This is a genomic window from Solibacillus sp. FSL K6-1126 (assembly GCF_038003445.1).
In the GTDB taxonomy this organism is placed as follows: Bacteria; Bacillota; Bacilli; order Bacillales_A; family Planococcaceae; genus Solibacillus; species Solibacillus silvestris.
The window spans coordinates 3,650,001-3,707,671 of record NZ_JBBOPD010000001.1 but is presented as its reverse complement, the minus strand read 5'-3'; the positions used below and the strand labels follow the sequence as shown (position 1 = coordinate 3,707,671).

Genomic DNA, 57,671 nt, shown 5'->3' with positions numbered 1-57,671 from the left:
TAACAGGTTCAACAAGATTAAAAGCGGCTACATCACATAAAATGATTTTAAATATGATCAGTACGGCTTCGATGGTGCAGCTAGGCAAAGTGTATGAAAACTTAATGGTCGATGTACATGCCAGCAATAAAAAATTAATAGAGCGGGCTAAAAGAATTGTCATCGCTGCGACGGATTGTGAATATGTGGAAGCAGAACAAATGCTTGAAAAAACAAAATTTGCTGTTAAGCCTGCAATTGTCATGCTAAAAACAAATCAAAATTATGATCGGGTAATCCATGCGTTAGAACAAGTAGATGGTCATACGAGAAAAGCTATTTTACTGTTAAACAATAGTTAATAACGAGAGTTGTCATGAATATTTCTGGCAACTCTTTTTTTGTTTTTTTACTTGAATTTCTGTATAGTGCAATAATATTTCTTATAAAACCATTGTTTCCATTTTTTGTGCCTGTTAATATTGAAGTGTACTAATATTCAGAAAAAAAGGGGGCGGAGAAATGGGCATTTATACAGAAGAGCATGAGATGTTTAGAAAAGCTTTACGAAAAATGCTGGATAAAGAGGCGTATCCTTATTTCGAGCAATGGGAAAAAGAACGCGATATTCCACGGGATTTTTGGCTGAAGCTCGGGGAGAATGGCTTTTTATGTCCAATGGTCAGTGAAGAATATGGGGGGCTTGCGCTCGATTTTGGCTATTCTGCTATATTAACGGAGGAACTAGAGCGTGTTGGTGCAGGGTTAGCAAGTGGGATATCGCTTCATTCCGATATTGTGACACCTTATGTTGAAGCATATGGGACTGCTGCACAAAAGGAAAAATGGCTTCCTAAAAGCGTTACAGGCGAATATATTTCGGCTATTGCTATGACGGAACCCGGTGCAGGATCTGACCTCGCAGGCATTCAAACGATAGCGAAAAAAGATGGGGATTTTTATATTTTAAACGGAGAAAAAACCTTTATTACGAATGGCATTCATGCAGATTATGTAGTTGTCGTTTGTAAAACAGATCCGCAGGCAATTCCGGCATATAAAGGAGTTAGTCTGTTAATTGTGGAAAGCGGTACACCTGGTTTTAAGCGCGGAAAAAAACTAGATAAGATTGGCATGCATAGCGCAGATACCGGGGAGCTGATTTTTGAGGATGTTCGTGTACCAGCTGAAAACCTTTTAGGGGAAGAAAACCGTGGCTTCTATTATTTAATGGAAAAACTGCAGCAGGAACGACTGATTGTCGCACTGGAAACACAAATCGAGGCAGAATGCTGTTTAAAACTGACGGTTGACTATGTAAAAGAACGTAAAGCATTCGGCAGCCGCATTGCCGATTTCCAAAATACTCAATTCAAGTTAGCTGAAATGGCAACTGAAATTGACCTTGGCCGTACATATGTCGATAGTTTGATTGCCAAACATATTACAGGACAGGATATCGTAAAGGAAGTGTCGATGGCCAAATGGTGGATTAGTGAAATGGCAAAGCGTGTCGTAGCAGATTGTCTACAGCTGCATGGTGGCTACGGTTATATGGAGGAATACGAAATCGCAAGACGATATCGTGATATTCCGGTAGCTGCGATTTATGCGGGTACTACCGAAATCATGAAGGGGATTATCGCAAAGCAAATTATTAAATAGTACTGACAAAGGGGATAGAATAATGAAAAACGTATATATCGTAGACGGGGCACGTACAGCATTTACAGCTTTTGGAGGTTCTTTAGCAACAACAGATGCAGTACAGCTTGGCACAAAAACAGCAGTGGAAGCGTTAAAGCGTGCAAACGTACAGCCTGAGCAAGTCGACCATGTCATTTACGGGGGTGTAATTACAACTGGTGCAAACTCAGCATATTTAGCCCGTCATATCGGACTTTATGCTGGCGTGCCAAAGGAAGTGCCGGCATTAACATTAAATCGTCTATGCGGATCCGGTATGCAATCGGTCGTATCGGCGGCACAGATGATTCAGCTAGGTGAAGGGGAAGTCGTACTAGCTGGGGGAGCAGAAAATATGTCACAGTCGCCATACTCAAATTTCGAACAACGCTTCAGCGGTTCCAAACTTGGCAACCTGCAGTTTACAGATATGCTTCAAGCGACATTAACTGACCAGTATACTGGCTCAGGAATGGGCTTGACGGCAGAGAAACTTGCTGAACAATATACGATTTCCCGCGAGGAGCAAGATGCATTTGCACTTCTATCAAACGAACGTGCGGCAAAAGCACGCGAGAACGGTACGTTTGCAAAAGAGATCGTGCCTGTTGCAGTAGCTACAAGAAAAGGCGAGATTTTAATAGATCAGGATGAACATATTAAAGAAGGTGGCACAATGGAAAGCTTGGCAAAATTACGCCCGGCATTTAAAAAGGACGGATCCGTTACTGCTGCGAATGCTTCTGGAATCAACGACGGGGCAGCTTCTGTCGTTGTTGCAAGTGAAAATTTTGTAAATGAACAAGGGTTAAAGCCGTTAGCCCGCATTGTATCATGGGGAATAGCAGGCGTTGATCCGACGATTATGGGAATCGGCCCGGCTCCGGCAATTCGTCAAGCATTGGAGCGTGCAAATTTAACAATTGAAGATATGGATTTAGTTGAAATAAATGAAGCTTTTGCAGCTCAATATATTGCAGTGGAAAAGGAACTTGGTCTGGACCGTGAGAAAACGAATGTAAACGGTGGTGCAATCGCACTTGGTCATCCGGTTGGTGCAAGTGGAACAAGAATCATCTTATCCGCTGCATACGAACTGCAACGACGCAGCGGAAAGTATGCGGTTGCAAGTCTATGTATCGGTGGCGGCCAAGGAATTGCTTTAATTATTGAGAGAGTGTAGATGCTAGAAGCTAGGCGTGCTGGAAGGTAGTTTCCGGCATGCTTTTTTTGTTGTAGGCGTTTTTATTAGAACAATGGAGAGAGTTATTAGAAGAAATGTAGATGTTATTAGAAGAAATGGTGAGGTTATTAGAACTTCGGTTGATGCCTGAAGTTCGTGGACGATTTTTTAGTCTAGATCATGTGGAAAAGCACTCGGTTTAAATTTTATTAGAACAATGATACGGGATATTAGAAAATGTACGAGCTTTATTAGAAAAAGGCAAGATGATATTAGAACAAAGCGAACCGATATTAGCACAACGGAAGGATATATTAGAAGATCGCCATTTTATTAGAACAAATTTAAATATATTAGATGATTTCCGAATTTATTAGAAAATCCCCCAGCTTCCACGCGCCATTTTTCAATTGACACATAACCTCCCTTTTTCTCTGAAAACAGTAACTGACAACCCGCCAAATTTCCGCATTAATAACGGAATATGGTACACTAAAGCCAACGAATAAAAGGTGGTAAAACAATATGTCAGCAATTAGCTTATTAAACGAAACACTTCAAAATAAATGGTCGTTTGAAACAACAATGAAAATACAAGAGGAAATGATTCCTGCGATGGTTGAAGGAAAAGATATCGTAGCGGAATCACCGACAGGTTCAGGGAAAACACTAGCCTACACATTACCGATTTTAAATAAAGTAGACGGTAACAAGAAACAAACTCAGGCATTAATCGTTGCACCTTCACAAGAGCTTGCGATGCAGATTGTTGAAGTAATCCGTGACTGGACAGCAGGGACAGACATCACTGTTCAGCAACTAATTGGCGGAGCGAATTCGGCACGCCAAATCGAAAAATTAAAGAAAAAGCCAACGATTGTAGTCGGGACACCAGGACGTCTAAATGAATTGGCACGCCAAGGTAAATTAAAACTTAAAGAAATCGAGACGATTGTTTTGGATGAATGCGATCAGCTGCTTAGCCGCGAGTACCGTGTTGTCGTAAAATCATTTATCGAAAATGCTGCATTCGGCCGTCAAGTCGTTGTTGTATCGGCTACGATTACAGAAGAGATCAAGCTTGTAGCGGAACGATTAATGTTTGAACCGATCAGCATCGAGATCAAACCGGAAGATATGGTGAAGTTCGGTAAAGTTGTGCACTCTTTTGTAAAAGTAGAAGAGCGGGACAAAACAGATATGCTTCGTCGTTTAGCTAATATTGAAGGATTGCGCGGATTGGCATTTGTTAATAACATCGACCAAGTACTAATGAAACAGAACAAGCTGGAATACCGTGATGCACCGATTGTAGCACTTCACTCGGACATGAAAAAAGATGAGCGTAAAAAAGCGTTGGACGCGTTCCGAAAAGGGGAAGCGCGCATTTTAATTGCGACAGATATTGCAGCACGAGGTTTAGATATTTCAGGTTTAACACATGTTATTCATGTTGATGTACCACGTACAATCGAGCAGTATACACACCGTTCAGGACGTACTGGACGTGCCGGTGCAGACGGAGAAGTATTGACATTACTATCTTACAAGGACGAAAAGACATTCAAAAAATGGTTGCGTGATCTTTCCTTAAAAGGTGTTCAAAAAGTTTGGACACAAGGACAACTTGTCGAGGGAAATGCTAAGACAGTAACTTCAAAAGCGGCACCCGCAACAAACAAAACATCAGAGAAAAAGCCGTATCAACCAAAGTCCAATAAAAAAGGCATGACTTTCAGTAAGAAAAAGGAGAAATAATTCATGACATTCCAAGAGAAGTTAGAGCAATTTGCAGATTTAGCCGTTCGAATCGGAGTAAATATTCAAAAAGGACAATATTTATTAATTAACACATCTACGGATACGCTGGACTTTACACGTATTGTCGTTAAAAAAGCATATGAAGCAGGCGCAAGCCGTGTTCATGTTAACTTAACTGATGCCAGCTTTGAACGTGCTTATTTTGAAAATGTTACGGTGGAAGAAACAGCTAATTTCCCGAAATGGGTTGTCGCACAACGTGAAGAATTAATTGAACGTAAAGGTGCACTTCTTTGGATCGATGCGGAAAATCCTGATTTACTGGCAGGTATTGATTCTGAAAAGATCGGAGCACAGCAAAAAGCAGCAGGTACGGCATTAGTTAATTACCGTAAAGCTGTTATGAATGATGATATCGCTTGGTCAATTATTGCTGTTCCTTCGCCGAAATGGGCGGCAAAAGTATTCCCTGATTTACCGGAAAAGGAGCAGGTTCCTGCACTATGGGATGCTATTTTCAAAACAGTACGTATTGGTGAAGGGGATGCAGTAGGAAACTGGCAAACTCATATTGAAAACTTACATGCACGTGCAGATCAGCTGAACAAGAAAAAGTATGCGAAGCTTCACTACACGGCTCCTGGTACAGACTTGACGATTGAACTACCGGAAAAACATTTGTGGAAAAGCGGAAGCAGCGAAGCACCTGATGGCACGACATTCATCGCGAATATGCCGACAGAAGAAGTCTTTACGCTGCCTGCAAAATATGGTGTAAACGGCTATGTATCCAATACGAAACCGCTCGTTTATAAAGGGAATATTATTGATGATTTTAAGCTGACATTTGAAAAGGGTAAAATCGTTAATGTTGAGGCAAAAGTAGGTCAGGACTTATTAAAGCAGCTAGTTGCTTCCGATGAAGGTTCTTCATATTTGGGAGAAGTTGCATTAGTACCGCATGAGTCACCTATTTCTTCATCTAATATTTTATATTACAACACATTATTCGATGAAAATGCCTCTAACCATTTAGCAATCGGAGAAGCATATCCGACGTGCTATGAAGGTGGCAAGGAACTTGAAAAGGGCCAACTGGAAGCACTGGGCATTAATACGTCGATTACACATGAGGATTTCATGATCGGCAGTGCGGAAATGGATATTGACGGGATTCTGGCAGATGGCACAACAGAACCGATTTTCAGAAAAGGTAATTGGGCATTCTAACAAAAGAAGTGGGGTGAATAAATGCGAAAAATAATAGGGATTCTTATTTTTTGTATTGTCCTGTTTCCAACGGGAGCATTAGCCAATGAACGAGAAGTTTATATTGCACTTGGCGACTCTTTGGCAGCAGGGCAAACACCTTACAGTCAAATTGATGCAGGATATACGGATTACATTGCTTTGCAGCTAGAGCGACATGGTAAGCTCGCACATTTTTCAAAAGAGCTTACTTTCCCCGGATACCGTGTTGGAAATGTAATGGAAACAGTTCAGTCCGAAAAGGCAGCACCATTACTAAGTGAAGCAACATTGATCACACTGTCAGCCGGAGCGAATAATTTACTGCCGCTCATTACACATAACCCTCAACAGGGAACACTCGCTTTTAGTCAGCTTAACGCCAATTTCGCTTTAAATGAAGTAAGGAATCAGATGAGAGAGCTGCTTTCAATAATTAACGAAAAGGCCCCGAAAGCGACAGTATATGTACTTGGCTATTATTTCCCTTATGTAAGTGTTCATAAAGAACAGGTAGACGGAGCAGTAGAAGCGGTGCAGCTTTTAAATGCGATATTAAAGCAGGAAACAGAAGCGGCAGGCCATATATTTGTAGATGTTTATGAAACATTTGACCAGCAGCGTTCAACATATTTGCCGAACGTGGCGGATGTGCATCCAAACCAGCTTGGGTACCGTATTATGGCTAATGAAATGCTGAAAAGCTATAGTGGTAATGAGGCACTTATATTGCCAATCGATGCAATGCCAGCACCAAATCCGAAAACATTTGAAGAAATGCTGAGGATCCAACAAAATAAGTTAGCAGTAGAAGACGTACCATTTATAGCAATGCATAATCTTGATCGACCAATCCCGATCTTAGTATAAAAAGCATTCCGACAATATTTATTGGAGGAGACCACATCGTACGAACGAATATTCGTACGATGTGGTTTTTTTATTTTTCCTCATGTACACTTATAGTTAGAAGATAGGAGGCGGTATTCATGAAAATTTTTCATACAGCAGATTGGCATTTAGGAAAAATAGTACAAGGTGTATCGATGACAAGAGACCAGCAATTTGTGCTTGAACAGTTTATCGAAGAAATCAGAAGAGAAAAGCCGGATGTCATCATTATTGCCGGGGATTTGTACGATCGATCTGTCCCACCGACAGATGCAATCCAACTATTAAATAAAACGTTGAAAGAAATATTAGTCGATGAGAAAACACCGATTTTAGCAATTGCTGGAAATCATGATAGCGCTACACGTTTAAATTTTGGCAGTGAATTTATGAAGGCGAGCGGGTTACATATCGTTGGTCATTTAGAACAGAATATCGATCCGGTCATAATGCACGATGAATACGGAGAAGTTCATTTTTATTTAGTTCCATTTGCAGAGCCTTCAATTGTACGGGCAGTATTTGACGATCAATCCGTTACAACTCATGAAGCGGCGATGGCGAAAATCATTGAACAGATTAAACAGACGATGGACTGTACGAAACGTAATATCATTATCGGCCACGCTTTTATTACAAAAGACGGGATGGCGGAACCGAATACGAGTGACTCTGAACGCAAGTTGACGATTGGCGGGACGGAGTGTATCAGTTCAGCGTTGTTTGAACCATTCTGTTATACAGCGTTAGGCCATTTACACCAGGCCCACTTTGTCGCAAACGAGAAAATCCAATATGCAGGATCACCACTTAAGTATTCAGAATCTGAAGTGACACATAAAAAGGGATTTTTGATTGTTGATTTAAATGAAGATGGGTCAGTGACGATTGAAAAAAGAATGCTTACCCCAGTACGGGATATGCGTATCGTGACGGGAATGCTTGAGGATATATTGCAGCATAAAGTAAACGACGATTATGTATTTGTAAAATTACAGGATGAACATTATGTAAAAGGTGCTGCCGAACTTGTCCGCACTGTTTATCCAAATGCTTTGCATATTGAAAGAACGGTTGTGTATGAACAGCTTGAACAGCATGCGACAACAATGAACCGTGTTCAGATGAATGATTCGGAACTGTTTGAGCTATTTTATACGGAAATGACAGGCAAGCCTTTAAGTGATGAAATAAAAGAGATTTATACAGATGTTTTAGAGCAGCTAATCGAAAATGAACGTGAAAAACAGGAGGTGCTGTAACGATGAAGCCAATAAAATTATCGATGACAGCATTTGGACCATATCATCAAAAAGAAGTCATTGATTTTACAAAACTCCATGAACATGGAATTTTTGTCGTTTCCGGGGCAACGGGCGCGGGAAAAACGACTATTTTTGATGCGATTACGTTTGCGCTTTATGATTCTGGAAGTGGTGAGGATCGGGAAAAGTCGCTGTTTTTGCGCAGTGATTTTGCGGATGAAACAGTTGATACGGAAGTCGAACTGGAATTTGAAGTACGCGGTCGCCTTTACCGTATTTGGCGGAAATTTGGTCATGACGGGGCAAGTGCAAAGCGCGAGTTTTTTGAAATTACGGATGGGGTCATTGTGCCCGCTGTAGAGAAGTTTCAAGTGAAGCTCATTCAGTCGAAAATTGAAGAACTGATCGGCTTAACACAGTCCCAGTTCAATCAAATCGTCATGCTGCCACAAGGAGAATTTCAAAAGCTCCTCACTTCGGAATCAAAGCATAAAGAAGAGATTTTCCGAAAAATTTTTAAAACGGAACGCTTTACGAAAATGGTGGAACTGCTGAAAGAGAAAAAGAATATTGCTGAAAAGCATTATGAACAAGCAAGGATGCAGCAGGATAATACGATTCATGATATTCGGTCCCGCCTCCCGCACAGAGAATCGGAACTGTTTACAGCTCTGAACAATGATGTCATTAATCTGTATCAAGTAAAAACGGCATTGGAAACAGAACAGCAATTTTATGAAGAGCAATGTGCTGCATTAAAAGGACAATATGCAGCCTCAAAAACGCATTTACAAACGTTAGTTAAATCATTAAATGAGCAAAGGCTGTTAAATGAGCGAATTGAAAAGTTTTTAATCAGGAAAGCCCGGCTCGATGAATTGCTGCAGCAAAAGGATAAAATACAAGCAGAACAACAGAAACTTGTACTTGCAAAAAAGGCTAATCAAATAGAACCTTTAGAACGTGAATATGAGAAGGTAAAACGGCAGCTTGAACAAGCGGAAGTTTCCTTACAGAAAGCAAAGGCTGACTATGAACGTGCACAGGTACAACTTCTGCAGGCGACAAATCACTATCAGGAGCAAAAGCAGCATGAGCCACTGTTGGATGAATTTACGAAATCAATTTCACAGCTTGAACAGCTTGTCCCGATTTATCAATCGATTAATACGCAGCGGGAAAAGGTGGCAAAGCTTTCAGAAAACCAGAAAAACGCAAAGCAATTATTTGATAAGCTCCAAAAGGAAGCAGCTTCTTTAAAAGAAAAACACCAACAGCAGCAGGCTATTATAAATGAGCTGGAAGATGCGACAGTGACGTACCATGAAACGTATGAAGCACAGGCTGTATTAACACGAAAAATTGAAATGGCAAAAGAAGTGGCTGCAATACAAATGAATATAGAAACTTTAGTGAAACAGCTTGCTGATAAGAAACAAATTGCCGATGGAGCGCAACAGAAGCTGCAAAATATGGAGCAGCAAATACGCAGCAATCAGGCAGCGTTTCTAGCGGCTTCATTACATCATGGGGAAGCATGTCCTGTATGTGGGAGCACGGAGCATCCAGCCATTCATAATAGCGAAGCGTTTACCATTGATGAAAATGCACTGGAACATCTTCGTCAAGAAGGCGACCGTGCTATGCAAAGCTTTTACCAGGTCAACTCGAAATTGGATGTAGAAAAGGCAGCATTGGAACAGAAAAGAAGTGCTCTAGAGTTACTGAACGTTGAGCTTTCACAACTACATTATTATGAACAGCAATTGGCCGAACTGACTGAGCAATTGACAAAGCAAAAGCAGCAGCAGGCACAGCTCATCACTGAAAAGAAAACGATGGCACAGCTTATTGAAAGTAAAGAAGTGCTGCAAGGCCGTATTGAAAAAGGGCAGCAATATGTAGTCGATATCGATAAACAATATGCACAAGAAAAAGGGAAGCTTGAGCAAAGTGAGCAGTCATTATTGCCTCAGTTTTCTACATTGGATGAAGTAACACAAGAATTGGCCAGCCAGCAGCAAAAACACCGCCATTTAAAAAGTGCAATTCAAAGTGCACTGGAGGCAATGCAAAAAATCCAATTAGATGAAAAATCTTGTGAAGTGAACCATCTACATGCACAAAACCTTGTAACAGAAAAACAGCAGGAGACTCTTTCAGCGCAAAAAGCGTTTGATACAGCATTGCAGCAAGAAAGTTTTGACTTGGAAACATATAAGAATGCGTTACTGCCATTAAATGTTCAGCAGCAAATTCAGGATGAAGTTGAAGCTTACAAGCAAAATGTTCATACATTATCTGTTCAAATTGCCGAGGAAGAACCTTTGCTCGAAGGAAAAGAACGGGCTGATTTAACGGCAAGTGAGCAACAGATTCATGAGCTGAATGAGCAAATCGAGGCACAGTATTCTAAAATTACATTAACCCAGTCCTATGTGGAGCAATGTGAGGAAACCCTCGAAAAACTTGACCAATCTGCACAGCAGATCGAAAGCTATAAAGCGAAACTGATGCAGGTGGAGCATGTTTATAATTTAATCCGCGGACAAAACGATTCGAAAATTTCATTTGAGCGGTTTGTGCAAATTGGTTATTTGGAAAAAGTAACCCATGCGGCAAATGAACGTTTACGTGTCCTATCAAATGGTCAATACTTCCTAAAATCGACAGGTCGTAAAGAAGGAAATGCACAGAGCGGGCTCAGTATCGATGTATATGACAGCCATACAGGACAAACGCGGGATGTAAAAACATTGTCCGGCGGTGAAAAATTCAATGCCTCACTTTCATTAGCATTAGGAATGGCCGATGTTATTCAAAGTGTTCAAGGAAGTGTGCATATCGATACGATGTTTATCGATGAAGGCTTCGGTACATTGGATGAGGAGGCGTTAAGACGGGCAATCGATATTTTGATCGATCTTCAGCAAACAGGCCGCTTAATCGGCGTCATCTCCCATGTGGCCGAATTAAAAGCAGCAATGCCTGCCATTTTACAAGTCCAAAAGCTTAAAGAAGGCTACAGTAAAACCGAAATTATTATTAAATAAAAGACAACAAAAAACACATTTCACACGAGTTTTAGTGCGAAATGTGTTTTTCTGCGTTAACGTTTTGGCGTTCGTCGTGTAGTTGCTGGTTGGGGTGCAGATTTTTTATCCATCATTTTTTTAATGATCGGGTACACGATCGGTCCATATTTAATTGCGGTTTTAATGAGTTTATTTAATTTCATGATATACACTCCTTAACGAATACATTTCGTATAAAAAATATACCCAAAGAAGGAGCTATCATAAACATTAACGTAAAACTTTAATCGCTTGGACTAGATTCCAAATCGCCAGAATAAACGTAATAAGGACTAAAAGAATAAATCCGATAAAATGTGAACTAATAAAGAAATCCTGCACGCTCACTGTCAAAGTGTTATTCCAGGAAAGAACGGAAGTGAAAAAGTAAATCATGTACAAAATCCCTAACAGTATTGGAATAAGTTGAGAAATAAAAGCTTTTTTAGAATGGCCTTTAACGGCTTCATCTTTCGTAACGATAAATATAATTACCGGTAAAATAAACGGTGCAAAATAAAAGCTCAAATAGCTTAGTGCACTTAAACCTTTCGATTGATCCATCATTTATCACTCCTTCGTATCTATTATATGTAATTCTAGTACGTTTCAAAATAATAGCTGTTGAAAGTTGTAGAAATATTCGTTACAATGAGCATGTTCAAACAATAAAAATTTAGATGTACCACAAGGGGTGCCGAGAAAGTCGGCTGAGATTGTGCACGGGATTGCACTGACTCTTTGAACCTGTAAGTTAGCACTTGCGTAGGGATGTGGATAGAATCCGACTGTTCAAACGATAGTCAGGCTTTTGTCCTGATTATCGTTTTTTGCTTTTTCTAAATATCTAGAAGAAGTAAAAGTTCCATTCTATCCCTCTTCACTTTTGTTACATCGGAGAAAAGAAAGGGGAATTGTTATGGACAGAAAAAAATTATTGATGATGGTGGAGATAGCGATATTTGCTGCCATCGGACTTGTATTGGACCAAGTATCTTTTAAAATGTGGGCACAGGGCGGGTCAATCAGCTTTGTTATGGTACCGATTATGTTAATGGCCATTCGTTGGGGACTAACAGCAGGACTTGCAACTGGCTTGCTGATCGGCGTTATGCAAATGATGTTCGGCGCTTACATAGTACACTGGCTTCAGGCGATTTTAGATTACGGTCTTGCATTTACAGTAGTAGGGTTAGCGGCAATTGTAAGAAAGCCATTATTACAGGCAACACAATCACTCAATAAACTAAAAATGGCAATTTATATCGTAATAGGAGCTCTAATAGGCGGAGCTTTAAGATTTGTTTCGCACTTGCTCGCAGGTGTCGTGTTCTTTAAAGAGTACGCAGGCGATGATAATGTGTGGATCTACTCAATAATTTATAACAGTACTTATATGGTACCTGCAACAATAATTACAGCGGTTATTGCAGTTATATTATTCACATCTGCACCCCGTTTACTCCAAAAAGCACAAACACCATAATGAATTGAAAACTCAAAGCTTGCAGTAAGGGATTATTTTCCCGTTGCAAGCTTTTTCTAATTTCTATTGTACAATGTCGTATTAATTTGATCATAAATCCAAATAATTTTAAAATCCTTGAACAATTACAACCGATATTAAGTATGCTATAGTTAAGGGTAGACATTGTTTAAGAGGAAGGAAGTTACACATGATTGTTACTACACAAGAAGAAATAGAAGCGTTTAAAAAAATTGGACGCATTTGTGCTGAAATTCGCGAGGCAATGAAAGCTGCGACAGTACCTGGCGTGACAACGAAAGAATTAGATGAAATTGCAGGCCGTATGTTTGCGGAAGCAGGCGCGGTTTCTGGTCCTAAAGGCGAATACGATTTTCCGGGATATACATGCATTTCAGTAAATCACGAAGTTGCACATGGCATTCCAGGGAACAAGGTTATTCAGGACGGCGATATCGTAAACATTGATGTTTCGGGCTCTTTAAACGGATACTTTGCAGATACAGGTATTTCTTTTGTTGTTGGTGAAGGTTATGAAGATAAAGAAAAACTTTGCTCTGTAGCAAAATCAGCATTTGACCGTGCGATGACAAAGGTTAAAGCAGGTTCGAAATTAAATCAGATCGGTAAAGCAGTAGAGCGTGAAGCACGTGATCACGGGTTGACGGTAATTATGAACTTAACAGGACACGGCTTAGGTAAATCATTACACGAAGAACCAAACCATGTATTGAACTATTACGATGCTTGGGATACGACAATCATGAAAGAAGGCATGGTGTTGGCGGTAGAGCCGTTCATTTCGGCGAAGGCTGAGCATATCGTAGAATCAGGTGACGGCTGGACATTTATTACACCGGATAAATCATTAGTTGCCCAGATCGAACACTCGATTATTGTAACAAAAGATAAACCAATTATTTTAACAACATTGGAAGACTAAATTATAACCGTGGGTGCATATATAAGTGCGCCCGCGTTTTTTTGTTCTATTAAAACAGGATGCCAACATAAAATAATCAAATGATTCAAATAAATAACCGCAACAATTACCAATTCCATACACTTTCGAGTAAAATATACATAATAAATGGAATAGGGGAGGCAGCACTATTTGAAAAAGCTACAAGATGTGGATTTATCGCAAAAACTGGAGAAGGAAATCTATAAGAAGCAATTGAAAGCTTTGCAATATGAAATGCTAAATGCCCAGCAATTTTTATTTAATAATAAAATTGGCCTTATTATTGCATTTGAAGGAATGGATGCAGCAGGAAAAGGGGGAGCGATTAAGCGTTTAACAGAGCGTATCGATCCGCGTGGGTTAATGGTATGGCCAATTTCTGCCCCACAGCCCCATGAGATGCGCTATCATTATATGCAACGCTTTTGGAGAAAGTTGCCGCAGCATGGCCAGATTGCGATTTTTGATCGCTCTTGGTATGGTCGGGTGCTGGTGGAGCGTATAGAGGGTTTTGCTGAAGAAGCAGAATGGAAGCGTGCTTATGAAGAAATAAATAGTTTTGAGAAGCAATTGACAGATGAAGATTATATAATGATAAAGTTTTGGATTCATATCGATTCGGATGAACAGCTTAAACGTTTTAATGAAAGAGCAGCTGATCCATATAAATCATGGAAATTGACGGCTGAAGATTGGCGGAACCGTGATAAATTTAATTTATATTGTGAGGCAGCCGATGAAATGTTTGAAAAAACTGATTCGGAAAACGCTCCTTGGCACTTAATTCCGGGGAACGACAAAAACTATGCACGTGTTCAAGTACTTAAAGAAGTAGTTACCCATATAGAAAAAGAAGTTACAAAGCGCGGATTAAAGCTCACGAACATTTTCGAAAGCGGTAATAAAACAACTGCACATAAAGAAAAATCGGAATTTATAGATATAATACCAAAGCCTGTAAAATCAAAAAAGAAAAAGTTGAAAAAACGGTAGCAAGCTTTGAAATGAAATGTAGGTGGTTCAATGAAAAGCTTATTCAAGCTATTTCACAAGAAGGAGGGTCCAATGGTTCAACTTATTGGGCAACAATGTTCGCTTCGTACGTTTACCCCGTCGGATGCGAAAGGATTGGCAAAATTATTAAATGACAATAAAATGTATTGGTCCGAATTTGAGCCATTACATCACGATGAATTTTATACAGAACAAGTACAGTACAATAAAATTTTAGAAAGCATACATTTGCTGCAGTCGAACAGGGAGTTTTCATTCGGCATTTTTTATAATGCAACAGGTCAGTTAATCGGGCATATTTCTCTCTATTCAATTAAACGTTTACCTTATTCAAGCGGTTTTATCGGCTATTCGATGGATGAGAAGTTTACAGGTAGAGGAATTGTCACTGAAGCAGTACGTCTAATAATGGAATTCGCTTTTATTACTTTAAATATTCACCGGATTGAGGCATATGTCGCCCCGCAAAATTCTGCTTCTATTCGTGTATTGGAAAAGTCGGGCTTTACAAGAGAAGGATTATTACGAGAGCTATTGTATATAAACGGAAAATGGGTGGATCATTATATGTACGCCATTTTACAGCGGGAATATAAAGGGGCCACATTATAAAAAATAGCGGCAGTGCTCATTATATTGAGTGCTGTCGCTAATTACTTATTATCTATTTTTGTTCAACTGTGCCGTCTGTTACTAAATCAAGTTTTCCTGTTGCAGGATCGATGATAAGACCATGTACTGGAACGCCTTTTGGCATTAATGGATGTGTTCTGACTAAGTCCACACTTTTTAATACACTTGTTTTAACATCCCCAAAACCGCGTAACCATTCTTTTAAATCAAAACGGGCATAATTGATGACATCAATCGTTTCCTGTTTAACCCCGCGTTCAAGCATATGGCCGATCATTACGTTCGGATCAACTGCACTCATTCCACAGTCATAGTGGCCGATAATATATACTTCATCTGCCTGTAATTCATAAACGGCTACAAGTAAACTGCGCATAATCCCGCCGAATGGGTGATTTACGATTGCCCCTGCACTTTTTACAACTTTGACATCCCCATTGCGCAAGTTCATAGCTTTAGGTAGTAATTCTACTAAACGTGTATCCATACAAGATAAAACTACAATTTTCTTATCTGGAAACTTCGTTGTGGCATATTGTTCATATTGTTTTTCTTCTACGAATTTTTCATTAAATTCTAAAATCGTTTGCAATGCAGACATTGTTCTTCAAACCCCTTTCGATTCTTGTTTTATTTTAAAATATTTTTTAGATAATTCAAACAAATGCGCACTAATAAAGTTAAAAATAAAATAAATAAAGAAGAAGTGATGTATTAATATCAAAAAAACAACCACTCAATAGAGTGGTTGTAAAAAAATTTAATGATGATGGTGACCATCCAATGATTTTTCGTTTGGCGCAAATGTGTTTGCCTTTGAATCTACTATAACAGAGTCGTGTGATTGTAAACCAATACGTAAGTACATAATAAACATAAATAAGAATACAAGAAGTATAACCGTAAACCCTAACACTAACGTATAGTAGTCAGATAAGAACGGATAATGGTGATCAAACATTATAAAAACTCCTCTCTATTTAGTAATAACAATCATTAACCAATTATACCCTATTAAATTGGAACATTGTAGGGTAATTTAGTTAGTTAATGTAGAAAAAACTGTAAATATGGCGACATCTTGAAATTTTATTTATCGGTAAAGCCGGAAGTGAAACAGCGGTTAAAATGCCCAGTTCCCATTACGGAAAACTGGCTCGCTTTGCCCATCAGCTGTAACACCATCAATATTCATCTGTTCAGAGCCAATCATGAAGTCGACATGTGTAATGCTCTCATTTAAACCGTGAGCTTTTAATTCATCAGACGACATTGACTTGCCGCCTTCGATACAAAATGCGTAGGCGCTGCCAATTGCCAAGTGATTTGATGCATTTTCATCGAATAGTGTATTGTAAAACAAAATATTCGACTGTGAAATTGGAGAATGGAATGGAACAAGCGCCACTTCTCCTAAATAATGTGATCCCTCGTCTGTAGCAACAAGATTTTTTAATACTTCTTCACCTTGTGCTGCCTCTACTTGAACGATACGACCGTTTTCAAATGTAAGTTTAAAGTTATCGATAATATTACCACCATAGCTTAATGGCTTTGTACTAGATACATACCCGTTTACACCATCTTTATGTGGTACTGTGAAAACTTCTTCTGTCGGCATATTTGCCATGAACTCTTCGCCTTTTTCGTTAATACTGCCTGCCCCGCACCATAAATGTCCTTTAGGAAGCTCGATCGTCAAGTCCGTCCCTGGAGCTGTATAGTGTAATTTTGCATAGTTTTTATTGTTTAAGTAATCAACTTTTTCATGCAAGTTGTCATTATGCTGTGCCCATGCTTCTACCGGGTTATCCAGATCCGCACGTGTTGCTTTAAAGATGGCATCCCATAATGCCTCTACTTGCTTTTCTTCCGGCAATTCAGGAAATACTTTACGAGCCCATTGTTTAGATGGAGCTGCAATGACCGTCCAGCTAATTTTATCTGACTGAACATATTGACGATATTTGTTCAATGCAGTGCCTGAAGCCTTTTGGAATGATGCAATACGTTTTGAATCAATGCCTGACAGTAAATCGGGGCTTTGGGATACGATGCTCATAAATGCCGCACCTTCTTCAGCAAGCCATTCACGTTCCTGTACTTTCCAAGGCGGGAAGAAATCGAAAGAATCCGCCGGTGCCAACTCATATCGAGTACGTGTAATTTGATCATCTGTATAATCTACAAATACTTGTTTGGCTCCAATTTCATAAGCGATTTTTGTCACTACTTGTACAAATGGTGCCGATTCGATAGAGGCTGCAATATACAAATATTGATTTGGCTGAATATTGACACCGATTTTTACTGCTAGTTCTGCGTATTTCGTTAGCTTTGCTTCGAACGTTGAATTCATTGATTCATTCCTCCAATAATTATCTTAAAAATTAGTTAATTCTTAACCTATTATTACTCATATTCCAGCTCAGAAAAGAATAATAATGTGTCAAAAATAAAAAAATCTTCTTATAACTAGTGTAAAGGAAGTTAATAAAAATTTAAATATACCGAAATAAGAAAAGACATCGTAATTTGGAGGTACTACATATGGATATTTCATCAGTTGTTGGGGTTATCATCGCCTTTATCGCCCTGTTATTCGGGATGTTTTTAAAGGGCGTTACACCGGAAGTGTTAATAAACCCTGCTGCTATTTTAATTATTATTTTTGGTACGATTGCTGCAGTTACAATCGCTTTCCCAATGAAGGAATTAAAAAGAATTCCAAAGCTTTTTAAAATTTTATTTTCAGAAACAAAACTCGCGAGTGATATCGACTTGATCAAAATGTTTTCACAATGGGCAGATTTAGCTCGTCGTGAAGGGCTATTGGCATTAGAAAGCAAAGCAGCTGAAATTGAAGATCCATTTTTAAAAAATGGACTGACATTAGCGATTGATGGACAAAACGCAGACTATATTCGCGATGTTTTAACAGAGGAAGTTGAAGCGCTGGAAGACCGCCATGCAAGTGGAGCAGGCATTTTTTCACAAGCAGGTACTTATGCACCGACACTTGGGGTATTAGGTGCTGTAGTAGGCCTTATTGCTGCATTAAAAGATATGTCTGATATTGATAAATTAGGACACGCCATTTCAGCGGCCTTTGTTGCGACATTATTAGGTATCTTTACTGGGTACGTATTATGGCATCCTTTTGCAAACAAGTTAAAACGTAAATCCGCTGTAGAAGTTAAGCAAAAGCTAATGATGATTGAAGGGATTTTATCCGTACTTGAAGGTGAAGCACCTCGTGTAATCGAGCAAAAGCTGGCTTCATATTTAACAATGGAAGAACGTAAGCAAATTACCGAAAGCGGGGCGGGTGGCCTTGGCAAAGAAGCGTAAAAGACATAAAAAGCATGAGGAACATATTGACGAGTCCTGGTTAGTACCTTATGCAGATATATTAACGTTATTACTAGCATTATTTATTGTACTTTTTGCATCAAGCTCAGTGGATGAGAAAAAATTGGAGCAAATGTCTGCAGTATTTAATAATATTTTTACCGGTGGCACAGGTGTAATGGACAACTCATCTATCATACAAACACCGGATAACTCTACACCAACAGGTATCTCTAAATATATGGAAGATCAGCAACGCCTACATGAAACGCAAAACCGTGTGGACGAGTTTATTGCGATTAATGAGCTGGAAGACCAGTTTGAAACGAAAATGACAGAAGAGGGATTATTAATTACCATCCGGGACAGTATTTTATTCGATATGGGACGAGCAGATGTGAAAGCGGAATATGCAACAATTGCTGACGAGCTTGCTCAATTATTAATGTTTGATCCACCGCGTAATATTGTAATTACTGGTCATACAGATAATGTACCGATTAAGACACCGGAATTTGATTCCAACTGGGATCTGTCTGTAATGCGTGCAGTAAACTTCATGAAAGAAATCGTTTCGGGAAATGAACAACTTGATTCCAAATACTTCAGTGTAAAAGGTTTCGGAGAATTCCAGCCGATAGCTACGAATGATACTAAAGAAGGCAGAGCCAAAAACCGCCGTGTTGAGGTGCTCGTACAGCCACGTATAGCAGAAAATGGCGATGTAATAGTAGAATAGCAAGAAAGCTGTTTGGAAGGGAAACTTTCCAAACAGCTTTTTTATTATGTCACAGCTCATAAAAGAAGAAAGTACTTCCATACTACGCAAGACGAAAAATTTAATATTAATTTGACATTACGTAAACAAAAGTTTATAATTATAAACAAATGTTTGATTAGAGGTGATAAAGTTGAATGAAAAGGAAAAATTGATTTTCCAATTAATAAAGAAGAATCCCTACTTATCACAACAGGAAATGGCAGAACAACTGGGAATGTCCAGGCCAGCGCTTGCTAATATAATCTCATCGCTTATAAAACGAGGGGAAATTTTAGGACGTGCCTATGTTTTGCCAGAGAAAAATCAAATCATTGCAATTGGTGGTGCCAATATCGATCGTAAATTCACTATTGAGCAAAATGTCCAATTAGGGACTTCCAATCCTGCTTCTGTTACAGAATCGGTAGGCGGTGTTGCCCGCAATATAGCTGAAAACTTAGGGCGGTTAGGTAACCGTGTTTCCTTAATTACTGTAATGGGTGAAGATCATGATAGTGCATTTATTGAACAAAATTGTAAGAGTATGATGAATGTGGATTTAGTAGAGAAATTAAACGATTATAATACAGGTTCTTATACAGCAGTACTTGATAATATGGGTGAACTGGTAATATCGATGGCAAATATGGCGATTTATGATCAGTTGTTGCCGAGTATTTTAAAAAAGCACGAAGCGATACTACAAAATGCCAGCTGTATTGTCATTGACTTAAACAGCCCGTTAGAAACAGTAGAATATATTAGGAATTTCGCAATAGAGCGTAATATCGCATTGGCGGTTATCCCTGTTTCTTCACCTAAGATGAAAAATATGTCGCAGGATCTGCACGGTATCCGTTACTTTATTTGCAATCGAGATGAAGCGGAAAGCTATTTAAATGTGAAGCTGGAAACATATAGCCAATATGAAAAGGCTGTTAACATGTTGTTGCAAAAAGGAGCGGAGCATGTTGTGCTCACTCTTGGCGAACATGGAGTAATGGTGGGGAACGAAGGTAATATAGTACACTACAAAGCCATTGCAACTAGAAATATAGTAGATGTTACAGGTGCCGGAGATGCTTTTGTTAGTGCATTTTTACATGGTGTATTAAACGATGAAGAGCTTGAAGAAGCAATCCAGCTCGGGTTGGTAAATGCATCGAAAACATTGCAATCGGATAAAACAGTACGTGAAGATTTAACAAAAGATAATTTAATTGAATGGAGGAATTTATAATGAAACAATATTTATCATATTCACAAGAGGTATTAGAAGCTAAAGAGAAAGGCTTACCAATCGTAGCGTTGGAATCAACGATTATTTCACACGGTATGCCATATCCTCAAAATGTACAAACAGCTCGTGAAGTAGAACAAATTATTCGTGATGGCGGTGCAGTACCGGCAACAATCGCATTAATCGATGGGAAAATTAAAATCGGCCTATCTGATGAAGAATTAGAAATGTTCGGTAATGCTCAAGGTGTAGCAAAAACAAGCCGTCGTGATATTGGCTATTTACTTGCAACAAAGAAAATCGGTGCAACTACTGTAGCGGCAACAATGATCTGTGCTGAGCTAGCTGGTATTGAACTATTCGTAACAGGCGGTATTGGTGGGGTTCACCGTGGCGCTGAAACTACAATGGATATTTCTGCAGACTTGGAAGAACTGGCAATGACAAATGTGGCTGTAGTATGTGCAGGTGCCAAATCAATTTTAGACATCGGCTTAACATTGGAATACCTTGAAACTAAAGGTGTACCGGTAATTGGTTACGGAACAGATAAATTGCCTGCATTCTATGCACGTGAAAGTGAATTCGATGTAAATATTCGCGTTGATTCTGCAGAAGAAACTGCTGCAATTCTACGTGCTAAGTGGGATTTAGGTTTACGTGGCGGTGCATTGATCGCAAACCCGATCCCAGTAGAAGATGCTATGGAATCAAGTGTTATTGACGGAATTATTGACAATGCATTAAATGAAGCGAAAGAACAAGGCATCGCAGGCAAAAATGTAACGCCATTCTTATTAGGTAAAGTGAAAGAGCTGACAGAAGGTAAATCACTGGATGCCAATATTGCCCTTGTTAAACATAATGCCCGTGTAGGTGCAAAAATTGCTGTCGAATTAAATAAATAATTAATATTTCCTGGGGAATAGGGAATAAAAAAAGAAGCTTGTCGAATTAATCGATGAGCTTCTTTTTCACACTATGCTATTGATGTTATTTACGAAGGGCGCCTAGTTCAGCTACGATGGCATTCATTTCACTTGGGCTAAATGAATCGCGTTTCATAACCATTTCGTATAAATATTGTAGATCTTCGTATTTTTCTTCATCAAATGCAGAAGACTGCATAGCATCAACATTTACCATACGAAGTTTTTCTTTAATTTGCTCGATCATATAGATGACATTCTGTTGCGATGGGTTGGATAAGTCCATAATTTTTTGCCCCTACCTTTCAATGTTTACAAAAATATCATTTCATGCAACCATCAACTTGTCAACAGGATAAAGTTGACTGAGTACTTTTAATAATATTGGATATTCGTTAAAATACATATAGATAAGTTTTATGAAAAAGTATTAGGGGAATACGAAAGCATATAGTAGGAGGAGAAAACTAATGAAAAGTAAACTATTACCTTTTATAGCAATTGGAGCAGTAACAGGTGCAGCAATTAGTATGTTGGATAAACAAACACGTGAGCATACTGTAGAAACAGCAAAGAAAGCAAAAGATACAGTAGCATACTATGCTGAAAATCGTGATGAATTAGTGGCGTTAGTAGAAACTAAGATGGAACAAGCACAATCTTTGTATGGGACAGTAAATAATGGTGTCCAATCAATTATGCAAAATGAAAATGATATTAAAGAGTTACCTGCTACAATTCAAAGTATGGTTTCAGAAACGATTCAGGCTTTCTCAAAAAAGGATGAACAAATCGGGTAATCGGATGTCCATGATATCCACTGAATCAACATAATGTGAACAGGTGGTGGCAGCATGGAAGAAAAGGGAGAACTAAAAGAAAAGATTTCGCTAGTTAAATCATATGTTTCACCGGATCGTAGCCAAATAGATATACTGACGACAAAAGGGTTTATCCAAGATTTAATTTATCGAACTAAAAATGTGGACATGTCAGGCATGGGGGCACAGTTGGCCTATTTTTTCCTGTTATCATTTTTCCCTATGCTTATTTTTATGGTAACGCTTTTACCTTACTTAAATTTGGAACAAGGGCAAATATTCGATTTTTTAAGTGATGTTATGCCTGAAGAAGTATATGGACTGATCGAAACGACATTAACAGATGTTCTGAACAATCAAAACGGCGGTTTACTTTCAATCGGTATTATTGGTACACTATGGTCTGCCTCTAGAGGTGTAGATGCACTGATGAAATCATTAAACCGTGCCTATGATGTAGAAGGAAGAGCAGGATTTTTAAACCGTTTATGGTCACTTGTTTTTACAATTGCATTAGTAGCAGTTATTTTAATAGCACTTGTATTCCCGGTTTTTGGTCAGCAGATCGGCAATATCGTATTCGGCTATTTAGGTGTAGAGGAGTCATTCGCAAACGTTTGGACCTTTGTGCGCTGGATTACGCCGCCAACACTTATTTTCATCGTAATATCAGTCATGTATTGGATTGTCCCGAATACAGATCCTCGGTTAACGATGTTCAGTGTGATTCCGGGTGCTGTTTTTGCAACTTTGGGCTGGCTTGTATTAACGTACGGATTCTCATTCTATATTAATAATTTCGGCAATTACAGTTCAACATATGGCAGTATCGGCGGGGTCATTATTTTAATGCTTTGGCTATATTTCACAGGAATGATCATCATATTAGGTGGCTTGCTTAATGCGTCATTCCAAAAAAGGCAACTTGCTAAAGAAAGTAAAAAGCAAGCCAAATCACCTGTTTTTTAGGTGGAAATTAGATAATCCAGAAATGCTATTTTTCTCAAAGAGAAAAATAGCATTTATTTGCTGAGCGTTAAAAATTGATTTCCATTCCGGGACGCTTTCCGCGGGCGTGGCCTGAGCCTGTAGTCTCAGGCGTCACGCTATTCCCGCAGGAGTCGCCCTCCATTCCAATCAATTTTACAAAATATCCGTTCTTAATAATGTTTTTCTTCTTATCCATCGGTACTTCTACCTCTATCCCTACCTCATTTTTTTATAGGTTCAGTCCTTCACGATGCCATAGTGCGATTTGCAGTTTTAATGCATCATGAAACTCCGCAGGATTTAAAAAGGTTTGCTCTTTAATTTGAGAAAGCCGGTAAGCTAACGTATGTCGGTGTATTTGCAATTCGTCGGCAGTCGCTGAAGCTGACTTATTATTATTAAAAAAGCATTGCAATGTAGCAACTAATTTATCATCCAGTTGATTCAATGTTTTTATACTGTAGTGATGGGCTACCTCTGGATTAAATAAGGTGAATACTTCAACTTCCTGATGGTAGATTACTTTCGAGATGGTATGGTGATGCTTTAATGCTAACTGCGCTGTTTTATAGGAATGCGGTAACCGTTCAAGATTTTCAACATGTTCACCGACAGCAATTTTAATACTGAATTTGCTTTTTATATAAGTATTAAATGCTTCCACTATTTTTGTTAAAGTTGTTTGATTCAATTCTGTAGTTAAAATAAAGTATTCATCTAGCTGAAAGTGTCCAAAGATAACGGGTTTGTTATAAAAGAAATCATCGATATATTGTATAAGTGTCCGATGGGAACCAGTCTTTTGTTCGGCCTTTAATAATATGATGCAATAGGGGGCAATAAAGGGTATGGCCAGTTTATTTATCCGTTCTTTTACAAACCGATTTATAGAAGTGCCACTAATTAGTTCCTCAAAAATATGTACACTCATTTTCCGCTGCCATTCGCTTTTAGATTCAATAAGAGCCTGATGGACTAATACCTCTGCTGTTAACTGAACTAATGAAGAAATATTTAGCAGTTCCTCATCGACCACACCGGTAATTCCAATAATACAAACGATTTCCTCCTGAAAAAAGATCGGCAAATTTATCCCGTGCTTAGTTTGCGGGAAATCATGAATATTGTCGTCTGATATTATGAGCGTTTTCTTCGATTCTGCTACAAACTTCGCGCCTTCATGAAACTTTTCCACCCGCTCCTTATCACCGGAAGCTAATATAATGCCGTCAATGCTCATTACATTTACATTACGCTTTAACCGCAGCATTGTTTGTTCTACAATTTCATTTGCCAGTCTTATTGTTAACAATTTATACACCTCGTATAAAAATAAAGTAGTAATTAATAAAAAATTATACAACAAGTATAAAGTAAATTCAGAATATTACTACTATAATTTTTGTAAGCGCTTTATTCATGTGAGGGAGGAATCAAATGAAGATTATTATAAGTCCGGATTCCTTTAAAGGGACGTTGTCTTCCGGAGAGGTTACATCAGTGATAAAGGAAGCAATTAAAAAGGTGGACAATAAGATTGAAACAATTTGTTTACCGATTGCAGATGGCGGCGAAGGAACCCTTGACGCATTAGTCAAAGCTACAAAAGGAAAGTATTTGACAGCGTCGGTTCAAAATCCTTTAGGGAAGCGGATTGAAGCAAAATATGGAGTACTGGGTGATGGGAAAACTTGTGTGATAGAAATGGCTCAGGCGTCAGGGTTAACACTTATAAATGAAGAAGAAAAAAACCCACGCTTTGCAACAACATACGGAACAGGTCAATTAATCCAACATGCAATGGATACAGGTTATCGTCACTTTATTATCGGTATAGGAGGAAGCGCTACAAATGATGGTGGCCAGGGAATGCTAAGGGCACTTGGAATGAAATTCATAGACAAAGATGGTAATGAAATTTTAAACGACGTATATCAATTTAATGCACTTAAAAAAATCGATTTGTCTAATTTTGATTCACGAATTTCTGAAAGTACATTTATGATTGCCTGTGATGTAGATAACCCGTTAATAGGTTCGAATGGAGCTACAGCTGTATTTGGGCCGCAAAAAGGGGTAGAGCCGCATGATATTAATATATTTGATCAAAATTTAAATCATTATATTACTATTATCGAATCACAGCAAAACGTAAAAGTCCGTCATCGTGCAGGAGCTGGCGCGGCTGGTGGAATTGGCTCGGCGTTTATGGCCTTTTTTCCGCACCAATTTAAGCCTGGTGTAGATATTGTGCTGGAAGCAGTGCAATTTACAAATCACCTGGAAAAAGCGGATTTTGTCATTACAGGTGAAGGGAAATCGGATGAGCAAACACTTTCCGGAAAAGCGCCAATAGGGGTTGCTAAGCTGGCAAAAGAAAAAGGTGTGCCAACAATTTTAATTTCGGGAATGATTGAAAATTCCAGTATTCTAAAAACCTATTTTCATCAAGTTGAAAGTATTGTCGGTAATGATATTTCGGCGGAGCAATCATTAAATAATCCAAGTTATTATTTGGAACAAAAGGTTACGGATTTAATAAAAAGATTAATATAAGGAGTGGGGAGAAATGTTGTTTCTAATTATTCTGATTGGTGTGTTGTTCATTGTCTTTGCAACGGCAAAACTTAAGCTGCATCCTTTTCTTGCATTATTAATTAGTTCATTCTTTGTTGGGATTGCAGCGGGTATGCCTTTGTTAACAGTTGTAGAAAGTATTAACACAGGGTTTGGAGGGCTGATGACGAGCATTGGTATCGTCATCGTAGCAGGTACGATTATTGGAATTATATTAGAAAAATCCGGCGCTGCATATCGTATGGCTGAAGTCGTATTGCGGGTAATTGGACCAAAACGACCGCAATTAGCAATGTCGATCATTGGCTACATTGTATCCATTCCGGTATTTTGCGATTCAGGCTATATCATTTTAACGAGTTTAAAGAAAGCGCTGGCTAAACGTGCAGGCGTAACAATTGCTTCAATGGCAGTTGCTTTAGCTACGGGTTTATATGCAACTCACGTACTCGTACCGCCTACACCAGGACCGATTGCGGCTGCTGGAAATATTGGTGCAGCAGATTATTTAGGCACAATCATTTTAATAGGATTAATCGTTGCTATTCCAGCAACAATCGTAGGCTATATTTGGGCGACGAAAGTAGCATCGAAAATTCGGGTTGAGGCAGATGATGAGCCGGCATTGGATTACGATGAAATTATTAAGTCGTTTGGTAAAATGCCTTCTACATTCAAGTCATTCTTACCGATTGTATTGCCGATTGTATTGATCGGGGCAGGTTCTGTCGCTGCATTAGTAGGTGACCCGGAATCGGGAGTTAATACATTCTTCAGATTCCTCGGTTCACCGACAGTCGCACTAATACTAGGGGTATTTGCTGCATTTTTACTATTGCCTGAACTGAGTGAAGAAACATTATCAAACTGGATCGGTGAAGCTTTAAAAGAAGCAGCGCCAATTTTATTAATCACAGGTGCTGGTGGCGCATTTGGTACGGTTATTAAAAATACAGGTGTCGGTGATAAACTTCAGGAAATGGATTTAGGTGCATTAGCAACAGGCGCATTATTTTTATTAATTCCGTTTTTAATTGCCGCTGCTCTAAAAACAGCGCAAGGTTCATCAACTGCAGCATTAGTTATTACATCTTCTTTAATCGCACCGATGCTACCGACTTTAGGAATCGAAGGGGCAGTGCCGTTAGCATTAGTCGTTATGGCAATTGGTGCGGGATCTATGACAGTTAGTCATGTAAACGATAGTTTCTTCTGGGTAATTACTCAATACAGCGGAATGAAAGTTACGGATGCATATAAAGCGCAAACGATGGCAACATTGCTGATGGGTTTAACGACAATTATCTTCACAATGGCATTATGGTTTGTACTAGTTTAATAGAGAAAGCAAAAGGTGCATCCTGTTGTTGGGATGCACCTTTATTATTGGACTAAACATTTTTACTCAGCATACGTAATCCATTTAAAATAACTAAAATTGTACTGCCTTCATGACCAATAACGCCTAGAGGAAGGCTGATTGCTTGGAAGAAGTTCGAAATGATCAGCAGAGCAATAACCGTTAATGAAAAAATAATGTTCTGTTTCACGATACGCTGCATTTTTCGCGAAAGCTTAACGGCATGGGCAATTTTAGATAAGTCGTTTTTCATTAATATTACATCCGCTGTCTCTAGTGCGACATCTGTACCACCACCCATTGCAATACCGACGGAGGCAGTAGCAAGGGCAGGGGCATCATTGATACCGTCACCAACCATGCCGACATGGCCGGATGTTTTTTCGTATTGCTTAATATGCTCGACCTTCGTTTCCGGCAAGCACTCCGCCACATAAGTCGAAACACCAGCTTCTTTTGCAATTGCTTTTGCGGTTGTTTCATTGTCACCAGTCAGCATGGCTACATTAATACCTAGCTCTTGCAGTGCAGCTACCGCCTTTTTTGCCTCTTCCCGAACGACATCTTTAAGGGCGATAAGTGCTGCAATGCCTTGGTGATCTTTAAGAAATACAACTGTTTTACCTTCATTCGCTAATTGTTCGAGCGCGCCATCAGCAAATTGTTTTGCCAATTTTGCTCCAACAAAGTCAGGTTTTCCGATTATATAGGATTGTTCATTAAACTGCGCTTTCATTCCGTAACCAGGAATATCTTCTATGGTAATATTTTGCTCGTTGATGACACCCTGCTCTTTTGCGAATGCGTTAATCGCCTGTGCAAGGGGATGGTTTGACTGTCCTTCAATCCCTGCTATTAAAGCTAACGTCTGCTGTTTGTCTAAATCATCACGAACAATAAAATCTGTCACAACAGGTGTTCCTTGTGTTAATGTACCAGTCTTATCTACTGCCAATACGCGGATCGAGCTTAAATTTTCTAAATGCACACCGCCTTTAACAAGTATCCCGTTTCTCGCGCCATTGGAAATCGCTGAAAGGGTAGCCGGCATAATAGAAGCAACTAATGCACAAGGAGAAGCAACAACAAGTAATACCATTGCGCGGTAAAGAGTTGTCGTCCAATCCCAGTCTAATAAATAGTGCGGTAAAAACATCATGAGTGCTACGGCCAATAATACTGCTTTTACATACACACTTTCAAAGCGTTCAATAAACTGTTGGGAAGGTGATTTTTCGCTTTGTGCAGATTGAACAAGTGTAATGATTTTTTGGAACAATGTTTCGGAACTAGGCTTTGTTACTTTTATAGTTAACACACTGTTTAAATTTACTGTACCGGCAAAAACTTCATTACCTGCTTTTTTCGTAATAGGCATTGATTCACCGGTAATCGCTGCCTCATCAACTGTTGAAATACCTTTATAAATTTCGCCATCTGCCGGTATACGTTCACCTGGTTTTACTAATATATGATCGTTTACCTTCAAATCTTTTACGGAAACTTTAATCGGTTCAAATCCGCCTCGTACAAGCCATGCTTCCTCTGGCTGCAGGTCCATTAATGAAGAGATTTCACGATTGTTTTTATTCATTGCATATGTTTCAAGTGCGCCGCTTAAGGCAAATATAAAGATTAATATAGCACCTTCCATCCAGTAACCGATAATGGCAGAACCAATGGCAGCAATAATCATTAAAATTTCTACATTTAAAGACTTGCTTTCTATTGTATCTTCAATACCTTCTTTTGCTTTTGCATATCCACCGATAAAGAATGCTGTTAAATATGCGATTACAGCGGCTGTCGTTTGCTCTGTTGACTCCATTCGCCACGCGAGCAAAATGATAAAGCCGGATACTAAAGCTGCAATTAATTCTTTGTGTTCTAAAATTTTCTCATTTAATGATAAGTTTTCTCGATTAGAATTAATCATAAATACCTCCTTGATAATGATTATTACTATTGATAAGGACTGATAATGAATTTCAATTAGATTAGAATTATTTCTTATTTATAATAATTATAATATAGGTCATTTATTTTGTAAATAACATACAATAGAGAATTAAAAAAAATAATGCCTACTTGACTTATAAGGATTATAGAGTAATATAATGAAGTACATTTATAAAATTGGAGGAGTTTACTTTGAATTTCTACGTATTGCTTAATATTGCTTTGCTGCTTATTGTCATTGCTTTTTTATATTTCCTTAAAACGAAGCATGTTAAGTTTTCAAATCGTGTTTTTATCGCCTTAGGTTTAGGTATTATACTTGGGGTAGGATTACAATTTGCATATGGGGTAGGGTCGGATGCCATTAATGAAACTGTGCCATGGTACAACATCGTCGGAACGGGCTATGTAAAGTTACTGCAGATGATTGCAATGCCTTTAGTATTCATTTCGATATTAGCTGCATTTACAAAAGTGACATTTGGTAAAAACTTAGGTAAGTCAGCAGCGGTTATTTTATCAGTTTTAATCAGTACAACTGCTGTTGCAGCTGGTTTAGGTATTGCATCAACAGTGTTATTTGACTTAGATGCATCTCAAATTATGCAAGGTGAGGCTGAAATTGCACGCGGTGAATCATTGGTTGAACGTTCGGCAGAAGTGACACCTTTACCTGAACAGATTTTATCAATGTTTCCTGCAAATCCATTTGCGGATTTAACAGGATCTCGTGCAACATCAACAATTGGGGTTGTAATTTTCGCGGCATTTTTAGGATTTAGTTATTTAACACTCCGTCGAAAAGAAGAAGAAACGGCGGCAAATGTTAAAAAAGGTGTCGATGCACTTTACGGTTTAATCATGGGTGTTGTACGTATTATTTTACGTTTAACTCCATATGGTGTAGCTGCCATTATGGCACGTACCGTTGCAACGAGTGATTTAGGGGCGATTATGGATTTAGGTAAATTCATCTTAGCTTCTTATGTTGCATTGATCGCTATGTTCATTCTGCATTTAATCATTGTGGCATTAACAGGTTTAAGTCCATTAACTTATTTGAAAAAAACAGCTGAAGTACTGCTGTTTGCATTTACTTCACGTTCAAGTGCAGGAGCATTACCGTTAAATATTCAAACGCAGACAAAGCGTCTTGGTGTTCCGGATGGCATTGCCAACTTTGCTGCTTCATTTGGTCTTTCAATCGGGCAAAATGGTTGTGCGGGTGTTTATCCGGCAATGTTGGCCGTAATGATTGCACCGACAGTAGGTATTGATCCGTTAACACCTGGCTTTATCGCAACATTAATTTTAATTGTGGCGATCAGTTCATTTGGTGTGGCAGGTGTAGGTGGTGGTGCGACATTCGCAGCCATTATCGTCTTATCTGCAATGGATTTACCGATTGCGTTAGCAGGTGTTTTAATTTCGGTAGAACCTTTAATCGACATGGGTCGTACAGCGCTTAATGTAAGCGGGTCAATGGTTTCAGGTGTCGTATCAAGCCGTGCAACAAAAGAGCTCGATACAACAGTCTACAATGAACCAGCCGATACACAATTAGTTCAATAACATGAAAAAGTAAAGCAGCACAGACAAATTCTGTGCTGCTTTTTTTAACCAAACAATCGATCTCGCATAAAAAAGCATGCGCTGAAAAATAGCCAAAGCATTAATGAAAGATATAGATATATATATTCAAAGGTTACGTAAGGGAGAATAATAATCACATAAATTGTATACGAAAGGGCAACAAGAAAGCTGCGTCTATACTGATATTTAGTACTCACGTGTATTTGGGCAGCTATAAATAATGCATTAATCAATATCTTAATATAGAGCATATAACACCACCTATACCTTATATAATAAAATAGTATAGCATACCAATAAAAAGAATAGTTAGAATTATATGTAATTTAAAATGCGGAATTAAAAAACGACTTCAACCATTTAGGAAGAAGTCGTTTTTCATAACTATTAGAATACGCGCTCTGCATGCAATGCTAGTTTATCTAAAGAAGATTTCTCTACATCAGCATGTAATGAGTTACCATGAGAGTCCATCGTTACTACTGCAGTAAAGTCTTTTACAGTTAAGTGCCACATTGCTTCTGGAATTCCGAATTCCATTAAGTCTACACCGTCAACTGATTTAATACAGTCTGCGTAGTACTGAGCTGCACCGCCGATTGCATTTAAGTAAACGCCACCGTGTTCTTCTAAAGCTTTAAGAGTTTTTGGTCCCATACCGCCTTTACCCATAACAGCACGGATACCGAATTTTTTCATGATGTCGCCTTGGTATGGCTCCTCACGAATTGAAGTTGTTGGACCAGCAGCTTTTACGACCCAGTTGCCTGCTTCGTCTTTCGCCATTACCGGACCACAGTGGTAAATAATTTGACCATCTAAATCTACTGGTGCTTCTACACCTTCACCGATTAAGTGGTGATGGATTGCGTCACGACCTGTGTACATACGGCCAGAAATTTTTACTACGTCCCCAACTTTAAGTGAACGGATTTTTTCTTTAGTAATCGGTGCAACCAATTCAACTACTTTGTTGTCCGAGTTTTCTTGTTTTTCTTCATCACGGAAAGTGATTTTTTCACCTTCTTGGTAATGCCAGTTTGTGATTTCGCCAGTCGCCGGATCGATATCGATTGCCATACGACGGTAAGCCCAACAGTTGTAAGCTACAGATACGAAGAATGAAGCTGGTAAACGGTCCATTACACCAATTTTACAACCTAGTAATGTTGCTTCACCGCCGAAGCCCATTGTACCAACACCGAATGTATTTGATTTTTCTACAATATACTGTTCTAGTTTTGCTAAGTCTTCAATTGGATTCACATCATCAACATGACGGAATAATTGCTCTTTTGCAAGATCATAACCTGAAGAGCGGTCACCACCAATACCAACACCGATGAAACCAGCAGAACAGCCTTGTCCTTGTGCTTGCCATACAGAATGTAAAATACATTTACGGATACCGTCTAAGTCACGACCAGCGCGGCCTAAACCTTCTAATTCTGTAGGTAAAGAATATTGGATATTTTTGTTTTCACAGCCGCCGCCTTTTAAAATAAGCTTCACTGTAATATAGTCATTTTCCCATTGCTCAAACTTTACTACTGGAAGTCCAGCACCAATGTTTGTTCCAGAGTTTTTACCAGTCAATGAATCAACTGAATTCGGGCGTAATTTTGCATCACCAGTAGCTGCAGCAATTGCAGTGTGGATTGCTTTTTTAATTTCGATTTGGTTTACGCCAACCGGAGTATATACTTTAAATGTTGGTAGACCCGTATCTTGACAAATTGGAGATACATTATCTTCTGCCATTACAATATTTGTAGTGATTGTGTCTAAAGACATTGCTGCACGTGTACCAGCATTTTCTGCTTCTTTTGCAGCTTTAATAGCACGACGAACGTCTTTTGGTAAGTTAGTAGATGTTTCAGTTACTAAAGAATAAAGACTTTTTTCTAAAGTTTCTAAGTATGCCATCTTATTTTTCCCCCCAGAAAAATATGTGTATTTTGATCAATAAAATTGATATAAGTTAGAACAAAACTTTCACGAAGAAATGAATGTTATGTCTTTCTTAATAAACCATCTTACATTATAACTCTTTTAATGTGGAAAAAAAAGAGCGCTTACATGAATGTTTGTCAGATTAAAAGAAAAAACGGCGAATAATAGCAGAACTAGTCAAAAGAATGAAAAAAGCAATACCCAGTGTACAGGTATTGCTGAATTTTCTATTTATCTTCGCGGGATTGGAATTGATCCATTTTTTCTTCTAAATCATCCATCATTTGAATTAAGCGATCAATATCTTCAATTTCCGTCGTTTCAGGATCGATTGCATCAAGCACTTCAAGGAAAATTTCCAGGCGTTCTTTTAAATATGTTACTTGCTGTTCTTTGTTTGTAATTGGCTTCATAATGTATGATGCTCCTTTTGTATTGACTTATTAATATTATACTACGCTATTTTCTAAAAGTTAAACAACAACTTATAGTATATATCGGACTAACCTATTAAATTAACTTTAAAAAATAGGAAATTGTATAGTACTTGTTAATTATTTTAACATTCTGTTAATTTTGAATATTTACATTAATGAAGTGTTATGATAAAGTAAATTCATATTTAAATACGAAGGAGATGGTCGGAAAAAACATGTATAGACAAACTCAAGAAAAGGAGGAAGTTTAAACATTTACGGCTATTCGCCGATACGACTGTTTACGCAACGCAGAAATGGAATATAGTGATATTTAAAACCCCGGTTAACTTTTAGAGATAAAGTTAGCTGGGGTTTTTGAGTTTACTTTTATTTCTCCTAAAAGCTGTGATACGATGAATTGTATGAACTAAGGGAGAAAATTGAAATGAGTTATGAACAGCGCAGGTTTACGATTTTAGTTATTATTGTATCAATTTCAGGATTTTCGCAAGGAATGCTTTTACCTCTGATTTCGGTGATTTTTGAAGGGGATGGCGTATCCTCAACGCTCAATGGTTTGAATGCCACAGGTTTATACATAGGAACATTATTGATCTCGCCGTTTATCGAGCAGCCATTACGCAAATATGGGTATAAACCTATTATCCTATTTGGTGGGGCACTCGTTTTCATGTCACTGTTTTTATTTCCATTTTGGAAAAGTGTCATGTTTTGGTTTATACTCCGGCTGTTAATTGGCATCGGTGATCATGCACTGCATTTTTCAACACAGACTTGGATTACATCAACTACAGCTACACATAAACTCGGTAAAAGCATGTCAATATACGGCATATCTTTTGGAGTAGGCTTTGCTGTTGGCCCATTGTTTGTCCCGCTAATTAAAATATCGGAAAGCTTTCCGTTTATTATTTCGTCGGCATTATGTTTATTAGCGTGGTCGTTAATCTTTTTCGTGAAAAATGAAAAGCCGGAAGCGTTGGCAGGAGATGCAAATGAATCAGGTATCAAACGTTATAGTCTAGCTATAAAATACGGATGGATTGCCTTTTTGCCGCCGTTTGTTTATGGCTTTTTAGAATCGTCACTGAATGCTTTATTTCCGGTGTATGCTTTACGAAAAGATTTTGACGTAGCATTTGTATCCATTATTTTGGCTGGCTTTTCGATCGGAGCGATTGTTATGCAATTTCCGCTTGGTGCATTAGGTGATAAAATTGGTCGCCATAAAGTCATTGTTTCAGGGCTCTTTGCCGGAAGCATATTTTTCTTAATAGGCAATTTCTTTGAGCATTCGGAACTGTTTGTAGCTGCTGTCTTTTTTTGTGCAGGAATGTGTGTCGGTTCGATGTTCTCACTCGGTATTACATATATGACCGATTTGACTCCGAAAGAGCTGCTGCCGACAGGGAACTTGCTTTGTGGTATATTCTTCAGTTTAGGCAGTTTAACTGGTCCGCTTTTAGGCGGTTTATATTTGGAAGTTTTCCCGAGTAGCGGATTTTTATTTGTTATTTCGGTCATGCTGCTGACAGTTGCAGTGGCCATACTCTTTTTTGGCAAATCGAAAAAAATAGCTATATAAAAAAGCAGACGTTCTCTTAATTGGAACGTCTGCTTTTTACTGAAAAGAAGACTATTGCGGTAAAAATCATTGCTAAAATTATGTAGATGAACACATTTAAATAGTTTACACCACCAAATGTAACAGCAGCTTGAAGTGAGCTTGCTGAAGTTGCTGAATTTTCATCATTGCTTGGGAAGATGAGGCCTGCAAAAGATGAAATCGCCCAATAAGAAATAATAAAAGTGATCACTACAAATAGAAAATTCTTCATATTAATACCTCCTGGCGATTTCTATTTTACATGAAAAGTAAAGAAGTGGGGGAGGTTCTTCTAAAATGATTCTTTTCTATAAAACGAAGGAACCTTATATACAAGGTTCCTTCGTTTTCATGTTATTTTGCTTCCGGATCCGGTTGATGTAGACCAAATATATTATTTTCAGTATCAAGAAAATATCCTTGCCAAGCCATACCTGGCAGCGCATATTTCGGCATTGCTACTTTACCGCCATTTGCTAAAATTTTTGCTTCGGTTTCATCGTAATCACTTACGCCTAAAGTACATACTGCAGAATTGACACTTTGTCCTTCTGCAGGGGAAGGGCCTTGACGCTGCATTAAAGCACCATTAATACCTGGATATTGGTCGTCGCCAGTAATGGCTCCAAAATACGGCATGCCAGCATATTCACTATAATCTTCAAAACTCCACTCAAAAACAGCCTGATAGAAATTTTTTGCGCGTTCCATATTGTCTACATGAATTTCAAAATGAATAATTCTTCCCAAATAGATCCCTCCGAAAATATATTTGATTTAATATTGCGTTAATTGAAGTGTATATGCAAGTTTTTACCAAGAGAAAAAACCTACACAAAATTTTGTGTAGGCGTATGGAACATCTTATTTTTTTAATGTCAGTTTCACGACACATTCAACCTGTGCTGTTTGCGGGAACATATCGACTGGTTGAATATATTCAACGTTGTAACTCTTTGATAATTCCTTTAAATCACGCGCTAGTGTTGAAGGGTTACACGATGTGTAAACAAAACGCTTTGGTTTAATTTTTAATACAGTTCTAATAAAGCCTGGCTCTAAACCTGTGCGAGGCGGATCCACACAAATGACATCTGGACGGTAATCTTCTTTTGACCAGCGGAAAAGCCATTTATCTGCAGAGCCTGGGAAGAAACGTACATGCTGCAGATTATCGTTTGTACGTGCATTATACTTCGCATCAGCAATTGCTTCGTCGACATTGTCCATACCGCGGACTTCACGGGCACCTTCTGCGAGCCACATACCGATTGTTCCAACACCGCAATATGCATCGACAACATTTTCTTTCCCTGTCAGTGCTGCAGCTTTTTTAATTTCATTATATAAATGTACTGTTTGTTCAGGGTTAAGCTGGAAAAATGCACGAGTTGATAAATCAAATGCAAATTCACCCAACTTTTCATGAATCGCTTCTTTTCCGTCTAAAATAAAAGTTTCAGGTCCAAATATAAGCGATGTCTTCTCGCGGTTGACGTTTTGTGTAATGGAAACGATTGAAGGATCAATCTTTTTAATACGTTCAATTAACTCTTCTTTATGCGGAAGCTCACGGCGAGTTGTTACAAGACATACTTGTGTTTCGCCAGAGCGCATACCTGTACGAACAACAATTGTTCGAACTAAGCCATTTAACGTTTTCCCATCATAAATCGGGATATTTAGTTTCTGTAAAATTTTACGAGTAGCAACTGTAATTTTAGAAGTTACAGGTTGCTGCACAAGACAATCATTAATATTTAGAAGCTGGTTAGTTCCTTCAGTAAATAGACCTGCATATACACGCTTGCCTTCTTTACGTACTTGGAACTGGGATTTGTTGCGGTAATGCCACGGATTATCCATTCCGATCGTTGGGCGGATTTCAGCAGTTTGTCCAATTTCTTTGGCGTATTTTTCGAATGCCTGTACGACGATATCACGCTTATTCATTAACTGCGCTTCATAAGTCATATGCTGTAATTGACAACCACCACATTCAGAATACACAGGGCAAGGTGCTTCTTGACGGAATTCACTTGCTTTACGTATTGCCAAAATTTCCGCTTCAGCAAATTTCGGTGATACTTTTGTTAATTTTACTGTTACTTCTTCTCCAGGAATCGCACCTTTTACGAATACGACATTGCGTTTATAAAAACCGACACCTTCACCGTTAATGCCAAGGCGTTTTATCGTTAACGGGAACTTTTGCCCGACTTCCATTTTTAGTTCACTCAAGTTTACACGTCCTTTAAATAGAGTAACTCGCACCAAAATTTAGTGCGAGTCACTTCCTTTTCTTCATCATTTCAGTATAGCGGAAAGTACAATGAAAAGAAAGGAACGCTACTTTTCTAATACGGGGAAATTTTTTCGTATTCAAGCACCAGATCATCCAGAGAGCCAAACGTGTAACCTTGTGCTTTAGCATCTTTTATGAATTGAGGTATCGCTTCGGCATTATCCTGAGCTACCGTATGCATTAAAATAATTGCACCTGGATGTAGCTGGTTCATTAGTGCATCATAAGCATATTTTGCGCCGCGTCGTTCATCTTTTAGCCAATCTTTAAAAGCGATGGACCAGAACATATGGCGATAGCCCACTTCATTGCCGACTTTCAAAACTTCTTCATTAAAGATACCTTCTGGCGGTCGGGCATAATAAGTCCGTTTGACACCAGTCAATTCATTTAATTTCTCATCAAACCGTTTCCATTCCTTCTTCATTTCTTCAGCGGACAAACGCGCCATATTCGGGTGCCCATAAGAGTGGTTTCCGATAATATGGCCATCTTTAACCATCGTTTTTACTAAATCGGTCGCGCTTGTTAAATAATGACCGGTCAAGAAGAAAGTGGCCGGAGCTTTTTCTTCCCGCAAAGTATTTAAAATACTCTCGGTATAGCCATTTTCGTAGCCGTTATCGAATGTTAAGTAAACGATTTTCTTTTCTTCATTGCCTTTATAAATGGCACCGTATTTACTTAACATAGATTCAAGCGGTTCACCTATTTCTACAGGCTCGCCATTACGGCTTGGCTTGAAGCCCCAATGAAATTCCTCGGCTTTTGCAACAGTCATAAAGGATATAAATGTGGCGACTAACACGAAGCTAATCCCTAAAATATGTTTTTTCAATGAAAAAGCAACCTCCTTTTACAAGGTAGGTTGCGTGAAAAGCATTGTTTTATTCATATAGATCACGAATTGCATCTTCCACAGAAATAAACTTGAATTCAAAATTTGCGTTTAACAATTTTTCGGGTAATACATGCTGCCCTTCCAGTACGAGCATACTTTTTTCACCAAGAGCGATCTTTAAAGCAATACTTGGAACCGGGAACCAATGTGGACGCTTCAATGCATGACTTATTGATTGCCCGAATTGCTTCATTCGTTTTACATTTGGTGTTGTAAAATTAATTGGCCCTGATAATGTATCGTTTTCGATTGCAAAAAGTATAGCACGTGCTACATCCTCTACATGAATCCAGCTAATCCACTGTCTGCCTGATCCAATTGTTCCGCCAACACCAAGCTTATAAGGAAGTACCATCATCGGCAATGCACCTTCGCCTTTTTCCAAAATAACGCCAAAACGGGTTAAACAAGTGCGAATGCCTAGTTGTTGAGCCTGCATTGCTCTTTCTTCCCATTGGACTACAACGTTTCCTAAAAAATCAGATGCTTTTTCAGGAGCTTGTTCTGTATAAACAGCTTTTTCAGAAACAGGATAAATACCAACAGCACTCGCATTAATAAGTACTTTTGGTTTATCCATTAAATTTTGTAGTATACGGATGACTTCATCGGTAGATTCGATTCGGCTTGATAGTATTTTTTGTTTTTGTTCATCTGTCCATCGACCTTCATTTAGTGATACTCCGGCTAAATTTACAAATGCATCAGTATTTTCCATGAAAAGCTCGGGTGTCGAGTCATCGTTTAGCCATTGTACATAGTGGATATTATTTTTAACTTGCTGCTCTCCCCGAGTTAAAATTATGACTTCGTGACCTTTTTCAAGTAATAGCTTACTCAACCTTCTGCCAACCATTCCTGTCCCACCTGCAATTGCAACTTTCATACAAACACCGCCTTATTTCATTTCATTAGTATCAGTATACCGTTCGATGAAACTATAAGTAAAAAGATGTATACTAGAATGTACATTGTTATTGTGAGGTGTACACGGTGCAAGTGCAAATTATTACGAAAATTGGTCGACAAAAAAACAATCAAGAGCGCTACAATATTTATTTGAACGAACAGTATGCTTTTGCAGTTGATGAAGGGACACTTATTAAGTTCGGTCTGCAAAAAGGCAAAGTACTTGAGCAGATGGAAATAGATGAAATACAATATGAAGATGAAATTGCAAAAGCGTTTAACAAAGCGCTCAATTTTCTTAGCTTCCAAATGCGCAGTGAACATGAAGTGAAGTCCAAGCTCCTGAAAGCAGGGCATGGGGAAGCAGTTGTACAAGAAGCTATTCATAAATTAACGGGCTTAGGTTTTTTAAATGATGAAAGCTATTCCAAAGCACTGCTTGAAACGAGAAAGCGTACGACAAAAAAAGGACCGGCTGCAATTCGGCAAGACCTGATGCAAAAAGGGATTGATAAAAATTTGCAACAGAAAGTATTGGCGACATATGATCATGAGGAGCAATTAAAGCTTGCAATGGAACTGGCGGAAAAAGCTGTGCGTTCCAATACAAATAAAACTCCGACACAAGTGAAGCAGAAAATTCAGGATGTGCTGTTGCGTAAAGGGTATTCCTATGAGATTGTTAAAGAAATACTCGAGCAGATTACATTAGACCGTGACGAAGATGAATGGTCCGAATTAATAGAAGCTCAAGGTGATAAAATTTGGCGCAAATATGCAGCCAAATTAACAGGATCTGATCTTCGGCAAAAAGTAAAACAGGCGCTTTATCAAAAGGGCTTTCCGATAGAGAAAATTAATGAATATATTGAACAGAAGGAGCAACAACAAAATGAATGAATTAACATATAGTGCAATGTCTGAACCGGAATTGCGTCAGGAAATTGCGAATTTACGTGAACGTGCGAGAAAAGCAGAGCAATTGGGGATTGTTAATGAATATGCAGTTTATGAGCGTAAAGCATTACTGGCAGAGGCATATTTAGTTGATCTTTCAACAATTATTCCGGGCGAAATCTATCGTCTAAATGGATCGCCGGGTGAGTTTTTCCAAGTAGATTATTTAAAAGGTCGCTTTGCATGGGGACACCGATTAGGTTCGGAACGTTTTGAAGAAGCATTACCTGTTTCTATTTTACGTCCTATGAAAGAAGGGAAGTAGCATGGAAGAATTATATCAAAGATTAACAGAACAATTATTAGCGAAAAATCCTAAATTACCGGCAGGTCGTGCCCGTACATGGGTGGAATTATTATGCAGCGATTTCGAGTCTACATCTGCCAAGGCAGGGGCGGATTACCGCGGTGCCGAATATACAGCTAAATTAGTTAGTCAGTTAATTGAAAGCTATGGGGATAAGCTTCATTTATTTGCGGCACAAAATCCGAAATATGCGCATTTATTAAATGACAGTGATGATACGTTAAATTAAAACCAATCAGCTTTAGTGTAATTTTTTTATTTACAGCTGATTGCAGCATAAAACCACCAGTTGTGGCTGGTGGTTTTCCGTCTTTTTATTTAGTCATTACCGGCTCCTATTTGCAGTCGTTTCTGCAATTTTTCTTCTGTAAAAATCCAGCCGGTATAAGAATTGACAATGTTAAGCTCTTCATCTAAATGGGCGACTGCAACGAATGGATAGCGATCATTACTTCGGTAGCGTAAATCGATTAAACGCAGTTCTGTCACGCCGCTTTCAAGCTCTGAAATTTCCCACCGGTAAAGTGGTGAAAACGATAAAAAGGCATCTAAATTTGGATCTTTTAACGCTTTTTCAACGAGTTCTGTTTTTGGGATAGGTTCAATCTCGAACTTATCGTAAATATTGACAGATCTGCGATAGGCACGGCCAACATAGAAATGCGTTTTAGATTTAGCGGCAACTTTCCAATGGAAAAAGCGCATTGTCGGAGCGACAATTACAAACTCTTCGTCCTGCAATTCATGATGGACAGCAGTTTTAACCGCCTTTTGAAGAGCAAAACGTAAAATATAATAGAAGAAAATAATGATATACATGACCGTAAATGTGAAGACGGGTTCCGTCCCTAATAACCAAAGTAAAATACCAATACAGTGCATCGTAAATATTAATGGATCGAATGTATTAATAACACCGAGTGCAACCCACTTTTTTGAAAAAGGGCGCAATGCCTGTGTGCCGTATGCATTAAAAATATCTACAAAAACATGTAAAAATACGGCGATTTGAGTCCATAGCCAAACATTGAACAGATGGACATCAGGTAAAATAAGGGCGAGAACACCTGTTATTAATAGAGGCCATAGTAAAACGGCTGGTATTGAATGTGTAATCCCTCGGTGATGGCGTATATAAACCGCATTATTACGAAGTTTTAAAACCGTATCAATATCCGGTGCCTGTTGTCCGATAATCGTTCCTGCCATTACAGCCGTAAAGGTCATAGAATGACTTGCGACAGTCGGGTCTACAAGTGCTAGGCCTCCAATAGCAATCCCCATGACGAAATGTGTGCCAGAATCCAAATGTATCAACCCCTCGATCTTAAAACCGTTCGAGAACGGAAAAATTTAGCAATCGTATCCACATTATAATATACCCTTTTTTAAGGAAATAAAATCGAATTTTTGGAGGACAATGTGAACTATCAATATACAAAACAGTTTCGCCAAGCATTAGTGCAATGGTTTTTGGAAGAGCAACGAGATTTGCCTTGGCGTCGTACGAAAGAACCCTATCAAATTTGGGTGTCTGAAGTCATGCTGCAGCAAACAAGAGTTGATACAGTCATCCCATATTACAACCGTTTTATCGAAAAATACCCGACAGCGGAAAGCTTAGCCTATTCACCGGAAGAAGAGCTGCTTAAAATGTGGGAAGGTCTAGGATATTATTCCCGTGTACGTAATTTACAAGCAGGTGTCCGAGAAGTAGTCGAGGTGTACGGCGGAAAAGTGCCGGATAACCGCGTTGATATTTCAAAGCTAAAAGGTGTTGGACCTTATACTGCAGGTGCAATATTAAGTATTGCTTACGGGAAGCCGGAGCATGCTGTAGATGGAAATGTCATGCGTGTTTTAAGTCGCGTATTAAATATTGATGCCGATATCGCTTTGCCAAAAACAAAGAAAATTTTTGAACAAGCGGTAACAGAGCTGATTGATCATGAAAATGCATCTGCATTTAATCAAGGACTGATGGAGCTAGGTGCGTTAATTTGTACACCAACTTCACCAAAGTGCTTATTATGCCCAGTGCGTGATTACTGCACGGCTTTCCATGAAGGTGATCCATCCAGCTTACCGGTTAAATCCAAAAAGTTAAAAACAAAAAATATCGAATATGATGTTTATATTATCCGTGATCAGCAAGGACGTTTTTTAATGGAAAAACGACCGGATGCAGGTCTTCTCGCGAATATGTGGCAGTTTATTATGATTGAACGCCAGGCAGATGAAAATAGTTTAACCAAAGTGGAAAAACAATATAACGTTACTTTGGAGCACAATTCTAAGGAAACAATTTTAAGTTTCAGCCATGTTTTTTCTCACTTGAAATGGCATATTGACAGCTATTTGGTCGATGCAGTTGAAACGAATGCAAATCCGGAAAATACAGCATACTTTACAAAAGAGCAAATTGCCAATTTACCAATGCCTGTGCCGATGTTAAAAATATGGGGGAAAATAAATGCATAATTAATTTGCCACCAGACCACAATAATGGTCATGGAGGTGACAAAAAATGAGTCGCAATGAACAAAACCGCAACAAACAACAAAACCAAAACCAACGTAACAACCAACAAAACAACCGTGAAGAGTTTGGTCAAGACCTAAACTTCAACGATTTCAACCAGCAAAATCAAAACCAAAACCAGAATAACCGTCAAAACAATAACCGACAAAACAACCTTGAAGAATTCGGCCAAGACGAAAATTTCAACGAGGTTCAACAACAAAACCAAAAACAACAACGTGAACAAGAGCAGCGTAACGCACAATTCGCGAAACGTAACAATAATAACTTCTAATGAAGTGTAGAAAGATGTTCTGAAAGTGCAAACTTTCAGAGCATCTTTTTTTGTTTTAAAATGAAAGAGCGGGGAAGTTATAAAAGAAGTGTCACATACTACTAATTAATTCTTTGTTTAAAACGTGCAACATTAAGGCATCGTAATAATTTTCACGCAAAATTGAAAATAATTGTATTCGAACTACAAGTTTTGCCAAAGCATTGTTATAATACAATAAAGACTGCTAGAATTTTTAGCTGAGACGAAAAGGTGGGCTTTATGATGGCATTACCGGTTGAAGGAGAAAAAATCCAAATACATAGTTATAAGCACAATGGTAATATCCACCGTGTCTGGCAAGAAACGATGGTATTAAAAGCAACGAAAAATATTATTATCGGTGCGAATGAAAAAACACTTGTTACGGAATCAGATGGTCGCACTTGGCTGACACGTGAGCCCTCGATTTGTTACTTTCATGCAGAGCATTGGTTCAATATTATTTGTATGCTGCGGGACGACGGCGTGTACTACTATTGCAACATCAGTTCACCGTTTGTGTTTGATAACAATTGCTTAAAATATATTGACTATGATTTGGACGTAAAGGTGTTTCCTGATATGAGTCATGCATTATTGGATGAAGATGAATATGAGCAGCACAGGTTGGAAATGAATTATCCCGAAGTCATAGATAAAATTTTACAGCGTAATGTTAAAACATTGGTAAGCTGGATTGAACAACGCCGTGGACCATTCGCTCAGGATTTCATAGAGTCTTGGACGAATCGTTATATCTTATTGAGTGAAATTCAGGCAAATAAAGAGTAGTGGGACACAAGCAGCTTTTTAGGTTGCTTGTGTTTTTCTTTTGGGTAAAGTACATGTGTAAATGTTAAATGGGGAATTATGATATGATAATTGCTGTTGCAAAATTTCTGAGGGGAAGTGTTTTTTGCATTGGATAGTATTAAACGTTATATGCGGTTCGTCAAGCCGTATAAAATGCTTTTATTTTTAACAATCGTAATCGGCATATTAAAATTTGCGATTCCGTTATTTTTACCGTGGCTCCTGCAAATAATTATTGATGATATATTGTTGAAAGATGGCATGACTACAGAGGAGAAGACAAAGCAATTATTTACATGGATCGGAATTGCACTTGTACTGTTTTTTGTTATTCGTCCACCAATCGAATATTACCGCCAATACTTTGCACAAAACTTGAGTAACAATATTTTATTTGATATACGAAAAGAATTGTATGGGCACTTGCAAAAATTAAGCTTAAAGTATTATGCGAATACCCGAGCTGGAGAAGTAATTTCGCGTGTCATCAATGATGTTGAGCAGACGAAGAACTTTGTTATGACAGGATTGATGAACTTATGGCTGGATTTAGCGACGATTTTAATCGTGATTGCCGTCATGTTTGCGATGGATGTGAAGCTGACGCTTGTTTCGCTTATTGCTCTGCCATTTTACGCATTTAGTGTAAAGTATTTCTTCGGGCGACTACGAAGTTTAACGAAGGAACGGTCACAGGCTCTGGCTGGTGTTCAAAGTTATCTGCACGAGCGTGTTGCCGGTATGAGCATTATTAAAAGTTTTACATTGGAAAAGCATGAGCAGAAAATTTTCGATGAAACGAATGGAGAATTTCTTAATAAAGCATTGGACCATTCACGCTGGAACGCCAAATCTTTTGCTGTAGTTAATACTATTACGGATATGGCGCCGCTGATCGTAATTGGCTATGCAGGTTATCAATTTTTACAAGGTGACTTATCCATCGGTGTACTTGTTGCATTTTATGCCTATATTGAACGCTTATATGGACCGCTTCGCCGATTGGTAAGCTCATCGACAACATTGACTCAGTCAATTGCGTCAATGGACCGAATGTTTGAACTGATGGATGAAAAATATGAAGTTCAAAATAAACCTGACGCGATGGTGTTACCCGCAGCAAAAGGGAAGCTTCAATTTGACCGAGTTACATTCAAGTATGATAAAGGTGGAAATACAATTTTAAATAAAGTTGATTTCACGATTGAACCTGGACAAACTGTTGCCTTTGTAGGTATGAGCGGCGGGGGGAAATCGACAATCGTCAGCTTAATTCCGCGCTTCTATGATGTGACGGAGGGAGCGGTGAAAATTGATGATCAAAACGTTAAAGATGTTACGATTGAATCATTACGCTCGCAAATCGGGATAGTATTACAGGATAATATTTTGTTTAGCGATTCAGTGAAGCAGAATATTTTAATGGGGAATCCGAATGCGACGGATGAGGAAATAGTTGCTGCTGCCAAAGCGGCGAATGCCCATGACTTTATTATGGGTTTACCGGAAGGCTATGACACGAAAGTGGGAGAACGTGGTGTTAAACTTTCAGGTGGGCAGAAGCAGCGTGTAGCAATTGCACGTGTATTTCTAAAAAATCCTCCAATTCTAGTATTGGATGAGGCAACTTCTGCACTCGACTTGGAAAGTGAAGCACTTATCCAAGACTCGCTTGACCGTTTAGCACATGAGCGGACGACGATCATTATTGCTCACCGACTGTCTACAATTACCCATGCTGACAACATTTTCGTTATCGAACACGGTGAAGTTGTAGAATCCGGCACACATCAACGACTAATGGAGCAACAAGGAGCATATTATAACTTATTCCAAGTACAAAAATTAGATTAAATTTGAGTGACTATGTTGAAAAAAATCAGCATGGTCACTTTTTTTATGTATATTTTAAAATACATTTTTTTACGATAATGTTGTAAATTAGTAGATGTTATAATATCATATTTTCAAATACTTTTAATCTTCAGAAAACTGAGGTGTTTAAATGAGTCGAAAAGCTGTGCTTGAAGTGAGAGAGTTAGAAACGACATTTTTTTCAGACAGTGGAAAGGTTGCAGCTGTCGATCGGATAAGCTTTTCAATTCATGAAGGGGAAATTCTCGCTATCGTAGGGGAATCTGGCTGTGGTAAAAGTGTTACTTCCCTCTCTATTATGGGGCTGGTACCGAGTCCTCCCGGAAAAATAACAAATGGAGAAATTTTATTGAAAGGGCAAGACATTTCGAAGCTTTCAGATAAGCAAATGCGCAAAATTCGAGGCAATGAAATCGCGATGATCTTCCAGGAACCGATGACTTCGCTAAATCCTTTGTTTACAATCGGGAATCAATTGATCGAAGCAATCCGAATCCACCATCCAAAATGGTCGAAAAAAGAAGCAAGTGCACGAGCGGTGGAAATCATGAAGTTGGTCGGCTTGCCGCGCGCGGAACAGTTGCTTAAAGATTATCCTCATCAGCTATCAGGAGGAATGCGGCAACGTGTAATGATTGCAATGGCCCTTGTATGTAATCCAAAAGTTCTTATCGCCGATGAACCGACAACAGCCCTCGATGTTACAATCCAAGCCCAAATATTAAAGTTAATGCGGGATTTAAATGAAAGGCTGAACACTGCTGTTTTACTCATTACACATGATTTAGGTGTTGTTGCGGAAACCTGTGAGCGCGTCATTGTCATGTACGCAGGACAAATCGTTGAAGAAGCGCCGGTCAATGAAATATTTAAAAACCCGCAGCATCCTTATACGAAAGGACTCATCCAGTCTGTACCCGATATGCGTTATAAAAAGGATACGCTTTATTCAATTCCTGGGAATGTTCCGAAACCGGGTTCCATTTTGGAAGGCTGCCGTTTTGCAGCACGATGTGAATACGCATTCGACCGTTGTTTAACAAATAATCCTCCGCTATATGAATCATCCGGTACACATAAAGCAAGATGTTTCTTATTGGATATGGAAGAAGGGGGAGTTACACATGTCGAAAGTGCTGCTGAAAGTTGACAACCTAAAAAAATATTTTCCGATTCGACATGGGATGTTTGCACGCCATGTCGGTGATGTAAAGGCGGTCGATGATATATCGTTTGAGCTTTATGAAGGGGAAACATTAGGTATTGTCGGAGAATCCGGCTGCGGGAAATCTACTACTGGCCGGGCGATTATGCGATTGCATGAACCTACAGATGGCCAGGTGACATTTGATGGCATTGAGCTCACTGAGTTAAACAGCGAGCAAATGCGAAAAGTTCGACGAGAGATTCAAATGGTATTTCAGGACCCGTATGCCTCATTAAATCCAAGACATACAGTTGAAAAAATTTTAGAGGAACCGTTAATTGTCCACGGAATTGGGAATGCGAAGGAACGAAAAAAGAAAGTCCATGAATACTTGGAAATCGTCGGTTTAAGCTCCTATCATGCGAAGCGTTATCCTCACCAGTTTAGCGGCGGACAAAGACAGCGAATCGGTATCGCTAGAGCCTTAATGACTAATCCGAAACTGATTATTGCAGATGAACCGGTATCTGCACTGGACGTATCCATTCAGGCACAAGTTTTAAATTTAATGCAGCGATTGCAGGAAGATTTGAAACTGACATATATATTTATTGCACATGATTTAGGGGTTGTGCGACATATTAGTGACCGAGTAGGCGTGATGTACTTAGGGAGGCTTGTCGAAATTGCGGAAAGCGAATCGTTATATCATGAGCCATTACATCCTTATACACAGGCACTATTATCGGCTGTACCAATTCCGGATCCGCAGTTTGAACGGGAACAGCTATTGCTGAAAGGTGATATACCGAGTCCGTCAAATCCGCCGACAGGATGCACATTCCATACACGCTGTCCTTTTGCGATGGATAAGTGCAAACAAGAAATTCCGATGCTCCAGCAAGTTAAACCAGGTCATTCTGTTGCGTGTCATTTATATGAAACGCCGCAATGATAATAGATTAAAAAGTCTAGGGGGTTTTTTTATTGAGGAAAGGTAAATTGTATTTAGTAAGTCTAATGATGCTATTAATAATGTCATTATTTTTAGCTGCTTGTGGTGCTGACGATGCAGAAACGTCATCATCAGAAACAAATAACGATTCAAGTACAAATACAGACAGCAATACGACAGACAATTCAAGTTCTTCAACACCTCAAGTATTAGTATTTGGTCGTGGAGCAGATTCTGTTTCACTTGATCCAGGTATCGTAACAGATGGCGAATCGTTTAAAGTTACACAAAACGTATTTGAAACATTACTAAACTTTGGGGAGCAAGATACAACAATCAACCCTGGACTGGCAAAAGAATGGGAAGTAAGTGAAGATGGTTTAACTTATACATTCCAGCTTCAAGAAGGCGTCAAATTCCATGATGGCACAGACTTCAATGCAGACGCGGTTATTAAAAATATCAATCGCTGGAAAGGTGGAAAAGAGGAAGATTTCTACTATTTCAACTCTATGTTTAAAGCAGAGGGCGAAGATATTATTAAAGATGTAACGGCAGAAGGGGATCATACAGTTGTATTCACACTTTCTCGTCCGCAGGCACCATTCCTTAAAAACTTGGCGATGAGCCCGTTCGGAATTGGTTCGCCAACTGCATTTGAAGCAGCAGGCGATAAATTCGGCGACAATCCTGTAGGTACAGGTCCATTTAAATTTACAGACTGGAAACGTAATGACTCAATCACGATTGAGAAGTTTGAAGATTACTGGCAAGAAGGTTTACCGAAATTAGATAAAGTTATCTTCCGTTCAATTCCGGATAACTCTGCTCGTTTAAATGAATTAATGGCAGGCAATATCGATTTAGCTGATGGTATTAACCCTTCAGACGGTAAAACAGTGGAAGGTGATTCTACTTTACAACTGATTGAACGTCCATCAATGAACATTGGTTATTTAGGTTTGACGAATACACGCGCACCGTTTGATAACAAACTGGTACGTCAAGCAGTTAACTATGCAATCGATAAACAGGCGATTGTTGATGCGTTCTTTGAAGGACGTGCAGAAGTGGCGGCAAACCCGATGCCATCTTCAATTAGCGGCTACAATGATGCAATTTCTCCATATCCGTATGATCCGGAAAAAGCGAAATCTTTATTAGCTGAAGCTGGCTATGACGGAAAAGAAATTGAGTTATGGGCAATGCCGGTTCCTCGTCCATATATGCCGGACGGAGCGAAAGTGGCGGAAGTTATTCAGAAAAACTTAGAAGATGTTGGAATCCCATCGAAAATCGTTACTTTTGAGTGGGCAACATATTTAGAAAAAGCGAAAAACGGTGAAGCAGATGCATTCATGCTTGGCTGGACTGGTGACAATGGAGATGCTGACAACTTCATTTACACTTTATTAGACAAAGATAATATCGGTTCAAACAACTATGCATTCTATTCAAATGAAGAAGTACATGAGCTATTAATTCAGGCACAGTCGGAAACAGATGAAAATGTGCGTAATGAGTTATACAAAAAAGCACAGGAAATCATTCATGATGATGCTCCATGGGTTCCGCTTGCTCACTCTACACCGTTATTAGCAGCAAAAGCAGGTGTAAAGGACTTCAAGCCTCATCCAACAGGGTCTGATAAATTGGATAAAGTTTCAATGGAGTAATAGAGAATTCTTTGAAAGGGGAGGAATATTCCTCTCCTTTTTTCAACTAGTAGAACCATACATTCATAAAAGGGGTGAAGAGCATGCTTCACTACATTGGCAAACGTCTACTGCATTTAATTCCTGTATTACTTGGAATGACTTTTTTAGTATTTCTTATTATCCGTGCCATTCCCGGGGATCCAGCACAAGTCATTTTAGGACAGCAAGCTACTGCTGATGCAATCGCGGCACTTCGCCTGAAACTTGGCCTTGATAATCCGTGGTATATTCAATATTTCGATTATTTGAAAGGGATTGTAACGGGAGATTTGGGAGAGTCATTAAGAACGAGGCAGCCGATCTCTTCTGAAATGTGGCCTTATTTAGCAGCTACATTTGAACTGGCATTTTTCGCGATGATTATCGCAATTATCGTTGGAGTAAATGCAGGGATTATTTCATCATGGTTTCAAAATTCATGGTTTGATTACTTAGCGATGGTGATTGCTTTAATCGGTGTTTCGATGCCGATTTTCTGGTTAGGTTTAATGGAGCAATGGGCATTCGGTATTCAGCTGGGCTGGTTACCGACATCGGGACGGGAAGAAGTGCGGGATCCTGTTATGGCCATTACCCACTTTTACTTGATTGATACATTATGGCAAGGCCGGTTTGATCAATTTATTGTTGTGTTAAAGCACTTATTATTACCTGGCATTGCACTTGCAACAATTCCGACGGCGATTATTGCACGAATGACAAGAGCCTCAATGTTGGAAGTAATGCGTTCTGATTTTGTTCGTACAGCGCGGGCAAAAGGTCAAAAAATGTTTGTCGTTGTTTATAAGCATGCATTGAAAAATGCGTTGATTCCTGTATTGACGGTAGTCGGCTTACAAACGGGCATGCTGTTAGGCGGTGCCATCTTAACGGAAACGATTTTCAGTTGGCCGGGAATTGGCCGCTATATATACGAAGCGATAGGATTCCGTGATTATCCTGTCATCCAGTCAGGTATTTTAATTGTTGCCTTTTTATTCGTAATGATTAACCTGATTGTTGACCTTTTATATACGGTGATTGATTCGCGCATTAAATACAACTAGAGAGGAGGCGCATAGCATGGCTGAAATTATACAAAATCGAGTTCAGCGAATTGAAGAAGAACGAGTAAAAGGACCATGGCAAGAGGCGTGGACGAATTTCAAGAAAAGTAAGTCTGCGCTGTTCGGCAGTGCAATTGTGTTATTTTTTGTGCTTCTGGCAATATTCGGCCCTTTGTTTGCACCACAAGGTATAAATGAGCAAAATTTAAGTATGCGTCTGCAGCCTCCATCTGCTGATTTCTGGTTTGGAACAGATGATTTAGGCCGTGATATATTTTCGCGAATTTTACATGGGGCCCGTATTTCGTTAACAGTTGGTTTATCGGCTGTGTTAATCTCTGCAGTTGCCGGCAGTTTTTTAGGGATTATTGCAGGCTATTATGGTCGTTGGGTTGATACGATTATTTCACGGATCTTTGATATTATGCTTGCGTTTCCAAGTATTTTATTGGCGATCGCAATTGTATCGATTTTAGGCCCATCATTGCAAAATGCATTAATTGCGATTGCGGTTATTAATATACCGAACTTTGGCCGACTGATCCGGTCGCGGGTGCTTAGTATAAAAGAAGAAGAGTATATTCATGCCGCAAAAGCTATCGGTATGAAAAACTCTCGGATATTATGGAAGCATATTTTGCCGAACTCGATGACTCCCGTAATTGTTCAGGGAACATTGGCGATTGCGACAGCGATTATCGAAGCGGCAGCACTCGGGTTTTTAGGACTTGGTGCAGAAGCTCCTCAGCCGGAGTGGGGGAAAATGCTTGCAGATGCGCGGATGTTTTTAATGAACGCACCATGGGCGATGATTTTCCCGGGACTGGCAATTATGCTCACAGTAATAGGCTTTAACCTTATGGGTGACGGATTACGGGATGCACTTGATCCGAAGATGAAAAGTTAAAAGAGGGTGGGACATAACCCAAAAATGCCATTTTTCTCTTAGAGAAAAATGGCATTTTTTTGCTGAGCGTAAAAATTGATTTCCATTCCGGGACGCTTTCCGCGGGCGTGGCCTGAGCCTGTAGTCTCAGGCGTCACGCTATTCCCGCAGGAGTCGCCCTCCATTCCAATCAATTTTATAAAATATCCGTTTCTTAATAAGGTTTTCTCCTTAGTTTATGAAATTTCTACTTCTGTCCCAGCCTTTATTTAATAAAACTCTGATTCCAAGTCGAGGTTTTTTTCTTCACTGTGGAAGCTACGATAGGAAACTATCAATGTATCAAGATGCTCCAGGTTTTCTTCGTAATCTAAGATACGCGATAAAATATAGAGCAGATGATAGCTCGAAAACTGTTCATCTTCAGCGGCCTCTTCTTGAGCAAGGGCGATCTGTTTGATAAACTGCTCCATTAGCTCACTGCCTTGCAAATATTCCTCGTGACGTGTCCATTTTGAATGTTCTGGCCTCAGCTTCCCGGTATACTTCAATAACAGTTGTTCATGATAGGTTAACAAGAAGTCTAAACGTTCTTGAATAATTACTTGAAATTTACTTGGTAACTTCCCGAGCTCATTTTCATGTTTATGCAGACGAACGAGCAACTCATAGCTTTTTTTCGAAGTTAATAACATTTGGCGGTAAATAACCAGTTTTCGGGCTTTCACATACTTCCGGTTTTTGAAATAGCTGCGTTCTTCTTTGAAAAAACCATACATTGTATCAATTTCATTTAGTCGGGACTGCAATTTACTTACAGCCATTTTTGTTGAAGTATGTTCACTAGCCTGGCGAACGGCTAAACGTGTCCAGCGAATGATATCATCCTGGACAGAGTTAATCATTTTAAATAATTTTATTTCGTATTTAGGCGGTACAAATAACATATTGACAACGAAAGCAGCAAAAACACCCAGCATGACAGTACTAAATCGGATTAAACCAAACATTAGAAAATCATCGCCCGGTACTTCCATAATGGCAATCATCGTTACGAGTGCCAGTGAAACGGATTTTTCGAGCTTTAGCTTCATCATAATGCCAAGGACAACAATAGCGGCAATACCGACAGCCACGATATGATGTCCGAAAATGAGACCGAATAGGACAGCAATGGTAGCGCCGATTATATTACCCTGTATTTGCTCTAAAATTGTAAGATAAGAGCGGTAAATAGAAGGCTGGATTGCGAATACAGCAGCAATTGCAGCAAACACAGGTGAGGGTACATTTAGTATTTGAGCTAAAAATAAGGCGAAAACAATTGCAACACCCGTTTTTAAAACGCGTGCACCTAGTTTCATGTTCTTTTCCTCCTTTCTGAGGGAGTCAATGAAGAGAAGCCGCTATAAAATATATAGCGGCAGTTTTTATTAAAGTTGAGAAAATGCGTAATCTACTGCTTTTAATGTTTCTTCTACATCTGCTTCTGTATGTTCTGTCGTTAAGAACCATGCTTCATATTTTGAAGGGGCTAAGTTGATGCCTTGAGATAACATTAATTTAAAGAAGCGACCGAACTTTTCCCCGTCCGTATTTTCCGCTTGCTCATAGTTTTCCACTTTTACATCAGTAAAGTAAATAGCGAACGCACCTTTTAAACGGTTTAATGTAATCGTAACATTATGTTTTTTGGCAGCAGCTAAAATACCTTCTTCTAGAAGAGCACCTAAGCGATCCATTTCTTCATAAATCCCCGGTTGCTGTAACACTTCAAGACATGCAATCCCTGCTTGCATACTTGCAGGATTTCCAGCCATTGTACCTGCTTGGTATGCAGGACCTAGTGGAGCGACTGTTTCCATTACTTCTTTACGACCACCATATGCACCGATTGGCAGACCACCGCCGATTACTTTCCCCATTGCGACTAAGTCCGGAGTTAAGCCGAGCATTGTATGTGCTGCCCCGTAGTGGAAACGGAAAGCTGTGATAACTTCATCGTGGATTGTTAAGGCACTATACTCTTTTGCCAATGCATGTACATGTTCCAAAAATCCTTTATGCGGTTCAACAATTCCAAAGTTACCAACGATTGGCTCGATTAAAATCCCTGCAACATCATTACCCCATTTTTCCATTGCTAATGTGAATTGTTCCTTATTGTTAAAAGGAACTGTAATTACTTCCGTAGCGACAGCATGAGGAACACCGGCAGAGTCAGGCGAACCTAATGTTGCTGGACCTGATCCCGCAGCAACAAGTACTTGGTCGAAGTGACCGTGATAGCAGCCGGCAAATTTAATGATCTTTGTACGGCCTGTAAATGCGCGTGCTACACGGACACATGTCATCACGGCTTCTGTACCGGAGTTGTTAAAACGTACTTTATCCAATGTAGGAATTGCTTCTTTTAACATTTTTGCGAATTTGATTTCATGCTCTGTCGGTGTACCGAATAATACACCTGTTTCTGCGGCATGGGCGATAGCTTTTGCGATATGCGGATGACCATGCCCTGTAACGATCGGTCCATAGGCTGCTAAATAATCGATGTAACGATTATCGTCCACATCCCAAAAGTATGCTCCTTTACCGCGGACCATGACAACAGGTGCGCCGCCGCCCACTGCTTTATAAGAACGGGATGGACTATTAACCCCGCCAACGATATGTTCGAGTGCTTCTGCATGAAGCTGTTCAGATTTAGTATGATTCATAATTTATTCCTCCAAAATAGGTTACATGAAATGATTTCATATCTATTGTAGTATGTAATGAAAGGGAACGCCAAAGAAATTGAAGCAACGGGCATTGTTTTGTATCATAGAAGAAAATTTGGAGGGAAAAGACATGACATTAGAAAAAGTACAAGCACCAGCATTTACATTGCAAAACGAGGAGGGGAAATTGATTTCGCTGGAAGACTATAAAGGCAAAAATGTTATTCTCTATTTTTACCCGAAAGATTTAACACCGGGCTGTACAACACAGGCTTGCGACTTCCGCGACAAATATGAGGACTTTTCAGATTTGAATGCTGTAATTTTAGGTGTGAGTTTGGATGATGCAGCGAAACATACCAAGTTTATTGAAAAGCACGGATTACCGTTTTCGTTATTAGTGGATGAGAACCATGAAGTTGCGGAGAAATATGGTGTATGGACATTGAAGAAAAACTTCGGAAAAGAATATATGGGCATTGAGCGTACAACGTTTTTAATTAATGAAGAGGGTATTGTTGAAAAAGAGTGGCGAAAAGTACGGGTGAAAAACCATATTGAAGATGTGTTAAACTATTTAAAAAATGGCACAAAATAATATGTGCACAAAGGGGGATCACTGATGGTAACGATTTATTTTACATTTGAACCACGCGAGGATCTGAAACAGCCGCTTCTGGCGGAGTTTCCTCAAGTAGATTTTTTATTTGATACGAAACTGGATGTGGAGAAACTTGCTCAATCAGAAATTTTAGTAACCTATGGGGAAGACTTAAAGGAAGAGCATTTGCAGCATGCAGACAAATTGGAATGGATTTTTGTAGCATCTGCTGGAATCGAAAAGATGCCGGCAGAAGCAATCGCGAAACGTAATATACTCGTTTCGAATGTGCGCGGGATACATAAGAAGCCGATGACTGAGTCAATTTTAGCTCATATTTTATCCTTGAAACGTGTATTGCCGTTTATTTACGAGCAACAGCAGAAGAAAGAATGGAATAAAAAGGCGCGTCCGACAGAGTTAAATGGAAGTACAGCCTTAATTATCGGTCCGGGTGCAATCGGTGGAGAAGTAGGACGGATTCTGCAGGCATTTGATGTTCATACAATTGGCTGTAACCGCTCAGGCAAAGAAGCACCGTATATGAATGAGACGTATAAGCTGGATGATTTAAAAGAGCAGCTACCAAAAGCGGATATTATTCTTTCAATGCTGCCATCTACAAAGGAAACGAAGCATATGCTGACTCGAGAGCATTTTGAACTGATGAAGAGTTCTGCTATCTTTATGAATTTCGGGCGGGGAGACTTAGTAGAAACAGATACACTTGTCGGTGTTTTGCAAGACAAGCTAATTGGGCATGCTGTATTGGACGTATATGAAATTGAGCCATTACCGGCAGATAACCTGCTATGGGACTTGAACAATGTAACACTTTCACCACATTTTTCTAGTCATTCATCGCGTTACTTAGAGCGCAGTCTCGATATTTTTAAACCAAGCCTGAAAAAATGGTTGAACGGGGAACGTGATCTAGAAAATAAGATGGATATTCTAAGAGGGTACTAATTGAGAATACTATATGAAAGAATAAGCCTTTAATCGCTTTCATTTTCAATTAGCCTTTCTATCAAATACTTTTATTTCGATTGGAATAAGCAATTGTTGACAATGCATGGACAAATTCGCTACACTAATTATAACAATTACAAATTAATAATATGTATGAAAAGGGGTGCATGACGATGTCTGAATTGCATTTGAAGGATGCGCTGGACACGTTAAAGACTACTGGTGTACGAATTACTCCTCAGCGTCATGCGATTTTGGAATATTTAATTCAAAGTATGATTCACCCAACAGCTGATGATATATACAAGGCGCTTTGCGATAAGTTTCCTAATATGAGTGTAGCAACAGTTTATAATAATTTACGTGTCTTTCGTGAAGTAGGCTTAGTAAAAGAGCTTAATTATGGAGATGCAGCGAGTCGTTTCGATTTCGTAACGGGCGACCATTATCACATGATTTGTGATGGCTGCGGTAAAATTGTAGACTTCCACTATCCCGGATTAAATGAAGTGGAGCAGTTTGCTTCGCAAGTAACAGGCTTTCAAGTTAATTCGCACCGTTTAGAAGTCTATGGTACATGTCCTGACTGTATTGCAGTCGGTGCAACAAAAGTTCAATAATAGTTTAACCTAGTAACGGTTGTTGCTAGGTTTTTTTATATGAAAAAAGCTGGAGCAAAAAGTTTGAATACTTTTTCTCCAGCATTGCCGAACATTTAATTTTTATTGTACTCTTGATTGAATTCTTTTCCTTCCAATGCAGGATCTAAAGTGAGTGGTTCATTGCAATACATGCAAATATCCACACGACCTAAAACTTTTGTCCATTTCCCGCATTCCGGACAGACGACTTGCACGGCCTTTGTAGACAGCAATCCTATCCAGCCGTATACAGCTGTACTGCCGATTATACAAAGAAGTCCAATTGTCATGAAGATTAATACAAGTATTTGATTATTTTTGAAAAAGATTGCACCATACATAATAACGAAGCCGATGAAAATAAGGGATAATGCAAAAGAGCGGATCTTATTAATTTTACTATTATATTTTTTCATTTCAATTGCCTCCTAATCTAAAATATACTATAACATAAATTGGATATAAATTAGTAGACAGGAAAGAATTAGGCGGCTTTTAAATATCCTGTAATACTATTTAAAATGTTTAAATGAAGGGTTTTTATAAACTAATGGCGAAAGAAAAAATAACGAGATTTCTATTATTTAATTTAAGGAAATGATGGACTTTCAGCATGGTTGAAAGTTTATCGACGTTACAATAGTTAATTTATCTTATAGCATCTACAATGACAGTATATAGAAGGTAAATTTTATAGGGGGATAACAATGGAACATATTTTAAGACCGATTTATCAGGAACGTGCAAGTCAGCCGGAAACGCTTGGAGTAATATTGATAAACAAGCGTGAAGGTGCTGAGAATATGACCGATACATTTGATTCGGTTCTTTTAATTATTGTAAAAGAAAGTGATAAGCCTATTTATTCGAAACACTATTCATATGGTGAAGCAAAAATGGTGATGCATATTTTAACGGAGGAACGGTTGCGTAAATGGATTTTCATTGGTTCAAATAAGCGCTTGGTCGATTGGCTTTTCCACGGAAAAGTTATGTTTGACCGCAATGAGTTTCTATATAAGCTGCGTTCTGAATTGCAAGAGTTCCCATTCTTCGGTCGTAAATTAAAAACAGGTATACAGTTTGCCAAGTTAATCCGCCGTTATAAAGAAGGAAAAGAATTATTTGAAGATGGTCATTTTTTAGATGCTTACAATCATGTAGTTGCTTCATTGCATCATTTAGGGAGATTATCGATTATCGATAGTGGGCATTACCCGGAAGTTACAGTATGGGCCCAGGTAAAACGAAATGATCCAGCCATCTATAAATTATATGAAGAATTGATTATGAGTAACGAAAGTCTGGAAAAGCGT

At 38.9% G+C, this 57,671-nt stretch carries 58 protein-coding genes and 1 riboswitch (2 of these 59 cut by a window edge); of the genes, 38 read left to right on the top strand and 20 right to left on the bottom strand.

Annotation, left to right across the window (positions count from 1 at the left end; translation table 11 throughout):
- From murQ to MHH44_RS18505, 8 genes are all read left to right on the top strand, one after another.
- Positions 1-341 carry the 3' portion of an N-acetylmuramic acid 6-phosphate etherase gene (gene murQ, locus MHH44_RS18540; RefSeq protein WP_340799298.1) on the top strand. The gene continues 565 nt to the left of window position 1, outside the view, so the window shows 341 of its 906 coding nt (coding positions 566-906); the start codon falls outside the window, past its left edge; the stop codon is at positions 339-341.
- Positions 342-501: 160 nt separating this feature from the next.
- Entirely contained in the window at positions 502-1,644 is a 1,143-nt protein-coding gene (locus MHH44_RS18535; protein ID WP_340799297.1) for an acyl-CoA dehydrogenase family protein, read from the top strand.
- A 22-nt stretch (positions 1,645-1,666) separates the two neighbouring features.
- Entirely contained in the window at positions 1,667-2,848 is a 1,182-nt protein-coding gene (locus MHH44_RS18530) for an acetyl-CoA C-acetyltransferase (RefSeq protein ID WP_340799296.1), read from the top strand.
- 525 nt (positions 2,849-3,373) lie between these two features.
- Positions 3,374-4,606: a DEAD/DEAH box helicase gene (locus MHH44_RS18525; RefSeq protein ID WP_340799295.1), complete on the top strand. Its 1,233-nt coding sequence runs from the start codon at positions 3,374-3,376 to the stop codon at positions 4,604-4,606.
- Between the two features lie 3 nt (positions 4,607-4,609).
- Positions 4,610-5,839 carry an aminopeptidase gene (locus tag MHH44_RS18520; RefSeq protein WP_340799294.1) on the top strand — a complete coding sequence of 410 codons (1,230 nt, stop codon included), beginning with the start codon at positions 4,610-4,612 and terminating at the stop codon, positions 5,837-5,839.
- Between the two features lie 21 nt (positions 5,840-5,860).
- Positions 5,861-6,727 carry an SGNH/GDSL hydrolase family protein gene (locus MHH44_RS18515; RefSeq protein ID WP_340799293.1) on the top strand — a complete coding sequence of 289 codons (867 nt, stop codon included), beginning with the start codon at positions 5,861-5,863 and terminating at the stop codon, positions 6,725-6,727.
- A 119-nt stretch (positions 6,728-6,846) separates the two neighbouring features.
- Positions 6,847-8,010 carry an exonuclease SbcCD subunit D gene (locus MHH44_RS18510; RefSeq protein ID WP_340799292.1) on the top strand — a complete coding sequence of 388 codons (1,164 nt, stop codon included), beginning with the start codon at positions 6,847-6,849 and terminating at the stop codon, positions 8,008-8,010.
- Positions 8,011-8,012: 2 nt separating this feature from the next.
- Entirely contained in the window at positions 8,013-11,066 is a 3,054-nt protein-coding gene (locus MHH44_RS18505) for an SMC family ATPase (protein ID WP_340799291.1), read from the top strand.
- A 56-nt stretch (positions 11,067-11,122) separates the two neighbouring features.
- Here the strand turns inward: MHH44_RS18505 and MHH44_RS18500 are convergent, their stop codons facing one another.
- Both MHH44_RS18500 and MHH44_RS18495 read right to left on the bottom strand, forming a co-directional pair.
- The gene (locus tag MHH44_RS18500; protein WP_008405671.1) at positions 11,123-11,251 is read right to left on the bottom strand and encodes a hypothetical protein; all 129 of its coding nucleotides are present in this window, start codon (positions 11,249-11,251) and stop codon (positions 11,123-11,125) included.
- Between the two features lie 67 nt (positions 11,252-11,318).
- Positions 11,319-11,651 carry a DUF4870 domain-containing protein gene (locus MHH44_RS18495; RefSeq protein ID WP_039966819.1) on the bottom strand — a complete coding sequence of 111 codons (333 nt, stop codon included), beginning with the start codon at positions 11,649-11,651 and terminating at the stop codon, positions 11,319-11,321.
- 116 nt (positions 11,652-11,767) lie between these two features.
- Positions 11,768-11,876: riboswitch (TPP riboswitch) on the top strand.
- Between the two features lie 130 nt (positions 11,877-12,006).
- On the opposite strand from MHH44_RS18495, the gene thiT reads away from it, so the two are divergent.
- The 4 genes from thiT (at position 12,007) to MHH44_RS18475 (ending at position 15,163) form a co-directional block, all read left to right on the top strand.
- Positions 12,007-12,573: an energy-coupled thiamine transporter ThiT gene (gene thiT, locus MHH44_RS18490; protein ID WP_008405675.1), complete on the top strand. Its 567-nt coding sequence runs from the start codon at positions 12,007-12,009 to the stop codon at positions 12,571-12,573.
- Between the two features lie 190 nt (positions 12,574-12,763).
- A complete protein-coding gene (map, locus tag MHH44_RS18485) occupies positions 12,764-13,516 on the top strand; it encodes a type I methionyl aminopeptidase (protein WP_008405676.1) in 753 nt (250 codons plus the stop codon).
- A 171-nt stretch (positions 13,517-13,687) separates the two neighbouring features.
- The gene (locus MHH44_RS18480; protein WP_340799290.1) at positions 13,688-14,530 is read left to right on the top strand and encodes a polyphosphate kinase 2 family protein; all 843 of its coding nucleotides are present in this window, start codon (positions 13,688-13,690) and stop codon (positions 14,528-14,530) included.
- A 72-nt stretch (positions 14,531-14,602) separates the two neighbouring features.
- A complete protein-coding gene (locus tag MHH44_RS18475; RefSeq protein ID WP_008405680.1) occupies positions 14,603-15,163 on the top strand; it encodes a GNAT family N-acetyltransferase in 561 nt (186 codons plus the stop codon).
- A 52-nt stretch (positions 15,164-15,215) separates the two neighbouring features.
- Here MHH44_RS18475 and MHH44_RS18470 read toward each other — a convergent pair whose 3' ends face one another.
- The 3 genes from MHH44_RS18470 to MHH44_RS18460 form a co-directional block, all read right to left on the bottom strand.
- A complete protein-coding gene (locus tag MHH44_RS18470; RefSeq protein WP_008405682.1) occupies positions 15,216-15,785 on the bottom strand; it encodes a beta-class carbonic anhydrase in 570 nt (189 codons plus the stop codon).
- 159 nt (positions 15,786-15,944) lie between these two features.
- Entirely contained in the window at positions 15,945-16,145 is a 201-nt protein-coding gene (locus tag MHH44_RS18465) for a hypothetical protein (protein ID WP_008405685.1), read from the bottom strand.
- Positions 16,146-16,307: 162 nt separating this feature from the next.
- Positions 16,308-17,543, bottom strand: coding sequence for an aminopeptidase (locus MHH44_RS18460; protein ID WP_339263234.1), 1,236 nt, complete (start codon positions 17,541-17,543; stop codon positions 16,308-16,310).
- A gap of 191 nt (positions 17,544-17,734) precedes the next feature.
- Here MHH44_RS18460 and motA point away from each other — a divergent pair, with 191 nt between their 5' ends.
- The 4 genes from motA (at position 17,735) to MHH44_RS18440 (ending at position 21,443) form a co-directional block, all read left to right on the top strand.
- The gene (gene motA / locus MHH44_RS18455; protein ID WP_008405688.1) at positions 17,735-18,535 is read left to right on the top strand and encodes a flagellar motor stator protein MotA; all 801 of its coding nucleotides are present in this window, start codon (positions 17,735-17,737) and stop codon (positions 18,533-18,535) included.
- Positions 18,519-19,274: a flagellar motor protein MotB gene (gene motB, locus MHH44_RS18450; RefSeq protein ID WP_065217582.1), complete on the top strand. Its 756-nt coding sequence runs from the start codon at positions 18,519-18,521 to the stop codon at positions 19,272-19,274. The genes motA and motB overlap by 17 nt, the downstream gene beginning before the upstream one ends.
- Positions 19,275-19,446: 172 nt before the next feature.
- Entirely contained in the window at positions 19,447-20,535 is a 1,089-nt protein-coding gene (locus MHH44_RS18445) for a carbohydrate kinase (protein ID WP_014822695.1), read from the top strand.
- Positions 20,535-21,443, top strand: coding sequence for a pseudouridine-5'-phosphate glycosidase (locus MHH44_RS18440; RefSeq protein WP_008405693.1), 909 nt, complete (start codon positions 20,535-20,537; stop codon positions 21,441-21,443). Before MHH44_RS18445 ends, MHH44_RS18440 begins: the two co-directional genes overlap by 1 nt.
- 85 nt (positions 21,444-21,528) lie before the next feature.
- On the opposite strand, the gene MHH44_RS18435 is transcribed toward MHH44_RS18440, so the two are convergent.
- Entirely contained in the window at positions 21,529-21,750 is a 222-nt protein-coding gene (locus MHH44_RS18435) for a DUF1128 domain-containing protein (RefSeq protein WP_008405695.1), read from the bottom strand.
- Positions 21,751-21,934: 184 nt separating this feature from the next.
- On the opposite strand from MHH44_RS18435, the gene MHH44_RS18430 reads away from it, so the two are divergent.
- Together MHH44_RS18430 and MHH44_RS18425 are read left to right on the top strand one after the other, a co-directional pair.
- Entirely contained in the window at positions 21,935-22,264 is a 330-nt protein-coding gene (locus tag MHH44_RS18430) for a hypothetical protein (protein ID WP_008405697.1), read from the top strand.
- A 54-nt stretch (positions 22,265-22,318) separates the two neighbouring features.
- The gene (locus tag MHH44_RS18425; RefSeq protein WP_008405699.1) at positions 22,319-23,254 is read left to right on the top strand and encodes a YihY/virulence factor BrkB family protein; all 936 of its coding nucleotides are present in this window, start codon (positions 22,319-22,321) and stop codon (positions 23,252-23,254) included.
- 67 nt (positions 23,255-23,321) lie between these two features.
- Here MHH44_RS18425 and MHH44_RS18420 read toward each other — a convergent pair whose 3' ends face one another.
- Complete coding sequence (locus MHH44_RS18420) at positions 23,322-23,471, bottom strand: hypothetical protein (RefSeq protein WP_008405700.1); 150 nt, start codon at positions 23,469-23,471, stop codon at positions 23,322-23,324.
- Positions 23,472-23,504: 33 nt separating this feature from the next.
- Positions 23,505-24,587, bottom strand: a complete 1,083-nt coding sequence (locus MHH44_RS18415) for a CdaR family transcriptional regulator (RefSeq protein ID WP_340799289.1) — start codon at positions 24,585-24,587, stop codon at positions 23,505-23,507.
- 125 nt (positions 24,588-24,712) lie between these two features.
- Between MHH44_RS18415 and MHH44_RS18410 the strand changes: the two genes are divergently transcribed.
- Both MHH44_RS18410 and MHH44_RS18405 read left to right on the top strand, forming a co-directional pair.
- Positions 24,713-25,831: a glycerate kinase gene (locus MHH44_RS18410; RefSeq protein WP_008405703.1), complete on the top strand. Its 1,119-nt coding sequence runs from the start codon at positions 24,713-24,715 to the stop codon at positions 25,829-25,831.
- 13 nt (positions 25,832-25,844) lie between these two features.
- Positions 25,845-27,191: a GntP family permease gene (locus tag MHH44_RS18405; RefSeq protein ID WP_340799288.1), complete on the top strand. Its 1,347-nt coding sequence runs from the start codon at positions 25,845-25,847 to the stop codon at positions 27,189-27,191.
- Positions 27,192-27,243: 52 nt separating this feature from the next.
- Here the strand turns inward: MHH44_RS18405 and MHH44_RS18400 are convergent, their stop codons facing one another.
- Complete coding sequence (locus tag MHH44_RS18400; RefSeq protein WP_008405706.1) at positions 27,244-29,148, bottom strand: heavy metal translocating P-type ATPase; 1,905 nt, start codon at positions 29,146-29,148, stop codon at positions 27,244-27,246.
- A gap of 215 nt (positions 29,149-29,363) precedes the next feature.
- On the opposite strand from MHH44_RS18400, the gene MHH44_RS18395 reads away from it, so the two are divergent.
- Positions 29,364-30,743 carry an L-cystine transporter gene (locus MHH44_RS18395; RefSeq protein WP_008405708.1) on the top strand — a complete coding sequence of 460 codons (1,380 nt, stop codon included), beginning with the start codon at positions 29,364-29,366 and terminating at the stop codon, positions 30,741-30,743.
- Between the two features lie 408 nt (positions 30,744-31,151).
- Here MHH44_RS18395 and MHH44_RS18390 read toward each other — a convergent pair whose 3' ends face one another.
- Together MHH44_RS18390 and MHH44_RS18385 are read right to left on the bottom strand one after the other, a co-directional pair.
- Positions 31,152-32,690, bottom strand: coding sequence for a fumarate hydratase (locus MHH44_RS18390; protein ID WP_340799287.1), 1,539 nt, complete (start codon positions 32,688-32,690; stop codon positions 31,152-31,154).
- A 254-nt stretch (positions 32,691-32,944) separates the two neighbouring features.
- Positions 32,945-33,130: an SE1561 family protein gene (locus tag MHH44_RS18385; RefSeq protein WP_008405711.1), complete on the bottom strand. Its 186-nt coding sequence runs from the start codon at positions 33,128-33,130 to the stop codon at positions 32,945-32,947.
- A 451-nt stretch (positions 33,131-33,581) separates the two neighbouring features.
- On the opposite strand from MHH44_RS18385, the gene MHH44_RS18380 reads away from it, so the two are divergent.
- Entirely contained in the window at positions 33,582-34,742 is a 1,161-nt protein-coding gene (locus MHH44_RS18380; protein WP_008405712.1) for an MFS transporter, read from the top strand.
- Between the two features lie 16 nt (positions 34,743-34,758).
- On the opposite strand, the gene MHH44_RS18375 is transcribed toward MHH44_RS18380, so the two are convergent.
- The 5 genes from MHH44_RS18375 to MHH44_RS18355 form a co-directional block, all read right to left on the bottom strand.
- Positions 34,759-34,995, bottom strand: coding sequence for a carboxypeptidase (locus MHH44_RS18375; RefSeq protein ID WP_340799286.1), 237 nt, complete (start codon positions 34,993-34,995; stop codon positions 34,759-34,761).
- Between the two features lie 122 nt (positions 34,996-35,117).
- Positions 35,118-35,513, bottom strand: coding sequence for a VOC family protein (locus MHH44_RS18370; protein WP_340799285.1), 396 nt, complete (start codon positions 35,511-35,513; stop codon positions 35,118-35,120).
- Positions 35,514-35,627: 114 nt separating this feature from the next.
- Complete coding sequence (gene rlmD, locus MHH44_RS18365; protein WP_340799529.1) at positions 35,628-36,989, bottom strand: 23S rRNA (uracil(1939)-C(5))-methyltransferase RlmD; 1,362 nt, start codon at positions 36,987-36,989, stop codon at positions 35,628-35,630.
- 131 nt (positions 36,990-37,120) lie between these two features.
- Entirely contained in the window at positions 37,121-37,906 is a 786-nt protein-coding gene (locus tag MHH44_RS18360) for a polysaccharide deacetylase family protein (RefSeq protein WP_340799284.1), read from the bottom strand.
- Positions 37,907-37,955: 49 nt separating this feature from the next.
- Positions 37,956-38,855: a TIGR01777 family oxidoreductase gene (locus MHH44_RS18355; RefSeq protein WP_340799283.1), complete on the bottom strand. Its 900-nt coding sequence runs from the start codon at positions 38,853-38,855 to the stop codon at positions 37,956-37,958.
- 107 nt (positions 38,856-38,962) lie between these two features.
- Between MHH44_RS18355 and recX the strand changes: the two genes are divergently transcribed.
- Genes recX through MHH44_RS18340 form a run of 3 tightly spaced genes read left to right on the top strand, consistent with a single transcriptional unit; the run spans position 38,963 to position 40,371 of the window.
- Positions 38,963-39,778, top strand: a complete 816-nt coding sequence (gene recX, locus MHH44_RS18350; protein ID WP_008405718.1) for a recombination regulator RecX — start codon at positions 38,963-38,965, stop codon at positions 39,776-39,778.
- Positions 39,771-40,100 carry a YfhH family protein gene (locus MHH44_RS18345; RefSeq protein ID WP_008405719.1) on the top strand — a complete coding sequence of 110 codons (330 nt, stop codon included), beginning with the start codon at positions 39,771-39,773 and terminating at the stop codon, positions 40,098-40,100. Before recX ends, MHH44_RS18345 begins: the two co-directional genes overlap by 8 nt.
- A gap of 1 nt (position 40,101) precedes the next feature.
- Positions 40,102-40,371, top strand: a complete 270-nt coding sequence (locus MHH44_RS18340) for a YfhJ family protein (protein ID WP_008405720.1) — start codon at positions 40,102-40,104, stop codon at positions 40,369-40,371.
- A gap of 89 nt (positions 40,372-40,460) precedes the next feature.
- On the opposite strand, the gene MHH44_RS18335 is transcribed toward MHH44_RS18340, so the two are convergent.
- Positions 40,461-41,450, bottom strand: coding sequence for a metal-dependent hydrolase (locus tag MHH44_RS18335; protein ID WP_340799282.1), 990 nt, complete (start codon positions 41,448-41,450; stop codon positions 40,461-40,463).
- A 114-nt stretch (positions 41,451-41,564) separates the two neighbouring features.
- Here MHH44_RS18335 and mutY point away from each other — a divergent pair, with 114 nt between their 5' ends.
- The 9 genes from mutY to nikC all read left to right on the top strand — a co-directional run bounded on the left by mutY (position 41,565) and on the right by nikC (position 51,439).
- Entirely contained in the window at positions 41,565-42,623 is a 1,059-nt protein-coding gene (mutY, locus tag MHH44_RS18330) for an A/G-specific adenine glycosylase (protein ID WP_340799281.1), read from the top strand.
- Positions 42,624-42,669: 46 nt separating this feature from the next.
- Entirely contained in the window at positions 42,670-42,957 is a 288-nt protein-coding gene (locus MHH44_RS18325) for a hypothetical protein (protein WP_008405726.1), read from the top strand.
- A gap of 264 nt (positions 42,958-43,221) precedes the next feature.
- On the top strand, positions 43,222-43,770 hold the full coding sequence (gene ntdP, locus MHH44_RS18320; RefSeq protein WP_014822714.1) for a nucleoside tri-diphosphate phosphatase: 549 nt from the start codon (positions 43,222-43,224) through the stop codon (positions 43,768-43,770).
- A 150-nt stretch (positions 43,771-43,920) separates the two neighbouring features.
- Positions 43,921-45,645, top strand: a complete 1,725-nt coding sequence (locus MHH44_RS18315) for an ABC transporter ATP-binding protein (protein ID WP_179946257.1) — start codon at positions 43,921-43,923, stop codon at positions 45,643-45,645.
- Positions 45,646-45,796: 151 nt separating this feature from the next.
- Positions 45,797-46,816, top strand: coding sequence for an ABC transporter ATP-binding protein (locus MHH44_RS18310; RefSeq protein WP_008405730.1), 1,020 nt, complete (start codon positions 45,797-45,799; stop codon positions 46,814-46,816).
- On the top strand, positions 46,791-47,768 hold the full coding sequence (locus MHH44_RS18305) for an ABC transporter ATP-binding protein (protein ID WP_008405732.1): 978 nt from the start codon (positions 46,791-46,793) through the stop codon (positions 47,766-47,768). The genes MHH44_RS18310 and MHH44_RS18305 overlap by 26 nt, the downstream gene beginning before the upstream one ends.
- 32 nt (positions 47,769-47,800) lie before the next feature.
- Positions 47,801-49,444: an ABC transporter substrate-binding protein gene (locus tag MHH44_RS18300; RefSeq protein ID WP_008405734.1), complete on the top strand. Its 1,644-nt coding sequence runs from the start codon at positions 47,801-47,803 to the stop codon at positions 49,442-49,444.
- 83 nt (positions 49,445-49,527) lie between these two features.
- Positions 49,528-50,532, top strand: coding sequence for an ABC transporter permease (locus MHH44_RS18295; RefSeq protein ID WP_008405736.1), 1,005 nt, complete (start codon positions 49,528-49,530; stop codon positions 50,530-50,532).
- A gap of 16 nt (positions 50,533-50,548) precedes the next feature.
- Complete coding sequence (gene nikC, locus MHH44_RS18290; RefSeq protein ID WP_087617399.1) at positions 50,549-51,439, top strand: nickel transporter permease; 891 nt, start codon at positions 50,549-50,551, stop codon at positions 51,437-51,439.
- 248 nt (positions 51,440-51,687) lie between these two features.
- Here nikC and MHH44_RS18285 read toward each other — a convergent pair whose 3' ends face one another.
- Positions 51,688-52,782 (bottom strand): FUSC family protein, encoded by a 1,095-nt coding sequence (locus tag MHH44_RS18285; protein WP_008405739.1) that lies wholly within the window; start codon positions 52,780-52,782, stop codon positions 51,688-51,690.
- Between the two features lie 69 nt (positions 52,783-52,851).
- Positions 52,852-54,138 (bottom strand): glutamate-1-semialdehyde 2,1-aminomutase, encoded by a 1,287-nt coding sequence (locus MHH44_RS18280; RefSeq protein ID WP_340799280.1) that lies wholly within the window; start codon positions 54,136-54,138, stop codon positions 52,852-52,854.
- Positions 54,139-54,271: 133 nt separating this feature from the next.
- Here MHH44_RS18280 and bcp point away from each other — a divergent pair, with 133 nt between their 5' ends.
- The 3 genes from bcp (at position 54,272) to perR (ending at position 56,334) form a co-directional block, all read left to right on the top strand.
- Positions 54,272-54,739, top strand: a complete 468-nt coding sequence (bcp, locus tag MHH44_RS18275; RefSeq protein ID WP_008405743.1) for a thioredoxin-dependent thiol peroxidase — start codon at positions 54,272-54,274, stop codon at positions 54,737-54,739.
- 24 nt (positions 54,740-54,763) lie between these two features.
- Entirely contained in the window at positions 54,764-55,711 is a 948-nt protein-coding gene (locus tag MHH44_RS18270; protein ID WP_340799279.1) for a D-2-hydroxyacid dehydrogenase, read from the top strand.
- A gap of 176 nt (positions 55,712-55,887) precedes the next feature.
- Positions 55,888-56,334, top strand: coding sequence for a peroxide-responsive transcriptional repressor PerR (gene perR / locus MHH44_RS18265; protein WP_039966829.1), 447 nt, complete (start codon positions 55,888-55,890; stop codon positions 56,332-56,334).
- Positions 56,335-56,429: 95 nt separating this feature from the next.
- On the opposite strand, the gene MHH44_RS18260 is transcribed toward perR, so the two are convergent.
- A complete protein-coding gene (locus MHH44_RS18260) occupies positions 56,430-56,771 on the bottom strand; it encodes a YgzB family protein (RefSeq protein ID WP_008405748.1) in 342 nt (113 codons plus the stop codon).
- Positions 56,772-57,062: 291 nt separating this feature from the next.
- Between MHH44_RS18260 and MHH44_RS18255 the strand changes: the two genes are divergently transcribed.
- Positions 57,063-57,671 carry the 5' portion of a nucleotidyltransferase-like protein gene (locus MHH44_RS18255; protein WP_008405751.1) on the top strand. The gene runs 285 nt beyond the window's last position, so only the first 609 of its 894 coding nucleotides appear in the window; it begins with the start codon at positions 57,063-57,065; its stop codon lies beyond the right edge, outside the window.

Bases quoted from the DNA above. Each gene is read 5' to 3' on its own strand.
- MHH44_RS18425 (WP_008405699.1), top strand. From the start codon at position 22,319: ATGGAAGAAAAGGGAGAACTAAAAGAAAAGATTTCGCTAGTTAAATCA.
- MHH44_RS18280 (WP_340799280.1), bottom strand. From the start codon at position 54,138: ATGAATCATACTAAATCTGAACAGCTTCATGCAGAAGCACTCGAACAT.
- MHH44_RS18400 (WP_008405706.1), bottom strand. From the start codon at position 29,148: ATGATTAATTCTAATCGAGAAAACTTATCATTAAATGAGAAAATTTTA.
- MHH44_RS18470 (WP_008405682.1), bottom strand. From the start codon at position 15,785: ATGTCTGCATTGCAAACGATTTTAGAATTTAATGAAAAATTCGTAGAA.
- MHH44_RS18420 (WP_008405700.1), bottom strand. From the start codon at position 23,471: ATGGATAAGAAGAAAAACATTATTAAGAACGGATATTTTGTAAAATTG.
- bcp (WP_008405743.1), top strand. From the start codon at position 54,272: ATGACATTAGAAAAAGTACAAGCACCAGCATTTACATTGCAAAACGAG.
- MHH44_RS18475 (WP_008405680.1), top strand. From the start codon at position 14,603: ATGGTTCAACTTATTGGGCAACAATGTTCGCTTCGTACGTTTACCCCG.
- MHH44_RS18315 (WP_179946257.1), top strand. From the start codon at position 43,921: ATGCGGTTCGTCAAGCCGTATAAAATGCTTTTATTTTTAACAATCGTA.
- MHH44_RS18465 (WP_008405685.1), bottom strand. From the start codon at position 16,145: ATGTTTGATCACCATTATCCGTTCTTATCTGACTACTATACGTTAGTG.
- MHH44_RS18310 (WP_008405730.1), top strand. From the start codon at position 45,797: ATGAGTCGAAAAGCTGTGCTTGAAGTGAGAGAGTTAGAAACGACATTT.
- MHH44_RS18305 (WP_008405732.1), top strand. From the start codon at position 46,791: ATGTCGAAAGTGCTGCTGAAAGTTGACAACCTAAAAAAATATTTTCCG.
- MHH44_RS18410 (WP_008405703.1), top strand. From the start codon at position 24,713: ATGAAGATTATTATAAGTCCGGATTCCTTTAAAGGGACGTTGTCTTCC.
- MHH44_RS18530 (WP_340799296.1), top strand. From the start codon at position 1,667: ATGAAAAACGTATATATCGTAGACGGGGCACGTACAGCATTTACAGCT.
- MHH44_RS18295 (WP_008405736.1), top strand. From the start codon at position 49,528: ATGCTTCACTACATTGGCAAACGTCTACTGCATTTAATTCCTGTATTA.
- MHH44_RS18380 (WP_008405712.1), top strand. From the start codon at position 33,582: ATGAGTTATGAACAGCGCAGGTTTACGATTTTAGTTATTATTGTATCA.
- MHH44_RS18520 (WP_340799294.1), top strand. From the start codon at position 4,610: ATGACATTCCAAGAGAAGTTAGAGCAATTTGCAGATTTAGCCGTTCGA.
- map (WP_008405676.1), top strand. From the start codon at position 12,764: ATGATTGTTACTACACAAGAAGAAATAGAAGCGTTTAAAAAAATTGGA.
- nikC (WP_087617399.1), top strand. From the start codon at position 50,549: ATGGCTGAAATTATACAAAATCGAGTTCAGCGAATTGAAGAAGAACGA.
- MHH44_RS18510 (WP_340799292.1), top strand. From the start codon at position 6,847: ATGAAAATTTTTCATACAGCAGATTGGCATTTAGGAAAAATAGTACAA.
- MHH44_RS18505 (WP_340799291.1), top strand. From the start codon at position 8,013: ATGAAGCCAATAAAATTATCGATGACAGCATTTGGACCATATCATCAA.
- MHH44_RS18260 (WP_008405748.1), bottom strand. From the start codon at position 56,771: ATGAAAAAATATAATAGTAAAATTAATAAGATCCGCTCTTTTGCATTA.
- thiT (WP_008405675.1), top strand. From the start codon at position 12,007: ATGGACAGAAAAAAATTATTGATGATGGTGGAGATAGCGATATTTGCT.
- MHH44_RS18355 (WP_340799283.1), bottom strand. From the start codon at position 38,855: ATGAAAGTTGCAATTGCAGGTGGGACAGGAATGGTTGGCAGAAGGTTG.
- MHH44_RS18285 (WP_008405739.1), bottom strand. From the start codon at position 52,782: ATGAAACTAGGTGCACGCGTTTTAAAAACGGGTGTTGCAATTGTTTTC.
- motA (WP_008405688.1), top strand. From the start codon at position 17,735: ATGGATATTTCATCAGTTGTTGGGGTTATCATCGCCTTTATCGCCCTG.
- MHH44_RS18345 (WP_008405719.1), top strand. From the start codon at position 39,771: ATGAATGAATTAACATATAGTGCAATGTCTGAACCGGAATTGCGTCAG.
- MHH44_RS18325 (WP_008405726.1), top strand. From the start codon at position 42,670: ATGAGTCGCAATGAACAAAACCGCAACAAACAACAAAACCAAAACCAA.
- MHH44_RS18405 (WP_340799288.1), top strand. From the start codon at position 25,845: ATGTTGTTTCTAATTATTCTGATTGGTGTGTTGTTCATTGTCTTTGCA.
- MHH44_RS18500 (WP_008405671.1), bottom strand. From the start codon at position 11,251: ATGAAATTAAATAAACTCATTAAAACCGCAATTAAATATGGACCGATC.
- MHH44_RS18525 (WP_340799295.1), top strand. From the start codon at position 3,374: ATGTCAGCAATTAGCTTATTAAACGAAACACTTCAAAATAAATGGTCG.
- MHH44_RS18435 (WP_008405695.1), bottom strand. From the start codon at position 21,750: ATGGACTTATCCAACCCATCGCAACAGAATGTCATCTATATGATCGAG.
- MHH44_RS18515 (WP_340799293.1), top strand. From the start codon at position 5,861: ATGCGAAAAATAATAGGGATTCTTATTTTTTGTATTGTCCTGTTTCCA.
- MHH44_RS18430 (WP_008405697.1), top strand. From the start codon at position 21,935: ATGAAAAGTAAACTATTACCTTTTATAGCAATTGGAGCAGTAACAGGT.
- MHH44_RS18495 (WP_039966819.1), bottom strand. From the start codon at position 11,651: ATGGATCAATCGAAAGGTTTAAGTGCACTAAGCTATTTGAGCTTTTAT.
- ntdP (WP_014822714.1), top strand. From the start codon at position 43,222: ATGGCATTACCGGTTGAAGGAGAAAAAATCCAAATACATAGTTATAAG.
- MHH44_RS18460 (WP_339263234.1), bottom strand. From the start codon at position 17,543: ATGAATTCAACGTTCGAAGCAAAGCTAACGAAATACGCAGAACTAGCA.
- MHH44_RS18375 (WP_340799286.1), bottom strand. From the start codon at position 34,995: ATGAAGAATTTTCTATTTGTAGTGATCACTTTTATTATTTCTTATTGG.
- MHH44_RS18440 (WP_008405693.1), top strand. From the start codon at position 20,535: ATGAAACAATATTTATCATATTCACAAGAGGTATTAGAAGCTAAAGAG.
- perR (WP_039966829.1), top strand. From the start codon at position 55,888: ATGTCTGAATTGCATTTGAAGGATGCGCTGGACACGTTAAAGACTACT.
- MHH44_RS18385 (WP_008405711.1), bottom strand. From the start codon at position 33,130: ATGAAGCCAATTACAAACAAAGAACAGCAAGTAACATATTTAAAAGAA.
- MHH44_RS18390 (WP_340799287.1), bottom strand. From the start codon at position 32,690: ATGGCATACTTAGAAACTTTAGAAAAAAGTCTTTATTCTTTAGTAACT.
- MHH44_RS18535 (WP_340799297.1), top strand. From the start codon at position 502: ATGGGCATTTATACAGAAGAGCATGAGATGTTTAGAAAAGCTTTACGA.
- MHH44_RS18270 (WP_340799279.1), top strand. From the start codon at position 54,764: ATGGTAACGATTTATTTTACATTTGAACCACGCGAGGATCTGAAACAG.
- MHH44_RS18340 (WP_008405720.1), top strand. From the start codon at position 40,102: ATGGAAGAATTATATCAAAGATTAACAGAACAATTATTAGCGAAAAAT.
- rlmD (WP_340799529.1), bottom strand. From the start codon at position 36,989: ATGGAAGTCGGGCAAAAGTTCCCGTTAACGATAAAACGCCTTGGCATT.